The organism is Streptomyces sp. NPDC005435, from assembly GCF_040703155.1.
In the GTDB taxonomy this organism is placed as follows: Bacteria; Actinomycetota; Actinomycetes; order Streptomycetales; family Streptomycetaceae; genus Streptomyces.
The window spans coordinates 57,282-114,952 of record NZ_JBEXEQ010000008.1; the positions used below are offsets into that span (position 1 = coordinate 57,282).

General features: G+C 70.6%; 45 protein-coding genes (2 of these 45 cut by a window edge). 17 read left to right on the forward strand and 28 right to left on the reverse strand.

Annotated elements, in window-relative coordinates; all coding sequences use genetic code 11:
- The 6 genes from AB0898_RS12005 to pssA all read left to right on the forward strand — a co-directional run.
- Positions 1 to 1,452, forward strand: the 3' portion of a protein-coding gene (locus AB0898_RS12005; protein WP_366802764.1) for a protein meaA. It extends 576 nt beyond the left edge of the window; only the last 1,452 of its 2,028 coding nucleotides appear in the window; its start codon lies beyond the left edge, outside the window; its stop codon occupies positions 1,450 to 1,452.
- A complete protein-coding gene (locus AB0898_RS12010; RefSeq protein ID WP_366802765.1) occupies positions 1,449 to 2,408 on the forward strand; it encodes a CoA ester lyase in 960 nt (319 codons plus the stop codon). Before AB0898_RS12005 ends, AB0898_RS12010 begins: the two co-directional genes overlap by 4 nt.
- Before the next feature lies 1 nt (position 2,409).
- Positions 2,410 to 2,922, forward strand: a complete 513-nt coding sequence (locus AB0898_RS12015; RefSeq protein ID WP_366802766.1) for a MaoC family dehydratase — start codon at positions 2,410 to 2,412, stop codon at positions 2,920 to 2,922.
- Between the two features lie 3 nt (positions 2,923 to 2,925).
- A complete protein-coding gene (locus AB0898_RS12020; protein WP_366802767.1) occupies positions 2,926 to 4,131 on the forward strand; it encodes an acyl-CoA dehydrogenase family protein in 1,206 nt (401 codons plus the stop codon).
- Positions 4,132 to 4,299: 168 nt separating this feature from the next.
- Positions 4,300 to 4,956, forward strand: a complete 657-nt coding sequence (locus tag AB0898_RS12025; protein WP_018546998.1) for a phosphatidylserine decarboxylase — start codon at positions 4,300 to 4,302, stop codon at positions 4,954 to 4,956.
- A gap of 22 nt (positions 4,957 to 4,978) precedes the next feature.
- A complete protein-coding gene (gene pssA, locus AB0898_RS12030; RefSeq protein WP_161178913.1) occupies positions 4,979 to 5,797 on the forward strand; it encodes a CDP-diacylglycerol--serine O-phosphatidyltransferase in 819 nt (272 codons plus the stop codon).
- Positions 5,798 to 6,147: 350 nt separating this feature from the next.
- On the opposite strand, the gene AB0898_RS12035 is transcribed toward pssA, so the two are convergent.
- Both AB0898_RS12035 and AB0898_RS12040 read right to left on the reverse strand, forming a co-directional pair.
- Positions 6,148 to 7,296, reverse strand: a complete 1,149-nt coding sequence (locus AB0898_RS12035) for a glycerate kinase (RefSeq protein ID WP_366802768.1) — start codon at positions 7,294 to 7,296, stop codon at positions 6,148 to 6,150.
- Positions 7,297 to 7,404: 108 nt separating this feature from the next.
- A complete protein-coding gene (locus tag AB0898_RS12040) occupies positions 7,405 to 7,536 on the reverse strand; it encodes a hypothetical protein (RefSeq protein ID WP_366802769.1) in 132 nt (43 codons plus the stop codon).
- A 150-nt stretch (positions 7,537 to 7,686) separates the two neighbouring features.
- Between AB0898_RS12040 and AB0898_RS12045 the strand changes: the two genes are divergently transcribed.
- Together AB0898_RS12045 and AB0898_RS12050 are read left to right on the forward strand one after the other, a co-directional pair.
- A complete protein-coding gene (locus AB0898_RS12045) occupies positions 7,687 to 8,181 on the forward strand; it encodes an NUDIX hydrolase (RefSeq protein ID WP_366802770.1) in 495 nt (164 codons plus the stop codon).
- A 69-nt stretch (positions 8,182 to 8,250) separates the two neighbouring features.
- Positions 8,251 to 8,988, forward strand: coding sequence for a Sir2 family NAD-dependent protein deacetylase (locus tag AB0898_RS12050; RefSeq protein WP_366802771.1), 738 nt, complete (start codon positions 8,251 to 8,253; stop codon positions 8,986 to 8,988).
- Between the two features lie 11 nt (positions 8,989 to 8,999).
- On the opposite strand, the gene AB0898_RS12055 is transcribed toward AB0898_RS12050, so the two are convergent.
- From AB0898_RS12055 to AB0898_RS12065, 3 genes are all read right to left on the reverse strand, one after another.
- On the reverse strand, positions 9,000 to 9,509 hold the full coding sequence (locus AB0898_RS12055; protein WP_366802772.1) for a methylated-DNA--[protein]-cysteine S-methyltransferase: 510 nt from the start codon (positions 9,507 to 9,509) through the stop codon (positions 9,000 to 9,002).
- 10 nt (positions 9,510 to 9,519) lie between these two features.
- Positions 9,520 to 11,043 carry an AlkA N-terminal domain-containing protein gene (locus AB0898_RS12060; protein ID WP_407078334.1) on the reverse strand — a complete coding sequence of 508 codons (1,524 nt, stop codon included), beginning with the start codon at positions 11,041 to 11,043 and terminating at the stop codon, positions 9,520 to 9,522.
- A 100-nt stretch (positions 11,044 to 11,143) separates the two neighbouring features.
- The gene (locus AB0898_RS12065; protein ID WP_366802774.1) at positions 11,144 to 12,031 is read right to left on the reverse strand and encodes a methylenetetrahydrofolate reductase; all 888 of its coding nucleotides are present in this window, start codon (positions 12,029 to 12,031) and stop codon (positions 11,144 to 11,146) included.
- Positions 12,032 to 12,514: 483 nt separating this feature from the next.
- Here AB0898_RS12065 and AB0898_RS12070 point away from each other — a divergent pair, with 483 nt between their 5' ends.
- The gene (locus AB0898_RS12070; protein WP_366802775.1) at positions 12,515 to 14,614 is read left to right on the forward strand and encodes a hypothetical protein; all 2,100 of its coding nucleotides are present in this window, start codon (positions 12,515 to 12,517) and stop codon (positions 14,612 to 14,614) included.
- Positions 14,615 to 14,697: 83 nt separating this feature from the next.
- Here AB0898_RS12070 and AB0898_RS12075 read toward each other — a convergent pair whose 3' ends face one another.
- Both AB0898_RS12075 and AB0898_RS12080 read right to left on the reverse strand, forming a co-directional pair.
- The gene (locus AB0898_RS12075) at positions 14,698 to 15,030 is read right to left on the reverse strand and encodes a GNAT family N-acetyltransferase (protein ID WP_366802776.1); all 333 of its coding nucleotides are present in this window, start codon (positions 15,028 to 15,030) and stop codon (positions 14,698 to 14,700) included.
- 42 nt (positions 15,031 to 15,072) lie between these two features.
- Positions 15,073 to 16,008, reverse strand: coding sequence for a pirin family protein (locus AB0898_RS12080; protein WP_366802777.1), 936 nt, complete (start codon positions 16,006 to 16,008; stop codon positions 15,073 to 15,075).
- 133 nt (positions 16,009 to 16,141) lie between these two features.
- Between AB0898_RS12080 and AB0898_RS12085 the strand changes: the two genes are divergently transcribed.
- On the forward strand, positions 16,142 to 16,657 hold the full coding sequence (locus AB0898_RS12085; protein ID WP_366802778.1) for a DoxX family protein: 516 nt from the start codon (positions 16,142 to 16,144) through the stop codon (positions 16,655 to 16,657).
- Here AB0898_RS12085 and AB0898_RS12090 read toward each other — a convergent pair.
- From AB0898_RS12090 to AB0898_RS12100, 3 genes are all read right to left on the reverse strand, one after another.
- The gene (locus tag AB0898_RS12090; protein ID WP_366802779.1) at positions 16,647 to 17,156 is read right to left on the reverse strand and encodes an SMI1/KNR4 family protein; all 510 of its coding nucleotides are present in this window, start codon (positions 17,154 to 17,156) and stop codon (positions 16,647 to 16,649) included. The two genes, AB0898_RS12085 and AB0898_RS12090, sit on opposite strands and share 11 nt — an antisense overlap.
- Positions 17,157 to 18,018: 862 nt before the next feature.
- Positions 18,019 to 24,387 (reverse strand): RHS repeat-associated core domain-containing protein, encoded by a 6,369-nt coding sequence (locus AB0898_RS12095; RefSeq protein WP_407078335.1) that lies wholly within the window; start codon positions 24,385 to 24,387, stop codon positions 18,019 to 18,021.
- 300 nt (positions 24,388 to 24,687) lie between these two features.
- Entirely contained in the window at positions 24,688 to 27,423 is a 2,736-nt protein-coding gene (locus AB0898_RS12100; RefSeq protein ID WP_366802954.1) for a LamG domain-containing protein, read from the reverse strand.
- Between the two features lie 1,500 nt (positions 27,424 to 28,923).
- Between AB0898_RS12100 and AB0898_RS12105 the strand changes: the two genes are divergently transcribed.
- Positions 28,924 to 29,229 (forward strand): hypothetical protein, encoded by a 306-nt coding sequence (locus AB0898_RS12105; RefSeq protein WP_366802781.1) that lies wholly within the window; start codon positions 28,924 to 28,926, stop codon positions 29,227 to 29,229.
- 19 nt (positions 29,230 to 29,248) lie between these two features.
- Here the strand turns inward: AB0898_RS12105 and AB0898_RS12110 are convergent, their stop codons facing one another.
- From AB0898_RS12110 to AB0898_RS12120, 3 genes are all read right to left on the reverse strand, one after another.
- A complete protein-coding gene (locus AB0898_RS12110; protein WP_366802782.1) occupies positions 29,249 to 30,661 on the reverse strand; it encodes a sugar porter family MFS transporter in 1,413 nt (470 codons plus the stop codon).
- Between the two features lie 165 nt (positions 30,662 to 30,826).
- The gene (locus AB0898_RS12115) at positions 30,827 to 31,981 is read right to left on the reverse strand and encodes a glutathione-independent formaldehyde dehydrogenase (protein ID WP_366802783.1); all 1,155 of its coding nucleotides are present in this window, start codon (positions 31,979 to 31,981) and stop codon (positions 30,827 to 30,829) included.
- Between the two features lie 186 nt (positions 31,982 to 32,167).
- On the reverse strand, positions 32,168 to 32,656 hold the full coding sequence (locus AB0898_RS12120) for a hypothetical protein (protein ID WP_366802784.1): 489 nt from the start codon (positions 32,654 to 32,656) through the stop codon (positions 32,168 to 32,170).
- 135 nt (positions 32,657 to 32,791) lie between these two features.
- Between AB0898_RS12120 and AB0898_RS12125 the strand changes: the two genes are divergently transcribed.
- Both AB0898_RS12125 and AB0898_RS12130 read left to right on the forward strand, forming a co-directional pair.
- Positions 32,792 to 33,721, forward strand: coding sequence for an endonuclease/exonuclease/phosphatase family protein (locus AB0898_RS12125; RefSeq protein WP_366802785.1), 930 nt, complete (start codon positions 32,792 to 32,794; stop codon positions 33,719 to 33,721).
- A gap of 34 nt (positions 33,722 to 33,755) precedes the next feature.
- On the forward strand, positions 33,756 to 34,046 hold the full coding sequence (locus AB0898_RS12130) for a DUF1330 domain-containing protein (protein WP_366802786.1): 291 nt from the start codon (positions 33,756 to 33,758) through the stop codon (positions 34,044 to 34,046).
- Positions 34,047 to 34,075: 29 nt separating this feature from the next.
- Here AB0898_RS12130 and AB0898_RS12135 read toward each other — a convergent pair whose 3' ends face one another.
- The 6 genes from AB0898_RS12135 to AB0898_RS12160 all read right to left on the reverse strand — a co-directional run bounded on the left by AB0898_RS12135 (position 34,076) and on the right by AB0898_RS12160 (position 40,986).
- Complete coding sequence (locus AB0898_RS12135) at positions 34,076 to 34,603, reverse strand: O-acetyl-ADP-ribose deacetylase (protein WP_366802787.1); 528 nt, start codon at positions 34,601 to 34,603, stop codon at positions 34,076 to 34,078.
- Positions 34,600 to 36,009 carry an NAD(P)/FAD-dependent oxidoreductase gene (locus AB0898_RS12140; RefSeq protein WP_366802788.1) on the reverse strand — a complete coding sequence of 470 codons (1,410 nt, stop codon included), beginning with the start codon at positions 36,007 to 36,009 and terminating at the stop codon, positions 34,600 to 34,602. Before AB0898_RS12140 ends, AB0898_RS12135 begins: the two co-directional genes overlap by 4 nt.
- 98 nt (positions 36,010 to 36,107) lie before the next feature.
- Entirely contained in the window at positions 36,108 to 36,953 is an 846-nt protein-coding gene (locus AB0898_RS12145; protein ID WP_366802789.1) for an inositol monophosphatase family protein, read from the reverse strand.
- Between the two features lie 133 nt (positions 36,954 to 37,086).
- On the reverse strand, positions 37,087 to 38,976 hold the full coding sequence (locus AB0898_RS12150; protein WP_366802790.1) for a gamma-glutamyltransferase: 1,890 nt from the start codon (positions 38,974 to 38,976) through the stop codon (positions 37,087 to 37,089).
- Positions 38,977 to 39,205: 229 nt separating this feature from the next.
- Complete coding sequence (locus tag AB0898_RS12155; protein WP_366802791.1) at positions 39,206 to 39,718, reverse strand: SRPBCC family protein; 513 nt, start codon at positions 39,716 to 39,718, stop codon at positions 39,206 to 39,208.
- 113 nt (positions 39,719 to 39,831) lie between these two features.
- On the reverse strand, positions 39,832 to 40,986 hold the full coding sequence (locus AB0898_RS12160; RefSeq protein ID WP_366802792.1) for an alpha-lytic protease prodomain-containing protein: 1,155 nt from the start codon (positions 40,984 to 40,986) through the stop codon (positions 39,832 to 39,834).
- Positions 40,987 to 41,293: 307 nt separating this feature from the next.
- On the opposite strand from AB0898_RS12160, the gene AB0898_RS12165 reads away from it, so the two are divergent.
- Entirely contained in the window at positions 41,294 to 41,983 is a 690-nt protein-coding gene (locus tag AB0898_RS12165) for a hypothetical protein (RefSeq protein WP_366802793.1), read from the forward strand.
- A 59-nt stretch (positions 41,984 to 42,042) separates the two neighbouring features.
- Here the strand turns inward: AB0898_RS12165 and AB0898_RS12170 are convergent, their stop codons facing one another.
- The 8 genes from AB0898_RS12170 to AB0898_RS12205 form a co-directional block, all read right to left on the reverse strand.
- The gene (locus tag AB0898_RS12170; RefSeq protein WP_366802794.1) at positions 42,043 to 43,569 is read right to left on the reverse strand and encodes an NCS1 family nucleobase:cation symporter-1; all 1,527 of its coding nucleotides are present in this window, start codon (positions 43,567 to 43,569) and stop codon (positions 42,043 to 42,045) included.
- A 207-nt stretch (positions 43,570 to 43,776) separates the two neighbouring features.
- Positions 43,777 to 44,796 carry a TIGR03842 family LLM class F420-dependent oxidoreductase gene (locus AB0898_RS12175; RefSeq protein WP_366802795.1) on the reverse strand — a complete coding sequence of 340 codons (1,020 nt, stop codon included), beginning with the start codon at positions 44,794 to 44,796 and terminating at the stop codon, positions 43,777 to 43,779.
- Positions 44,797 to 44,807: 11 nt separating this feature from the next.
- Positions 44,808 to 46,211, reverse strand: coding sequence for a dihydropyrimidinase (gene hydA / locus AB0898_RS12180; protein WP_366802796.1), 1,404 nt, complete (start codon positions 46,209 to 46,211; stop codon positions 44,808 to 44,810).
- A gap of 45 nt (positions 46,212 to 46,256) precedes the next feature.
- A complete protein-coding gene (locus AB0898_RS12185) occupies positions 46,257 to 47,099 on the reverse strand; it encodes a nitrilase-related carbon-nitrogen hydrolase (protein WP_161178348.1) in 843 nt (280 codons plus the stop codon).
- Between the two features lie 156 nt (positions 47,100 to 47,255).
- Positions 47,256 to 48,836: a PucR family transcriptional regulator ligand-binding domain-containing protein gene (locus tag AB0898_RS12190; RefSeq protein ID WP_366802797.1), complete on the reverse strand. Its 1,581-nt coding sequence runs from the start codon at positions 48,834 to 48,836 to the stop codon at positions 47,256 to 47,258.
- Positions 48,837 to 48,877: 41 nt separating this feature from the next.
- Complete coding sequence (locus tag AB0898_RS12195; RefSeq protein ID WP_366802955.1) at positions 48,878 to 50,128, reverse strand: aspartate aminotransferase family protein; 1,251 nt, start codon at positions 50,126 to 50,128, stop codon at positions 48,878 to 48,880.
- 29 nt (positions 50,129 to 50,157) lie between these two features.
- On the reverse strand, positions 50,158 to 51,000 hold the full coding sequence (locus AB0898_RS12200; protein WP_366802798.1) for a nitrilase-related carbon-nitrogen hydrolase: 843 nt from the start codon (positions 50,998 to 51,000) through the stop codon (positions 50,158 to 50,160).
- A 281-nt stretch (positions 51,001 to 51,281) separates the two neighbouring features.
- Complete coding sequence (locus tag AB0898_RS12205; protein WP_366802799.1) at positions 51,282 to 51,542, reverse strand: helix-turn-helix transcriptional regulator; 261 nt, start codon at positions 51,540 to 51,542, stop codon at positions 51,282 to 51,284.
- A 24-nt stretch (positions 51,543 to 51,566) separates the two neighbouring features.
- Here AB0898_RS12205 and map point away from each other — a divergent pair, with 24 nt between their 5' ends.
- Positions 51,567 to 52,343, forward strand: a complete 777-nt coding sequence (gene map, locus AB0898_RS12210) for a type I methionyl aminopeptidase (RefSeq protein ID WP_366802800.1) — start codon at positions 51,567 to 51,569, stop codon at positions 52,341 to 52,343.
- Between the two features lie 235 nt (positions 52,344 to 52,578).
- The gene (locus AB0898_RS12215) at positions 52,579 to 55,149 is read left to right on the forward strand and encodes an ATP-dependent Clp protease ATP-binding subunit (RefSeq protein WP_366802801.1); all 2,571 of its coding nucleotides are present in this window, start codon (positions 52,579 to 52,581) and stop codon (positions 55,147 to 55,149) included.
- Positions 55,150 to 55,169: 20 nt separating this feature from the next.
- On the opposite strand, the gene ggt is transcribed toward AB0898_RS12215, so the two are convergent.
- Complete coding sequence (gene ggt / locus AB0898_RS12220) at positions 55,170 to 56,966, reverse strand: gamma-glutamyltransferase (protein WP_366802802.1); 1,797 nt, start codon at positions 56,964 to 56,966, stop codon at positions 55,170 to 55,172.
- Between the two features lie 142 nt (positions 56,967 to 57,108).
- On the opposite strand from ggt, the gene AB0898_RS12225 reads away from it, so the two are divergent.
- Positions 57,109 to 57,671 carry the 5' portion of a hypothetical protein gene (locus AB0898_RS12225; RefSeq protein WP_366802803.1) on the forward strand. The gene runs 193 nt beyond the window's last position, so 563 of the gene's 756 nt are visible here — the first part of the coding sequence; its start codon is at positions 57,109 to 57,111; the stop codon falls past the right edge of the window.

Sequence of the window (57,671 nt, forward strand, 5' to 3'; positions counted from 1 at the left end):
CTGGACGCCGTGCGCGACTCCGGCCAGGTGCCCCAGGAGCGCATGGGCGACGTGGTGGCCCGGATCTCCTTCTTCGTGAACGCGGGCGTCCGCTTCGTCGAGGAGATGTGCAAGATGCGCGCCTTCGGCCGCATCTGGGACCAGGTCACCCGCGAGCGGTACGGCATCGAGAACCCCAAGCAGCGCCGCTTCCGCTACGGCGTCCAGGTCAACTCGCTCGGCCTGACCGAGGCGCAGCCTGAGAACAACGTCCAGCGGATCGTCCTGGAGATGCTCGCGGTGACGCTGTCGAAGGACGCCCGCGCGCGTGCCGTACAGCTCCCGGCGTGGAACGAGGCCCTCGGCCTGCCCCGGCCCTGGGACCAGCAGTGGTCGCTGCGCATCCAGCAGGTCCTGGCGCACGAGAGCGACCTGCTGGAGTACGAGGACATCTTCGCGGGCTCGCACGTGATCGAGGCGAAGGTGGCCGCGCTGGTCGACGAGTCCTTCGCGGAGATGGCCCGGATCGAGGAGATGGGCGGCGCGATGGCCGCCGTCGAGTCCGGGTACCTCAAGGCACAGCTGGTCGCCTCGCACGCCGAGCGGCGGGCGCGGATCGAGTCCGGCGACGAGAAGATCGTCGGCGTCAACATCTTCGAGACGACCGAGCCGAACCCGCTCACCGCCGACCTGGACACCGCGATACAGACGGTCGACCCCGCCGTCGAGAACCGGGTGATCACCGCGCTCCGGCACTGGCGCGACACCCGCTATCAGCCGCCCTTCAACCACCCGCGCCCCTGCAAGGCGCTGGAGCGGCTGAAGGAGGCCGCCAAGGGCACCGAGAACCTGATGGAGGCCACGCTGGAGTGCGCCCGCGCCGGGGTGACCACCGGCGAGTGGGCGGGGGCGCTGCGCGAGGTGTTCGGGGAGTACCGGGCGCCCACCGGGGTGTCCTCCGCGCCGGTGGCCGTGCCCGCCGAGGCGGGCTCCGCGATGGCCGGGGTGCGGGCCCGGGTGGACGCCACCGCGCGCGACCTGGGCGTGGGCAAGCTGCGCTTCCTGGTCGGCAAGCCGGGTCTGGACGGGCACTCCAACGGCGCCGAGCAGATAGCCGTGCGCGCCCGTGACGCCGGGTTCGAGGTGGTCTACCAGGGCATCCGGCTGACCCCGGAGCAGATCGTGGACGCGGCTCTCGCGGAGGACGTGCACGCGGTCGGCCTGTCCATCCTGTCCGGCTCGCACGCCCAGCTGGTGCCGGACGTCCTGGAGCGGCTGCGCGAGGCCGGCGCGCACGACATCCCGGTGATCGCGGGCGGCATCATCCCGAACGCCGACGCCGAACAGCTGAAGTCCGCCGGTGTGGCCGCCGTGTTCACCCCGAAGGACTTCGACATCACGGGAATCATCGGCCGTATCGTCGACGAGATCCGCACAGCGAACAAGCTCGACCCCCTGGAGGTCCCCGCATGACTGTCAACCGTCTGCGTCCGCGCCGCTCGTGTCTCGCGGTGCCGGGGAGCAACCCGCGCTTCCTGGAGAAGGCGCAGGGGCTGCCCGCCGACCAGGTCTTCCTGGACCTGGAGGACGCGTGCGCGCCGCTCGCCAAGCCCGACGCGCGGCACACCATCGTCAAGTTCCTCAACGAGGGCGACTGGACGGGCAAGACGCGCGTCGTGCGGGTCAACGACTGGACGACCGAGTGGACGTACCGGGACGTCGTGACGGTGGTCGAGGGCGCGGGCCCGAACCTCGACTGCATCATGCTGCCCAAGGTGCAGAACGCCGAGCAGGTGGTCGCGCTCGACCTGCTGCTCACCCAGATCGAGAAGACGATGGGCTTCGAGGTCGGCCGGATCGGCATCGAGGCGCAGATCGAGAACGCGCAGGGCCTGAACAACGTCAACGCGATCGCCGAGGCGTCCCCGCGCCTGGAGACGATCATCTTCGGCCCGGCCGACTTCATGGCCTCCATCAATATGAAGTCGCTGGTCGTGGGCGAGCAGCCGCCCGGCTACCCGGCGGACGCCTACCACTTCATCCTCATGAAGATCCTGATGGCCGCCCGCGCCAACGACCTCCAGGCGATCGACGGCCCCTACCTCCAGATCCGCAACGTCGACGGCTACCGCGAGGTTGCCCGGCGCGCCGCCGCGCTCGGCTTCGACGGCAAGTGGGTGCTGCACCCGGGCCAGGTCGAGGCGTCCAACGAGATCTTCTCGCCCTCGCAGGAGGACTACGACCACGCCGAGCTGATCCTCGACGCGTACGAGTACTGCACCTCCGAGGCCGGCGGCAAGAAGGGCTCGGCGATGCTCGGCGACGAGATGATCGACGAGGCCAGCCGCAAGATGGCCCTGGTCATCGCGGGCAAGGGCCGCGCGGCCGGAATGCGGCGGACCGGCAAGTTCGAGATTCCGGAGGCGTGAGATGCAGTTCGGGCGCACCTACGAGGAGTTCGAGGTCGGGGCCGTCTACAAGCACTGGCCCGGCAAGACGGTCACCGAGTACGACGACCACCTCTTCTGCCTCCTCACGATGAACCACCACCCGCTCCACATGGACGCCAACTACGCCGAGAACACGACCGACTTCGGCAAGAACGTGGTGGTCGGCAACTACATCTACTCCCTGCTGCTGGGCATGTCCGTGCCGGACGTGTCGGGCAAGGCGATCGCCAACCTGGAGATCGAGTCGCTGCGGCACGTGGCGCCGACCTTCCATGGCGACACGATCTACGGCGAGACGACCGTGCTGGACAAGTGGCCGTCGAAGTCGAAGAACGACCGCGGGATCGTGCACGTGGAGACCAAGGGCTACAAGCAGGACGGCACCCTGGTGTGCGTCTTCCGCCGCAAGGTCATGGTGCCGACCGAGACGTACATCAAGGAGCGCGGCGGCGAACAGCCGGGCCGCCCGGAACTCGAGCAGCAGGAGAAGTAGGCCATGGCCCGACTCGCCCAGACCGCAGGTCTGACGGACATCCAGCGGGAGATCCTCTCCACGGTCCGCGACTTCGTGGACAAGGAGATCATCCCGGTAGCGACCGAGCTGGAGCACCGCGACGAGTACCCGCAAGCGATCGTCGACGGCCTGAAGGAACTCGGCCTGTTCGGCCTGATGATCCCCGAGGAGTACGGCGGCCTGGGCGAGTCCCTCCTCACCTACGCGCTGTGCGTGGAGGAGATCGCCCGGGGCTGGATGTCGGTCTCCGGGATCATCAACACGCACTTCATCGTGGCGTACATGCTCAAGCAGCACGGCACGGAGGAACAGAAGTCTTATTACCTGCCGAAGATGGCCCTCGGCGACATCCGGGGCGCTTTCTCGATGTCGGAGCCGGCGCTCGGCTCGGATGTGTCGGCCATCACGTCGAAGGCGGTGAAGGACGGCGAGGAGTACGTCCTGAACGGCCAGAAGATGTGGCTGACGAACGGCGGCACGTCCTCTCTGGTGGCCGTTCTGGTCCGCAGTGACGAAGGCCACCCCGAGGGCACCGCGCCCCACAAGTCGATGACGACCTTCCTGGTGGAGAAGGAGCCCGGCTTCGGCGAGGTCCGCCCGGGCCTCACGATCCCCGGAAAGATCGACAAGATGGGGTACAAGGGCGTCGACACCACCGAGCTGATCATGGACGGCCTGCGGATTCCGGCCGACCGTGTGCTCGGCGGCGTCACGGGCCGAGGTTTTTACCAAATGATGGACGGCGTGGAGGTGGGACGCGTCAATGTGGCGGCGCGTGGCTGCGGTGTCGCGCAGCGCGCCTTCGAGCTGGGCGTCCGGTACGCGCAGCAGCGCCACACCTTCGGCAAGCCGATCGCCCAGCACCAGGCCATCCAGTTCAAGCTGGCCGAAATGGCCACCAAGGTCGAGGCCGCCCATGCGATGATGGTGAACGCCGCACGCAAAAAGGACTCCGGGGAGCGAAACGACCTGGAGGCCGGGATGGCGAAGTACCTCGCCTCGGAGTACTGCAAGGAAGTGGTGGAGGACGCCTTCCGCATCCACGGCGGCTACGGCTTCTCCAAGGAGTACGAGATCGAGCGCCTGTACCGCGAAGCGCCCATGCTGCTCATCGGCGAAGGCACCGCCGAGATCCAGAAAATGATCATCGGTCGCAGACTGCTCGAAGAGTACCGGTTCCAGGGCTGATTGTCCCGGGACGGGGTGTTTTCTTCGTAGGGAAGATCACACCCCGTCGACGGTCTTCAGCCCTCGACTCGGCTTCCTGGCTTGCCCAGTTGCGGCCCGCTCCCGGTACGATCCCGGAAAGCCGCCGTCCCCCGTCAAGCGCGGCATCATCCGCTACGAAGGTCATCCATGCCCCACAGCCAAACCTCTGCACCTCGCGACAGCCGGGCCGGCGTACGCCTCGCGCGCGGAGCATCGCCGTGGCTTCTCCCGACCGTCGCCACCGCAGCCCTCAGCCTGGCCCGCGCCCGCCGCTCGGGCGTCGCCAAGGCCGTCGCCGTTCCCGCCACCGCGCTCGCGGCGGGGATGCTGTGGTTCTTCCGCGACCCCGAGCGCGAGATCGCCACGGGCCGGGTCATCTCCCCCGCCGACGGTGTGGTGCAGAGCATCATGCCGTGGAAGGACGGCCGCACCCGCGTCGCGATCTTCATGAGCCCGCTCAACGTCCACGTCAACCGGGCGCCTCTCGCGGGCACCGTGACGTCGGTCGAGCACATCCCCGGCGGCTTTGTTCCGGCTTTCAACAAGGAGAGCGAGAACAACGAGCGCGTAGTCTGGCATTTCGACACCGAACTCGGCGACATCGAGATGATCCAGATCGCCGGCGCGGTGGCCCGCCGTATCGTGCCGTACCTCCCCGAGGGGACGAAGGTCGAGCAGGGCGAGCGCATCGGTCTGATCCGCTTCGGCTCGCGTGTCGACCTCTACCTGCCCGAGGGCGTGGAGGTCGCGGTCGAGGTCGGGCAGAAGACCGTGGCTGGGGTGACTCGCATTGACCGTGATTGATCCGGAGACACAAGCGGGCTGGGTGCCCGAGGCCGACGCGGCCGACGACGAAGAGGAGATGCCTCTCTCTCTGCGCCTGTCGATAGCGGACACGCTGACGCTCGGCAACGCGACCTGCGGGTTCATGGCGGTGTACTTCACCACCACGGGCATCCTCATCCCGCACCTCACCGGCAGCCAGGAATCCGGCATGGCCCGCCACAGCGCGGCCACGGCGGTCATCCTGATGCTCTGCGCGGCGGTCTTCGACCTCTTCGACGGCCTGGTGGCGCGCAAGCTGCGCTCCTCGCCGATGGGCGCGGAGCTGGACAACCTCTCCGACCTCATCAGCTTCGGTCTGGCCCCGGCGTACTTCGTCCTGGTCTACGGCATGGTCGCGGACGACGCTCACCAGCGGGTGGCCGCGCTCGGCGCGATCGTGGTGCTGCTGGCGGTGGTGCTGAGACTGGCGCGCTTCAGCTGCGTGACGATGAAGGACGGCATGTTCCAGGGGATGCCGTCACCCTTCGGCGCGCTGACCGTCGTCTCGATCGTGCTCCTGGAGCTGCCCTTCGTGGCGACGCTCCTGGCCATCGTGGGCACCGCCTGGCTGATGGTGAGCCGGGTCGAGTACCCGAAGCCGCGCGGCCGCCTCGCCGGCGCCGTGCTCGGCTGGATCGTCCTCTCCATGGGCCTCCTCGCCGCCTGGGCCTTCGACGCCCCGGGCGGACAGCTCCTCCTCCAGACGGGCTGCGCGCTCCAGCTGGTGATGGGCGCGGTGATCCCCCTGTTCGCCACGGCCCGCCGGGTGAACAACTTCCGCGACAACCGCCGGGAGGCCCGCGCGGCCCAGCTGCCGTAGCTCCGCCGGTTCAGCAGTACTCCCCGAGGGCCCCGACCTTTGATTGGTCGGGGCCCTTGGTGTTTCTGCGGTGGGGGTCGGGGCTGGGATGGCTGGTCGGGGCGGGTGGGTTTCGGTGGGCTGGCCCCTGCAGGGTGGCTCGCTGCTGGGAGCGGGCGCGGGCTCCGGGTGCCGGTAGGTGGGATCTGGAGTGGGCCAGGCGGGCGGGAGGGCGCTGCTGGGGCGGGCCTCCGGAGGCCGTCGGCCTCGGGGGGGTGAGCCGGTCGGGCAGGCGGCGGAGGCTTACGCCAGGCGGACGGCCCGGCATGGCCGCAGCCAGCGTGGGTCGAGCGGCAGAGCCGGCAGTCGGCTCAGAGCAGGTGGGCCTCGGCCAGGCGGGCTGCCAGGCGTTCCAGGAGGGGGCCCGCCTGGGCCCGGCAGACGGTCTCGTCCGGTTCGAGGGAGGTCAGGGGGTAGGCGTGGGTGATGCCGGCGTTCCGTAGGGCGTCGGGCGACAGGGTCAGGCGGCCGCAGACGGCGACGACCGGCTTGCCGGCCGCGCGGGCCGCCGCGGCGACTCCGGCCGGGGCCTTGCCGTGCAGGGTCTGCTCGTCCAGGGAGCCTTCGCCGGTGATCACCAGGTCGGCGCGGTCCAGGGCGGCGGCGAAGCCGAGCGTGTCCAGGACGACCTCGATGCCGGGCCGGAAGCGGGCGCCGAGGAGGAGGGCGGCGTAGCCGAGGCCACCGGCGGCGCCGGCGCCGGGGAAGGCCGCGAGGTCGGCCGCGCGGGGGCCGGTGGTGGCCAGGACGGTGACGTAGTGGGCGAGGGCGGCGTCGAGAAGGGCCACATCCTCCGGGGAGGCGCCCTTCTGCGGGCCGTACACGGCGGCGGCGCCCTGGGGCCCGGTCAGCGGGTTGTCGACATCACCGGCGAGCACCAGGTCCACGGAGGCCAGGCGGGGGTCGAGCCCGGAGAGGTCTGCACGGGCGAGATCGGCCAGCGCGCCGCCGCCGGGGGCCACCGGCTTCCCGTCGCCGTCCAGGAACCGCGCACCGAGCGCCGTCAGCATCCCGGACCCGCCGTCGGTCGTGGCGCTGCCGCCGACGCCGAACACGACGGTCCGCGCGCCCGCGTCCAGCGCGGCCCGCAGCAGCTCCCCCGAGCCGTACGTGGAGGCGGTGAGCGGCGCCCGTACGCCCTCCGGCAGCCGCCGCAGCCCACTGGCCTCGGCCATCTCGACGACGGCGGTGTCACCGCGTGTGGCGAAGGCGGCCGTCACCGGCCGCCCGGTCGGCCCGGCGACCCGCGCCTCGCGCCGCTCGAACCCGGCGGCGAGCGCCGCGTCCACGGTGCCGTCCCCGCCGTCGGCCACGGGCAGCGCCTCGACCACCACGTCCGGTACGGCCCGCCGCAGCCCGGCCGCGACCCGCGCGGCGACCTCGGCGGCCGTCAGCGACCCCTTGAACTTGTCGGCGGCGACCAGCACCCTGGGCCGTCCGCGCTCCGTCCGGTTCACCACGCGGTCCCCTCCCCGTCGAGGCCCGCGCACGCTCGGGACGGGCACCGCTGCGACCCTAGCGCGCTCCATGGCGCGCGACAGGGTGGGCGGGTGCGGGTCGTCAGTGCCTCACCAGGGGAAGGCGCGCGCCCCCTGGAAGGAGACGAGGAACCAGCCGGCCAAGGGCAGCAGGACGAGAAGGACGACGGCGGCCAGCACCTTCGCCCACCCCGTGGACTTCCCCCTGCTGTCAGTCGGCATGGCGGCTCACAGCTTGTCCCTCCCGGCTCGCGAGGGAAAGTCCCCGGCGCGTGGAGATCTCGCACCCGGCGCCGGAGCGCTCCCGCGCACGCCGGGAGTGCGCCAGCGCCCCCCTGTGCCCGCCGCCCCGCCTCTGGCTACGCTGCCAGGATGACCACGCCGAACGACTTCGCCACGTACATCGCCGGTCTCCCCCGCGTCCTCGCCGCCGCCGCGTGTCTCTTCCGGGACGCCGAGGGACGGGTGCTGCTCGTCGAGCCGAACTACCGGCCGGGGTGGGGGCTGCCCGGCGGCACGATCGAGTCGGACCACGGGGAGACGCCCCGGCAGGGCGCCCGGCGCGAGACGCTGGAGGAGATCGGGCTCGACCGCGAGCCGGGCCGGCTGCTCACCGTGGACTGGGTACCGGGACCGGACCGCCCGCCGCTGGTGGCCTACCTCTACGACGGCGGCGTACTCAGCGAGGCCGAGCTGAAGTCGATCCGCCTCCAGGAGGAGGAACTCCTCTCCTGGCGCCTGGTCCCCCGCCCCGACCTCCCCGACTACCTCCCCTCCCCCCTCTCCGACCGCATCCAGACCGCCCTGGACATCCTGGCGGAGGGCACGGGCCCGGCGGAACTGGAGAACGGGCACCGGGTGGTCTGACACCGCCGGCCGACCGGGCCACGGATATCTCGTTGGCCGCCTCACCCCGCCCGCCCTACCCTCGGTCCCATGGCCAAGCCCCTCGTAGCCGTCCTCAGTGGCGCAGGCATCTCCACCGACTCCGGCATCCCCGACTACCGGGGGCCCAACGGGCTGTGGCGGCGGGATCCCGAGGCCGAGAAGCTCGTGACGTACGAGTACTACATGACGGACCCGGAGATCCGCCGCCGCTCGTGGCAGCTGCGGCGCAAGAACCGCACGCTGACGGCGGAGCCGAACGCCGCGCACCGGGCGGTGGCCGAGCTGGAGCGCTCCGGCATCCCGGTGCGGGTGCTCACACAGAACGTGGACGGGCTGCATCAGCGTGCGGGGATGCCCGACCGCAAGGTGCTCGAACTGCACGGCACCGCACACGAGTTCGTGTGCACCAAGTGTCATGCGCGGGGGCCGATGGAGGACGCCCTCGCCCGGGTGGAGGCCGGTGAGGACGATCCGCCGTGCCTGGCGTGCGGCGGCATCCTGAAGTCCGCGACGGTGATGTTCGGGCAGAGCCTCGACCCCGTCGTCCTGGGCGAGGCCCTGTCGATCAGCAAGGTGTGCACGGTGTTCATCGCCGTCGGCAGCACGCTCCAGGTCCAGCCCGCCGCCGGTCTCGCCGGGGTGGCCGCCGACCACGGCGCCCGGCTGACCATCGTCAACGCCGAGCCGACCCCGTACGACGACCTCGCCGATGAGGTTGTCCGTGAGCCGATCGGCACCGCGCTGCCCGGCCTGCTGAGTGCGCTGGCCGGGCAGTACGGCGGCTGAGCCGGGGTCGGTCAGAAGAGGCTCTCTCCCTTTTCGGACTTCTCGAAGTCCAGCAGCCGCTGCTTGCGGGCGAGGCCGCCGCCGTAGCCGGTGAGGCTGCCGGTGGAGCCGATGACGCGGTGGCAGGGGACGATGATGCCGACGGGGTTGCGGCCGTTGGCGAGGCCGACGGCGCGGGAGGCGGTGGGATTGCCGAGGGCGGCGGCGAGCTGGCCGTAGCTGCGGGTCTCCCCGTAGGGGATGAGGGTGAGTTGCTCCCAGACCCGCTGCTGGAACGCGGTGCCGGCCAGGTTCAGCCGGAGCGTGAAGCGGGTCAGCTCGCCCGCGAAGTAGGCCGACAGCTCCTCCCCGGCCTCGGCGAAGGCGCGCAGCGTGTCGTCGCGCGGGCCGAAGGTCTCCTCGGCGGGCCGGTGCCGCTGGCCCACCATGTACAGGCCGCACAGCGTGTCGTCGGCGTCCGCGACGAGCGTGAGGGGCCCGTAGGGGCTGTCGGTGACGGTGTGGTGCTTGCTGGCACTCATGGCGACTTCCTCAGTCCGGAAGGACGTTGATCGGGTGGCTGTCGGTCGCCCACAGGTACTGCACGGCGTACGCCCGCCAGGGCCGCCAGGCCTCGGCGCGGCCGGTGAGCGCGGCCGGGGTGGCGGGGAGGCCGAGGCGCTCGGCGGCGCGTCGTACCCCCAGGTCGGTGACGGGGAAGGCGTCCGGGTCGCCGAGGGCGCGCATGGCGATGACGTCGGCGGTCCAGGGCCCGAAGCCGGGCAGGTCGAGCAGACGGGCGCGGGTCTCGGCCCGGTCGGACTCGGCGCCGAGCCGCAGCGTGCCGTCCGCGAGCCGCTCGACCAGGGTCATGAGGGTCGTGCGCCGGGTGCGGGGCATCGCCAGCGTCTCCGGGTCCACGGCGGCCAGCGCCTCGGGGCTCGGGAACAGATGGGTCAGGCCGCCCTCCGGGTCGTCCAGCGGCTCGCCGTGCGCGGTGACGAGACGGGCCGCGTGGGTGCGGGCGGCGGCCGTGGACACCTGCTGCCCGAGCACCGCCCGTACGGCGAACTCGGCCTCGTCCACCGTGCGCGGCACCCGCCGCCCCGGCGCGCGGTCCACCAGCGGGGCGAGCGAGGGGTCGGCGCGCAGCCGCTCGTCGACGGCGGCCGGGTCGGCGTCCAGGTCGAGCAGGGCGCGGCAGCGGCTGATCGCCACGGTGAGGTCGCGCGGGTCGCCGAGCGTGAGCCGGCAGGCGATGTGCCCGGCCGCCGGGGCGAGCGCCACGATCCCGTGCCCGTACGGCAGCGAGAGCGTGCGCCGGTACGCGCCGTCCCGCCACTCCTCCACGCCGGGTACGGCGGTGGCGGCCAGATGTCCGAAGAGGTTGCCGGGCTCCAGCGGGGCCCGGTACGGCAGCCGCAGCGAGATCGTGCCCGGCGTGGCGGCCGGACCGGCGGCGGGGACGCGGGCGCGCAGCTCGGTCGGGGTGAGGGCGTACACCTCGCGGACGGTGTCGTTGAAGGTGCGCAGGGAGGCGAAGCCGGCCGCGAAGGCGATCTCCGCCATGGGCATGGCGGTCGTCTCGATCAGCAGCCGGGCGGTCTGCGCGCGCTGGGCGCGGGCCAGGGCGAGCGGTCCGGCGCCCAGCTCGGCGAGGAGCTGGCGCTCGATCTGCCGGGCCGAGTAACCGAGCCGGGAGGCCAGTCCGGGCACGCCCTCGCGGTCCACGACGCCGTCGGCGATGAGCCGCATGGCGCGGGCCACCAGGTCGGCGCGCTGGTTCCACTCCGGGGAGCCGGGGCTGGCGTCCGGGCGGCAGCGCTTGCAGGCCCGGAAGCCCGCGCGCTGGCAGGCTGCCGCGCTCGGGTAGAAGGTCATGTTCTCCGGCTTGGGCGGGACCACCGGGCAGCTCGGCCGGCAGTAGATGCGGGTGGTGAGCACCGCCGTGAAGAACCACCCGTCGAACCGGGCGTCCTTCGACTGCACGGCGTGCACACGGTGCTCCCGGTCCAGGTGTGCCGCCGAGGCCGCCGGGTCCGCCCCCGTCCCCGCCCCTGTTGTCGTCCCGTTCATCGCTGTCCGCATGCCTCCAAGAATGGTCACCGGGAGGGCGGCGCGCTGGCGAGAATCCGACATGTACCTGGGGGTGACCAGGGACCGCCTCCGGCCCAGGTCAGACGGACGTGCGATACGCGCCGACCCACTCCGAGGTCGTCCGCAGCCCGCCGAACGTATAGAAGTGCACCTTCACCACGCCGTGCCGCGACGGGTCGTACCGCAGCGCCAGTTCGCGCAGGAACCGGTCCGGGCCCGCCGTGCCCATGAGGTTGGTGAGCGAGAAGCCGTACTTGCGGGCGACGGAGGCGCTGGTGGCGACGCCGAAGCGGGAGGCGTAGCCGAGCAGCCGGCGCACTCCGGCCGGGCCGGGAACGCCGACGCGCACGGGCAGCCGCACCCCGCGCGCCCGGACCTCCTCCAGCCAGGTCAGCACCGGGTCCACGGCGAAGCCGAACTGGGTGATCACCTCGCCGCCGAACCCCTCGGCGCCGAGCGCGGCCGCCTTGCCGGTGAGCGCGGACCACAGCACCGGGCCGGTGAGACCGGGGTGGCCCTCCGGGTAGCCGGCGACGCCGATGTGCCGTACGCCGTGACGCTGGAGCAGTCCGGTGCGGATGACGGAGAGCGCGTCCTCGTACGGGCCCTCGGGGCGGGCGGGGTCGCCGCCGACCACGAAGACGTGCTCGCCGGTGCCGTCGGCGGCCAGCCCGGCGAGGAACTCCTCCAGGTGCGCCCGGGAGGGCAGCCTGCGGGCGGATATGTGCGGTACGGGGACGAAGCCGAGCCGCCTGACCGCGCGGGCGGCGGCCAGCCGGGTGCCGAGGTCCTCGCCCGCGAGGTAGGTCACGTTGATCCGGGTGCCCGGGGGGATGCCGGGGGCGGCCTCTTCCAGGCGGGGCACGTCCTTGCCGGTCATCTCCAGGGAGAAGCCGTCCAGCAGTGCGGCACCCGCGCCCCCGGTTTCCGTCGCGGGGGCGGCCGGGGCGGAGGGGACGGGGTTCATCGTGCTCCTTGCGCGCGTACGCGGGACTGTGCGGCGGCTCTACGGGTCGGCGGCTCGGCCGGCTCGACGGGTCGGCGGGTCGGCGGTCCGACGGCTCGGCGGCTCGGCGGTCCGGCGGTCCGGCGGTCCGGCGGTCCGGCGGTCCGGCGGTCCGGCCTCGGCCGATAATGCCACGGGCACCGCACGGCGCGTAAAGCGGGAAAGGGCGGGGAATTCGCCCACCCCACGGCACACAGCAGCGGAATTCACTGCAAATCCGCAAATACTGCGGATGTCGTTTCCCGTGGCGCGGTCGTTCGTTACGTCAGGCATGACGGATTCGTTGTGCGCGCAGGAGGGGTCGCGGGGCCTGCGCCGACAGGTGACACCCCCGGCGGGGGGCATACCCACGCACGGCGATGGGCGACCTCACCCACGACAGCCCCGGCCTCAGACCGTCCACGCGGCATCACGCCCGTCGCACCACCCGCAGGAGCCCAGCCCGTGCCCTCCGCCGGACTCGTCCCCCGTCGCATCGCGCAGCTGTACGCGGCGTTCGTGGTGTTCGCGCTCCTCGCGGCCCAGCTCGTCGGCGCGCTGCTGCCGGCCGTCCCGCTCTTCGTCGCCGCGACCGCGGCGGGCCTCGCGTTCGAGACGTATCTCCAGTACCGGCGGCCCGCGGCGCTGGCGCAGCTGAACAAGATCCGCCTGGACGTGACCGTGCGGCAGCTGCTGCGCGACATGCTGACCCTGACGGCGCTGCTGCGGATCGACGGCGTCGAGCCCCGGCGCGAGCACGCCGCCCTGCTCCTCGCCCTGGGCGCCTACTACTGTCTGCACTTCCTGTGCCAGGCGATCGCCGTCATGGTGCGCCGCGCCCGCTCGCTGCCGGTCGTCACGCGCAACATCGACGCCTCCGCGCTGAACCTGAGCGCCGCGCCGCCGCGCATCCTGCTGCGCCGCCCGGCGCACCGGCTGCTGGTCTACGCCGCCCCGGGCACCCTCGGCCTGCTGGTCACCGCCGTCACCGCGCAGGCGCGCTGGGGCGCGCTCGGCCTCACCGTCTCCGTGGCGCTGATGGCCACGGGCACCCTGTATCTGGCCCGCTGGCTGACCGGCGGGAAGCGGCCCAGGAGCGACGCGGAGGTGCTGGAGTGGGTGGGCGAGTGGCTCGCCGGCTACCGGCCGACCGTCGCCATGTACTTCTCCGGCGGCCTCTCGTCCGCCTACCAGGCGAACATGTGGCTCTCCACGCTCGCCCGGCTCGACCGCCCGCTGATCGTGCTGCGCGAGCGGTTCATGGTGCAGAAGATCGACGCCACCGACGTGCCGGTCATCTGCTTCCCCAAGGTCTCCACGATGTTCGCGCTGGAGAACTCGACGCTGAAGATGATGCTGCACCCGGCGAACTCCGGTAAGACCTCGCAGGTGCTGCGCATCCCGACCATCAAGCACGCGTTCACCAACCACGGCGAGAGCGACAAGCTGTCCTCCTGCAACCCGTACGCCAAGGCGTACGACGAGGTGTGGGTGGCCGGTCCGGCGGCGCGCGAGCGGTACGCGCTCGCGGAGGTCGGTGTCGAGGACAAGGACGTGGTCGAGGTGGGCCGGCCGCAGCTGGCGCCGATCCGGCCGTACGCCGGCCCGCCCGCCGGCGCGTACACGAACGTGCTCTACGCCCCCACCTGGGAGGGCTGGGACGGCAACCCCGGCAACACCTCCGTGGTGCTCGCGGGCGAGAACATCGTGCGCGAGCTGCTGGCCGACCCCGGTGTGCGCCTGGTCTACAAGCCGCATCCGATGACCGGCTCCGTCGATCCGCGCGCGGGGGCCGCCGACGAGCGGATCAAGGCGATGATCCGCGAGGCCAACACCCGGCGGTCGGGCGCGGGCCCCGGCCCTGCGGCCGCCGCCGAACTGGCCCGCCTCACCGCCGAGTTGGACGCGCTCACCTCGGTCTCCTTCCGGCCGGGCGCCGACGAGCTGGAGCGGATGCTGCTCCAGGGCACCCCCGAGGGCGACCGCGAGACCGCGATCGCGCGGGCCACGGCCGCCTGGGAGGCCGCGTACTGGGCGTCGTTCCCCGAGTGGGAGCACCTGGTCGTCACCGACGCGCGGCCCTCGATCTTCGCCTGCTTCAACGCGGCGGACCTGCTGATCAGCGATGTCTCCAGCGTGGTCTCCGACTGGCTGACCAGCGAGAAGCCGTACGCCGTCGCCAACACCTCGGGCATGGCCGAGGAGGCCTTCCGGGGCGCGTTCCCGACGGTGACGGCGGCCACCGTGCTGGCGCCGTCCGGGAAGGGTGTCCCCGGTCTCCTGGAGTCGGTCCGCCATCCGGAGAAGGACCGCTTCGCCGGGCGGCGCGCCGAGCTGAAGGAGTATCTGCTCGGCCCGTCCGAGCCACCGTCCCTGGAGCGGTTCCGCGCCGCCGCCGAGGCGTTGTGCGCCAAGGCGGACGAGCGCCGTGAGCGGATGGCCGCCCGGCTCGCCGCCCCGGCGATCCCGACTCCGCGCGGGGCGGGCGACGATGCGGCGGCAGCGCGTGGGGCGGCTCGCGAGGCGGGCGCCTCGGGGAGCGCGGAGGACGCGGTCACCGCGTAGTCGCGTGGCCGCGGGTATGCGAAGGCCGCCGCATGGGACCACTGATCCGGTCCCGTACGGCGGCCTTTTCCCTGTCCCGCGTCTCAGCCCAGGCGGCTGTCCAGCCACTCCAGGATGTCCGGCGTGACGGGGTCGGTGATGTCGGCGAACTCCTCGTGCCGTTCCAGGAACTTCGCCACGTACGGGCAGACGGGCACGATCCGCTTCCCCGAGGCGCGCACGTCGGTCAGCGCCTCCTGGACGAGGCGGGCGGCGAGGCCCTGTCCGGCGTGGGCGTCGTCCACCTCGGTGTGATGGAAGACGCGCTGGTCACCGTGGTCGAGGTAGGCGGTCAGTCCGGCGCGCTCACCGTCCACGTGGATCTCGTAACGGTGCTTGGCCGTGTTGTGCTCGACGGTCGGGGCGGGGCGGGTCATGGGGTGCCTTTCGGGCTTCGGGGCTTCGGGTTCGGCCGGGGTTCAACGGCGCCCGGGGTTTCCCCGTGGCTTGAGCGCGGCGTGCGGCAGGGCGGGGGCCGGGAGCCGGTCGCCCGGGTATCCGTCGACGGCGCCGAAGCGGCCGGAGGCGCTCTGCCACTCCTCGCGGGCCTTGACGATGTCCTCGTGGCTGCGCCCGATGAAGTTCCACCACATGACGATCTCCTCCTCGAACGGGGTGCCCCCGAGCAGCACCGCCCGCGCGAGCTCGTCGGTGTCGTTCGTGAGCGTGAGGGTGTCGCCGCCCGGCGGCAGATGGCCCAGTTCGGCCCGGCCCAGCGCCGTACCGTCCAGCCGCACCTGCCCCTGGTCGACCAGCAGGCCGTGCTCGAAGGCGGGGTCCACGGCGAGGGTCAGGGTGGCGCGCGGCTGGAGGACGATCTCGGCGCCGAGGAGGGGCGTGAAGGTCGGCACGGGTGAGCGGTCGACTCCGGGGAGGTCCCCCAGGAAGACCCTGATCTCGGCGCCGTCGACCCCTACGGGTTCGGGGACGTGGTGCCGGAAGTCCCGCTCCGCGTCCCGGTGCTCCTCCGGCAGGGCGACCCACAGCTGGACTCCGTGCAGGACGGTGGTGCCCGGGGTGGAGACCTCCGAGTGGCAGATGCCGTGGCCGCTCGTCATGAGGTTCAGCTCGCCGGGCCGTACGAAGGCGTGGCTGCCCAGGCTGTCCCGGTGCTCGATCTCCCCGCTGAACAGCCAGCTCACGGTCTGGAGGCCGGTGTGGGGATGCGGGGCGACGTCCATCCCGCCGCTCGCGGAGACGTCGTCGGGGCCGTAGTGGTCGGCGAAGCACCAGGCGCCGATGGTGGTCCGTCCGCGCTGCGGCAGGGTCCGGCGGACGGTCATGGCGCGGGGGCCGCCGAGGGGTACGTCGCGCGGGGTCAGTACGTCGACCCGTGTTCCTTCGCCGTTGGTCACGCCGGCGCCTCCCGCTCCATTTGGTTTTACGTTCAACTACATTTCTCATCATAGGCCGCCCGCCTCAGCGGGTACACCCCCCTAGGGGGATCCCTGACATCCCGGCTCCACGCACTTCCGAAAGGCCCCTCGCATGACTTCCCCCCACCGCCCGGCCTCTTCCCAGCCCGCCTACGACGTGGGACTGCTGGTCATCCGGCTGGCGGCCGGCGTGATCCTCTTCTCGCACGGCACGCAGAAACTGTTCGGATGGTTCGGCGGCGGCGGTCTGGACGCCACCGGCCACTTCTTCACCCTGAGCGGCTATCCCGCCGGCTCGGCCTTCGCCCTGCTCGCGGGCCTCACCGAGACCCTCGGCGGCATCGGCCTCGCCCTCGGCCTCCTCACCCCCCTCGCGGGCGCGGCCGCTCTCGGCACGATGGTCAACGCGCTGGCCGTCACCTGGAACAGCGGCTTCTTCGCCCCCGCCGGCTTCGAGTTCACCCTCCTCCTGGCCGTCGTCGCCCTCGGCCTCACCCTGACGGGCCCCGGCCGCATCGCCCTGGACCACTTCGTACCGGTCCTGCGGCACCACCGGCTCGCCTACGGAGTCGCCGGGGTGATCCTCGCGGCGGCGGCATCGGTGGTGGCGCTGATCATCAGGGGCTGACCGGCTCGGCCCGGCCGCCACGGCTGTTCCGTACGGCACGCTCGCACACGGAGAGGGCATAGGCACCGAAGCTGTCCCCGAGCCGCTCCATGTCCCGCCGGTCCTCCACACCCGGGTTCCACGCGAAGACGGGGTACTCCCCGTCACCGTCCGCGTCCGCCGCCGCGAGGACGATCAGATCGCACCCTCCGTCGTCCATGACGACGATCAGGTCGGACGGCATGCCGTACCGACGGGCGTCCAGCGTCTCCACCACCGAACCCAGCAGCATCCGCCCCATGGCCGGCGTCCGGTACACCCCGAGGAACTCCTCCCCTGCAATGTCCCACGTCCCGAACGTCTCGATCAGGCGGCGGTACGAGGGCGGAAACACGACGCCCAGCTCCCGCTCGGCGGCGGCGAGCATCTCCGCGTCGCATCCGCCCGCGTGGTTGGCGAGACTGGCGTTGTCGCGGACCAGCTCGAGCAGACGGTCGCTGTCCTCGGTGGCGCTGATCATCCGCCTCTTCCTGCCGCTCCGCCTGTCCAGTACCGCGACTTTGGTCCCCGGAACGCTTCCCGATCTCGATCAGCGATCCCTGCCGATCACAACAATATGACGATGCTCCGACAGAAACTCGCCGAACAGGCGGCCGATCAACGTCTTGATCCGTGCAAGTGTCCACCGCCGGCCGGCCCAGCCGTGGACCGGCGGTCCGCGTTCCAGCTCCCCGTTCCAGCCCGGCGATCTGCGCGTCGCTGAGCCTCGGTCGCCCCGGCGATCCCTTCGACAGACCCCCCGCTTCGCCGCGCTCGCGCCGCTGGCGGCGCCACCGCTCCACGGACCGCTCACCGACCCGCAGCCCGGCAGCGATCTCCCAGTTCCCGTGCCCGCCAACGAAGCGTTCCACGTCCTGCAGCCGTCAGGTGAACAGCTCCGGCTTCGCTTGCAGTATCGGCCTCGACTTGTCGGCCGTTTTCGGGCGCCGACAAACCGAGGCCGGAGCACCACTTCTCAGGAGAAGCGGCCTATCCCTCCCGAATAAGGGAGGAGCTCCTCGAAGTCGCATGCAGCCACAGCCTGGAAACCATCCCCCCACAACACATTCAAGCATTCCCCAATGACACTTACGAACGCCTCCACAGTAGCCCCCACAGCCTGCTCACACTCCAGAACTGACGGCCACGACACGAAATCCGAATCATCAGCCGATTCGATTTCGTAATCATTGTGAGAAATATACGCCGTGAACGTTGAAGCGATTACCATACCAGACACCCCCGTATCGCCACCGACACCTCGAGCAACAGTCTGCCGGACAGCCTCACGGTTCTCCGAGTTTACATAAATAGAACAATCCAAACCCGCACTGGAAACGTTCTCATTTGACGGAAATGAATGGCCCATTATCGAATTCCCCTCCCATCTTGATGATCGACACATCGACATGGCTCACTTCGTCACCCAGGATGCGCTCAACCTGGCCGCGCAGCCCGCTCAACTTCGGTACCGCATCGCCAGCCGTGATTTTCCCCGTCGCCACCGCACGATCTCTCGTGCGCGAGTTCGCCGAACCGGGCCTCGGGCTGGACCAACGCTTTGCAATCATAGCGTCGAATGTTTTCGGCATTACGCGAACGGCAATATCAATATCCGACCCCCCAGTCACATTACCCGTAACCCGACTGCCCTGCACAACAACGTCCGCATCGATCTTCAGACCATCCTGAAACACTTTTCCCATTTCCGAGAACTGAGATCTTGTCAATCCTTCGGGGAGACGCACCAGCTGATTCCATCGTGCACCCGAACGCAACCCGAACAAGCCAACAGATCCACCGGTCATCCCCGTCTGAAGACCGAATTTGTAGAGGCTGTTACGAGCATTGCAAACCCATTCAGATTCACCGGAAGGGCACGGAAGGTCTTCGATTTCATTCGATTGAATCGATTGATTCTCAACAGTTACACAGCTGCTTGCCGCCGCCCAGACGCAAACACCTTTCGACCCTCCCCAAACATAATGGGGTCCTGAATCCTCGGATTGCGGAACTTCCGCGAAAACAATTACTGTTCCCGCACTGCTGGTGTGCGCCGTTCCACTGGTTCCGCCCGTAGACGCCCTGCGCGTGTTGTTGGGTGTGCTCCCCGAACCGGCGTAGTCGGTGAGTGCCGGCGAGTTGGGGTCCGTGTCGGTCGGGGTTCTGTTCAGGCAGTTGGGGCAGTTGCGGGTCGGGCAGTCGACTACGTTGCACAGGCCGGTCGGGTCGGCGCCGGTTGTGGGGTTGTTGTCTGCGTAGGAGTACCCGTTCAGTGACTGAGGCGCGTCTGCGGTGAGCAGAGGGTCGACGCTCGTGAACTGACCGATGACCGGGTCGTATTCACGGGCTCCTACATGGGTCAGACCTGTCGCGTCGTCGGCGGGTTTACCCAGGAAGGCCTTGTCGTCCGGCCAGGACCCGGGCTTCGTGCCGCGTGGGGCACCGAACGGGGTGCTGTAGCGCTTGCTTACGGCGTATGTGGTGGCATCGAGGGCGATGCTGGACGTGCCGTGGTGGTCGGCGGCGAGGAAGCTCAGCTTGGTGCCGGAGACGCCGGAGGTGGCGGTGCGGACCGCGATGGTATGGCCGTTCGCCGTGTAGTAGCGGGTGCCGGACGCGGTCTTGGTGGTGCTCTTGGTCGTCAGGCGGAGTTCTGTTCCGGCGCCCAGGTAGAGGATGGTGTCGCCGTCACTCTTGGCCCGCCGAATGAGCAGTTCGCCGCTGGCGTCGTAGAGGTAGCTCGTCTCCTTGCTGCTCTCGGTCAGCTTGGACAGGTCGCCTTCGGTGTTCCAGGACAGTGTCTGCTGGGCTGTCGGCCCGGGGCGCGACGTGGTGTTGCCGCTGCTGTCGTACGTGTAGGTGGCGGCACGGGCACCGGTCGTCTTGTCCAGCGTGTGCGGCTTGCTGTCGGCGGGGTCGTTGTAGGTGTAGGTGGTGGTCTTGTCGCCGGAGGCGGCGTGCTGCGTTTCCGTCTTGCGCTGGCCGGCGTCGTTGTAGGTGTACGACGTCCAGTACGGGGCCGCTCCGTCGAGGTTGGCCACCGTGCGGCCGGCGGACGCGCAGTCCGCGGTCTTGGGGGTCCACGCGTCGGTCATACGGCTGTAGCCGTCATAGCTGAAGCACTGCTGATCGGCCTTGGCGGTGCCGCCCTGGGTGGTGGCGTCGAAGATGGAGGTGACGTTGCCCGCGTCGTCCTGGGTGAACTTCAACTCCTGCGGCATGTAGCCGTGTACGTCGTCGGTGACGTAGGAGCGGGTGGTGCGGCGGGTGCCCTCCTCGTAGTCCCAGTTGAGGTAAGCCTTCTTGGCCGAGGATGTCCCGTCCATGCCCAGGGTGAGCTGGCGCAGGTCGCCCTGCGGGGAGAACGCGGCACCCTGCAGATAGCCGGTGGTGCCCTTCGCCGTGAGCTGCTGGCCCAGGGCGTTGGAGGTGTAGGAGACGGTCTCGGCCGCCAGGCCACCCACCGCGGGAGCGGAATACTGGCTGATCGTGCCGTCGATGTTGTACCCGGTACTGAACGACAGCGTCTTGGCCACGTAGCCGCCGGAGACGAGGGGTTCGGCGTCGGGCAGGAGCAGCTGACTGCCGGTCGCGTGGTACATCGCGTCGTAGGCGGTGACCTTCTCGGTGTACGCCTTTCCGCTCACGCCGCCGTCGTAGCGCACGGCAGTGTCCTGCTGCCCCTTGGCCAGGGTGTCGAAGGTCCAGGCGGCAAGCTTGTTGGCGTCCGTCTTGTCGGCCTGCCACATGCCCGTCTTGCGGCCCAGGTCGTCGTATGCGTAGAGCAGCTTTTTCGAAGCGTCGTTGTTCGGGGTGGTGCTGACGGCCTGGTCGAGGGTGTCGTACTCGGTGCTGCTCTTGCCCTTGTCCGGGTCGACTGCCGTGACCTGTCGGCCGAACAGGTCGTAGGTGTAGGACCACTTGGACCGGTCCGGGCCGGTGATGGTCTCCTGCTGTCCGGCCGGAGTGTAGGTGTAATCGGTCTTCGTGTAGTCCGTGCCGGTCGGTGTCGGGCCGGCGTACTCGCGGTGTTCGGTCGTCTGCCCCAGCGCGTTGGTGTCCATGGCGGTCGCCTGGCCGCCGGCCGGTGCGCTGGTGGCGACGGTGTCCCCGGTGTAGGTGGTGTCGATGCTCCAGCGGGTGACACCGTGGACCTTCGTCACCGTCTTGACTGGGCGTGCGGCGCCGTCGTAGGTCGTGTCGGTCTGGATCGGTGCCTGGCCGCCGGAGGTCTCTACAGCCTGGCTGCTTGGGGGCGAGGTGCTGTCCCAGATGTCCGACTGGGAACTCACGGCCAGGCCGCGAGCGTCATAGAGCGTCAGGGCGATGAGTCGGCCGCCCTGAGGCGAGGGTGCCTGAACCTGGCGGGAGCGCAGCAGGGAGTCGTAGAACTCGTAGCTGGTGTTGTAGCCGGAGCCGTCGTTCTTCAGGGTGCCGGTCGAAACCCAGGACATGGCGGTGCTGGTGACGTGGTAGTCGTAGACGTAGTTCGGAGTCTTGCCGAGCACCTTGGAGCGGTTGGGCAGCCAGACCTTCGTCGTACGCCCGAGACTGTCGTATTCGCTCTCGGTGACCTTGTTGTTGGGGTCGGTAACCTTCAGGGCCGCACCAGTGGCGAAGTCCAGGGTCGTGGTGGTCTTGTACGTCATGGCGTCGTTGACCGACGTCGACGTGAGCGGTCCCGATGAGGTCGGGTCGTAGGTGGTGGAGGAGACGGCCAGGCCGTTGGTGTTCTTGACGATCAGCAGACGTCCGAGGGCGTCGTACGTTGTCGTCGAGACCTTCTGCCAGGCAGGCGCGTCATCGCTGCCGTACGACTTGGCACGACCGGACCAGTTCACCTCGCCCTTGGTCGGCTGCTGGGTGGCCGACCAGGAGGTGGCCGTCGCGTTGTCGTAGACGACGGCTGTGTCGGAGATGACATCGCCGGGCCGTGTGCCGTCACCCGGGAGATCGAGAGCCGAGTCCGTGATGTCGCAGGTCTTGGCGACCGTCCGGGTGCGTGAGGTGAGGGAGTTGATGCCCTTGTCGTCGTTACGGGCGTACCAGGTGCGGGTGCACTTCTCGTCGCCGCTGACCGCGTCGTCACCCTCGTCCTCGACGGTCTCGGCCATGCCGTAGTCGTCGTAGGTGGTCTTGACCGTGTGGACCCGGTCGTAGGGGTTGAGCTTGCTGGTGATGTTGGCGCGGGAGTGAGTGGCGGCGGTGCGTACGTAGTACGCCTCGGTGTCGGCGTAGGACTTGTGCTGGGTCGCGGTCCGCTTCGACCACGGGTCGCTGATCGTGCCGCCGACTTCCGCGTCCCCGTTGTAGCTCGCCGACTCGCGGACAAAGCCCGCGTACTGCTCCGAGTCGGTGATCTTGGGGGCCTTGATTCCGGTGACCTCGGCGGACTTACGCTTGTCCGGGTCGGGGGTCTTGCCGTCCGTGCCGAGCACGCGGTCACCGTTCATGCCGCGCAGGTAGACGGTGACTTCCTTGCTTCGGGTACCGGTGGAGATGCCGGTGAAGTGTGTGACCTGCTGGTAGCCGTGCCAGATGGACCAGGTGCGTTCCTTGGCGGGGGTGAAGGGGTCGTTGTCGTAGTGCCAGGCGGCGCCGCCGCTGTACTGGTAGCTGTGCTGGACCGCTTCGGAACCGCCCTGGGGGTCAGTGCTGGAGACGGAGCTGACCGGGTACTTCTGGAACCAGTCGAGCTTCGGGTCCTTCTCGCCGTTGGGCGACCAGTACACGGGGTAACAGCGTTTGGTGTTCTCGTCGAGCTTGGGCTTGGTACCGCCGGCGGTACAGTCGGCCTCCATGTAGCTGACGATGGTCTGTGCACCGGTCTCGGAGGTGACCGTCTTCAGGCGGGGCTTGTTCAGCGGCAGGATGTTGTCGGCCGCGCCGTCGACGCGGTTGGGAAGCATGATGTGGCTGAACTTGACCGGGTCCAGCGAGAGATCCGTGCCGCGCTTGCCCGTGTGCTTGATCTCGTCCAGCCACAGTGACTGGTCCGTCGAGTCGCCTGTGTCACCCGGGTCGAGGTAGATCTGCTTGAGCGACCACGCGTCCACCGCAGCGAAGTCGGGAGTCGCGGCCGCGGCGTTCCACGCGTACGTGCTGATCGAGGTCAGCCGCTTACGGGTGAAGAACGTCGGGCCGACGTTGCCGGTGCACTTGTCGCCGTCCTTGCAGATCGCGTCGAACGGCACATCGGGCCAGTTGTCGCGGGTGTCCTCGGTCAGCGAGTCACAGCCGGTGCCGGACGCCAGGCACCGCTCGTCGTAGCTGAAGACCACCTTGTCGGAGGCGACGGGGGCACCGGAGAACAGGGAGCCGGCACGCTGCCCGTAGCGGATCTCCTTGAGGTAGCCGCCGCGGACGTAGTCGGTGCCCGTGTTGTCGTCGCCGAGCTTGTCGTAGTTGTTGTGTTCGGCCGTGTACCAGTACGACATGGCGTTGGCGTGCGTGTCCTCGACGTAGTCGAGGTTCCAGCGCCATGCCTGGGTCTTGTCGCGGCCGGAGAAGCTGCTGCCGTCCGAGTAGCCCGGCTCGCCCTCGTCGTCGCCGAAGACCGGCACGGTCCATACGGAGTTGGTGCGGTCGTCGGCGCTCGCGCCGTCGAGCTTGTTCAGGCCGAAAACGTACTTGGTGCCGTCGCCGGTGATGACCATCCAGTACTCACCGTTGTCGTCACCGTTGTCGGCGCCGGTGGAGTGCGTCACCGTGGAGGCGTCGTCGTTATTAAGGCGCCACTTGCCTGTGGTGTCGTCCTTGACGAGTTCGCTGGCCTTGCCGTTGAGAACCAGAGAGGCGTTGTCGTACTTCCAGCACAGGTCGTACTTCTCGTCCTGGCCGTCGTCGTCGCAAGAGTCGTACTTGCGCTCGATGTATGACGAGGTCAGGTCGAAGCCGGTTCCTACCTGGCTGCCCTGGTTGTTCGAGTTCGCTGTCTGCCCATCGATGCTGCCGGAGTCGTAGGAGATCGACAGGTCCGGCTGCGGGCCGGCTGCGGCCGGCGGGACTCGTAGCGGGTACGACCAGGTGAAGGAGCCGGACGAACCGCCTGCCTCCCACGTGGAGGACGCGGACAGTGAGGTCGCCTTGTAGTCACCGGCTCCGGACTTCGCTCCCGCCGCCACAGCGAGCAGCATGGACTGTCCACCAGCCGCAAAACTGACCGGCGCCGAAACGACGTCCTTTTCACGGTTGTTGACAGACTTCAGCTCAGTGCGCTTGCGGCACTTCGCCGCGTCGGAATGCTTCACCGCGCAGGCGGGCAGACGCACCAGTTGCAGGCGGCCGGCCCAGTCACCGCCGTAGGCGGACGCGAAAGCGGAATAGTCGATGCCCAGTTGAACGTTGCCACTGGGCTCAGTTCCGGTGAGTCGCAGCACTATGCCCTTGACGCCGAGCTTCGCAGCCGTCGGCTGACCGAGGACTTCAACGGTGACCTTTTCGGCCGCATTACCCTTGCGGGGTGCGGTCAGGGTGACAGGCAGAGAACCGGGGGCAGCCTTGGCGACTCCCTTGCCCGGGATCTTCAGTGATGCTTTGCCGGTTTTGGGCCACGCAACCTCGCGCCGCTGATCGTGGCGGGCCCGTGCTGCTGCGACACGGTCTGCCTCGGCGGCCTTCTTCATCTCGGCAGCGGCCCGCTTGTTCGCCTTCGCGGTGAAGGGGCTCACCTTCGTGGCGTGCGGGGCGTTCAGGTGGGGACGGCCCAGCGGATCCGTGGCGGCGGCGAAGGCCACGGGGGTCAGCAGCGCGGGCAGCAGTGCGAGTCCAGTGACTGCTGCGATGTGCCGGAACCAACGTCTTCCGGGGACGGCTGCGCAGCCTGCTGGAGGCCGGGGTATGGCAAAGGAATTCATGGTGGGTTCTTCCTACGCGGCGCCTGGCCGTGACAGCTCGCGGCGCGTGCCGTTGAGAACGGGAAACGTGGGAACGGGGGTGAAATGTGTGGCGTGGGCAGTGCTCCCGGTCGGCCCGCTCGACGAGCGGGCCGCCTTCGCCTGCTTGGACTGTCAGATGCCCTCGATGATCTGGGATCTGACTTGGTCGGCAGTCATGGCCCCGGCCCACATGCGGAGCTCCTGCAAACCGCCGGCCAGATAGTTGCCGGTACTGCCGGAGGCTGTGCCGCGCCCCAGACTCAGTTCACCGCCGCCCTGCTGGGAGTTACTGAATTGAGCGGTATCTGCTGTCTGGTCAAGCTGACCGACAAACAAGTGGAGCGTCCCGCGACGGGTCTCTGTCTTGCTGTCGTCTGAAGGGTCAGTCCACTGCCAGGCGTCCTGGGCATTGAAGACGCCCGTGATCTGCACCCAATTGCCGGCCTCCGTCGTTTCGCCCGCAGACGCTTCTGCGTTCTGGGTGACCTTGCCTGCCAGATCCACGGAGGTCCGGGTGAACTTCCACTGGTACTGGTGCTCTGCAACCTTGACCACCCACAGAGCCCACGACGACTCCCCACCCATGCGCTGTGCCGCCGCCTGAGCCTTATAGCCAACTGGCTTCGTATCCAGCGTAGTTGCGTCCAGATAGACGCTTGCCGACACGGTGAACGATCCGGTCTCATCCAGCACGGGGCCGGTGGAAGCCGCATACTGCTTCGTTCCGTCCAGGAACAGGGCGTTGTCGTCCTCATCCACCGTGGTACCGCTGGGCGACAGCTTCATCGACGGCAGCGGGTACGGCGTGCTTTCAGGAATCTCGGCCCCCTTGGCCGAGGTGGCGTCCCACTGGGCAACCAACTCGTTGGCCGGTACACCGTCTCGCATGACCGTGGCCTCGTCGGCAACTTCCGCCGGTGACATAGTCCGCTGCCACACGGCAACCTCGTCCAGCAGACCGAAGTGATACTGACTGAACGTACCGCTGCCCTTGAAGCGTCCGAACTGCAGCCCGCCAGTCGCTGCCCACGGTGTGTAAGTCGGGGCGGCCTGGGACAGAACCACCGGCTTGCCCTGGGGCTGGCCGTTGACGAACAACTGGATGGTGTCGTTAGTGGGATCGGAATCCGGCAGGCCGTCGTCACCCTCTGTGCTGAAAACTCCCGTCAAATGCGTCCACACATTGAGCGCCGGGTTTTCCGCGTCGGCCATCGAACGGATGTAGACCGGGCCAGCCTGATCCTTGTCTGCGCGGTTGAAAACCCACTTCTTGTAAGCCGATGAGTAGTACAGCTGGAACGAGCTGCTGTTCGTACCCGGTTCCGACAGCACGGTCCGGTTGGTCGACGCGTCGGACAGCTGCACCCAGGCAGAGACGGTGAACGATTCCTGCGTGTTGATGACGGGAGTGGACGTCGCGGCGTAACCCGTCTGCTGGGCAGGGTCAGTGGTGTCATCGTTCAAGCGCAGGGAATAGTCGGACTCACCACCACGGGCGCGGGTGGACCAACCGGTTCCCGCAGCTCCCACGAGGGTGGCGTCATGTCGATTGCCCTCAGTGGCCGTGTCCTTGGCCAACATGATCCCCGAGCCGGGTGCACCATCGTTGAGATGCCACCGGCCCACCTCAGCCTTCGCCGGCGATACCTTGAAGACGAACTCCTCGGGCGCACCCCAGCGGCCCCGCACATCTTGGGCTCGTACCGACAGAACCTGCGTGCCGGAGAGCGGAGGTGCCACATTCTTCACCTCGGCTTTGAGGGTGCCCGAGATCTTCTTGGCAGGCGTGGACAGCAGCTTGTACTCGTACTGGGTAATGTCCGTGTGCCCGGACGCGTCGATGTCCGCGGTGTTCGGCTGGAAGGTGAAGGAGCCAGGTACGCCCGGTCCGCCCTTGCCCTCGCATGCGTCTGCGATGCATTCCGTGTACGGCGAACCAGGGGTGATACGTGGTGGCTTCGGTGCTGAGGAATCGATCTTGAAGTAGCACCAGGAACTGTACGAAGACCACAGGTCACCGCTCTTGCCCGAGTAGGACCAGTGCGACTGAGTACGGGACCTGTACCGATACAGCCCCCCGTCCGCGCGATTGCTGGTCCGCATCTTCTCCAGCGTCCCGTCGGGATGCCAGCCGGTGTCCGGCATGTGCCCGCTCCACACCTGGTGCCAAGCGGCATCGTCTCCACGCTCAACCACGTACTCCGACTGCAGAGAGCCTTCCTCGTCGCCCTTGTGCGACTCCACCAACGTCTGCACCCGGGACTGCACCATGGGGTCCACCCGGGTCACGATGAGCGGGTCGGAGGACGACTTGTTGCAGTACGCCGTCGTGCCGTTTCCCGGAATGAGGCCGACATCGGTGGGCACACCGGGCTTGTAGGCGAACGTGACCTGGAGCTCGGCGCTGTCGTCGAACCTCTTCCAGGCGCGTGCGTCGGTTTCGTCCTTGGCACGGAGCATGAGGGTCAAGCGGCTGATCTTGCCGTCCGCGAACGAGCGGACGGTGTTCTTGAGGTTCTCGTCGGGCTCGTCAGGATTGTCATTGAACTCGATCCACGCGTCCGGCTGGTCCGGGCTGCACAGGCTGCCGCGGCCGGCCGACACGTAGCGGTCGCCCATCTGATCGAGCTGTTTCGGCCCCGGCCAGTGGGTGCCTTCCGAGATGTTGTCGGTACGCTCCAGGTCCACCCAGTGGGGGTCGCAGTTGAACGACCAGGTCTCGTGCGCCCGGAAGGTGGCGTCGAGAACATACTTGCCAGACAGCTTGGTGGGGGCGAACTCGAAGTACATGCGGTCGACGTAGCCGCCGCCGCAGTAGTAGCCGTCCGCGTTACCGCACTTGCCGACGCCCTTGTCACCGTCGAACATCCAGAACTTGTCACCGTCGGACGAGATCTTCGTGCGCTCCGAGACACCGAGACCGACGGACGGGTCGATGTAGACGGGGTAGACGGTCTTCTCGCCGCGCAGAAGCTCCAGGTCTGGGTGAACGGCGACGACGTTCTCGTCCACACTCACCGGAAGTACCGCAGTGGCATCTCCGTCCCCGGGCTGCGTCGGATCGTCCTGTGCCCCAGCCTGCGCGGAGACCCGAGCGCCCACACGCATGAGCTGCGACTGCGGGCCTGCTTGGCCATCACCGGCGGAGTCCCACATCTGGCCCGCAGGACCACGGAAGACGGCATTGCCGTCCTCGTCGATGGCGCGAAGGCCCCCGCCGGCTCCCGGCGCCACGGTCAGGCCGTCCCCGGACGCGGACAGCTTGACCTGCTCCAGGGCCGGATTCTGCGCGGCTTCAGGCGTCTTGACGACCAGGATCTCCCGATAGCCCTCCGCTGTGGCCGTAAGTTGCAGGTCGACCCCGTCGAACACATTCGCATAGGTCGCCGTCGCTCCATCCAGGGTCGGCTCCGGGAGCGTCCCGGCCCAGCCGAGGGTGACGGACCGACCGTCCTTGCCCAGACGGATCAGATCAGAACCCGACCCCCCGCCCGAAAAGGACAGGTTCACGACAACCCCTTTGGGTGCGATGCGCCCGTCCGAACGACGCTCCAACCCGGGATCAACAGCACCCCACCCGCCGTCACTTTCCTTCACTCGCTGGGGGGTGGTGGCCTGCGTGAGCGTGAAGGAGCCGTCTGGATTCGCCTCGGTCGTGGAGTACTCCGTGCGGTCCGCCGTCACCTCCACGGGCTCACCCGACGCCTGGGCGCGGGCAGAGGCGGTGGTCTCGTCCACCGCACCGCCGCCCACGGGGGCGGCAGCCGCTACCGGAAAGCCTGCCGCAACGGGCAGCCCCGACAACGCAAGCGCTGCGACGACACCCCCCAACAGACAGGCACGCACTCCGCGCGCCCGCCGGGCCGGCTTCACACCAGCCTGCTCACGCTTCACCAAATCCCCCCAACCTGTGAAACCTGCAAAGGGCATGCAAAGTAAAGGACCGGCTACAGACCGCAGTCAATCGGATGTGACTCGAATCACATTTTCCGCCTCTGTGGCGCTCTGACCTGCACAGATGAATGCACCATGACGCGACTGCCCCCACGAAACCAAGAGATTCACGATGAGAAGCCACACTCTGGCGTCAAGATCACCAAAGCAGCGAGCGGGAGTGTTTCATCACATTCCCGGTAGCCGCGCAGGACTCTCGGGCTCATGACGCTCACACACCGCAGTTGCCGCTGGGCGCGTGTTCAGGCGTAGTGATGACCTCGCTCAACTCCCCGACAAAACTGCCGACATGGACCGCTGCCCTCGCCGCGCGTTTGTCCGGGGTCGCCGTCACGGGGCGGTGCTGACTGTTGGTGGGGGACGTATCTCGCGCGGGCACAGGGGCGGGCCGAGGGGACCTGTGCGTCGGACGGCGTGTGTGTCACGTGGGGGAATCTGACCGCGCTTCCCGTCGTCATCGTCACCGCGCTGGTCGTGCTGGTGGTGGTGTACAAGCAGCTGGACATCAGACCACGGCTCGCCGTCATACCGCCGACGCTGCTGCTTGCCCCGCTGCCGCTGGCGGCGGCACAGACCGTCCTGGGCGGGATGGCCACCGCCGTCGCGGGGGCGGTGTGGGCGGGGGCGGTCGCGCTGACCGCGTGGGACCGGTACCGCGTGCTCGGGGTCACGGCGGGGGCCGTGCTGGTCTGCGGCTCGCTCGTCGTGCTGTACGGCTGAGGCACCGGCCCGGTGAACGTCACGCCCGGGCGAAGTCGCCCGGGTGGAAGCGGCCCTTCTTCAGGTGAGCCTCGATGTCCTCCAGGCTGTGTCCGGTCAGCTCCGGCATCCGGCGCCAGACGAAGAGCCAGGCGGCGACGTTGAAGAAGCCGTAGATCCAGAAGACCTGGCCGACGCCGAGGGCGTTGATCATCGTCAGCAGGGTCAGGGTGATGAGCAGGTTGGTGCTCCACAGCGTGGCCGACTGGACGCTGGTCGCGGCGGCGCGCACCGACAGCGGGTAGATCTCGGAGCCGGTGAGCCAGCCCATCAGCTGGAGTCCGCCCGCGTTGAAGAACATGAAGGCCAGCAGGCAGGCGACGATGCCGGGGATGTCGGAGCGGCCGGAGTGGCCGGTGACGAAGAACGCGCCCAGGGCGAACAGGCTGAGCGCCGCGCCGGGCACCATCACCAGGGTCAGCCGGCGCCGGCCCACCTTGTCCACGATCCACAGGCCGACGATCATCATCACCAGGTAAGTCACCCCCAGCGCCACACTGATCCGCAGCGCGTCCTCCCGGGAGAAGCCGTTGTCCGTGAGGATGGTCGGCGCGTAGTAGATGATCATCTCGATGCCGGACAGCTGGGTGAAGACGGCGATGCCGCAGCCGACGATCAGCGCCGGGCGCACCCACGGCTGCCGCAGCCCGCGCCAGCCGCGCCGGTCCCGGCCGACCTTCTTCTGGCGCCCCGCGAGGGCCACGATCTCGTCCAGCTCGGGGGCGATGTCGTAGTCGTCGGGCCGTACCGCCTTCAGTACGCGTTCCGCCTCGTCCACGCGCCCCTGTTCGACCAGCCAGCGCGGGCTCTCCGGCAGCCGCAGCTGGCCGAGCAGCATCAGCAGGGCCGGTGCGGCGGCCGCGCCGATGGCCACGCGCCAGGACACCGACTCGCTCGCGCCGACCAGGGTCGCGATGACGATGCCGACGCCGATGGCGAGCTGGAAGCAGAGCACAAGGCGGCCCCGGATCGTCCTCGGGGCCAGCTCGGCGACGTACATCGGCACGGTCTGCGTGGCACCGCCGACGGCGAAGCCGAGCAGTACGCGGGCCAGTGCCAGGCCGACCGCGCTGGGCGCGAACGAGCAGGTCAGGCTGCCCGCGATGAACACCACACAGATCAGCAGGATGGTCCGGTGCCGTCCGATCCGCTCGCACAGCAGGCTGCACGCGAGGGAGCCGATCACCGCGCCCAGCAGAATCCCGGCGGCGATGGCCTCCTTCATGGTGTCGCCGATGTGGAATTCCCTGGAGATCTGCAGCAGGGCGCCGGAGATGATGCCGGTGTCGTAGCCGTAGAGCAGACCGCTGATCGCGGAGACGACGGCCGCCGTCAGCATGCGCCCGTTCAGGCCGCGGGCCGGCGGCGGGGCATGCTCTGCGGCTCGGCTCACGGTTCCTCCCGGGTGACGGCCCTGGTGGGCGGCTCCAGGGAGGAACGGCCCGGTCGAAACCGTAACGCCGGGCCCGGTCCCCGGCCGGGCGGCTCGCGCGATGGCGGCCGCCCGGCTTCGTAGGAGGCGGTGCTACGCCTCGGTCCCGTTCACGCGCTCACCCGCTCATGCGGCGAGGTCGTGGCCCGGATGCAGCACCACCTTGGTGTAGCCCTCGATCCGCTGGTCGAACTTCTCGTACGCCTGCGGGGCGTCCTCCAGCGGGAGTTCGTGGGAGACCACGAAGCTGGGGCGGGCGCGGCCCGAGGCGATCAGGTCGCGCAGCTGGCGGTTGTACCGCTTGACGTTGCACTGGCCCGTGCCCATCTTCTGGCCCTTCTCGAACATCTTGCCGATCGAGACCAGGAGCTGACCGTGCTTGGCGTGCTCGTCGGGGCCGCCGGGGTCGGAGGGGACGTACAGGCCCGGTATGCCGAGCCTGCCGGTCGGCCGGACCGTCTCCACCAACTGGTTGAGGACGATGGCGGGTTCCTCGTGGTGGGCCTCGTCGCCCCGCTGGGCCTGGTAGCCGACGGCGTCGATGCCCTTGTCGGTGCCCTCTCCGTTCGTCTGGGCCTTGATCTGCTCGGCGGGGTCGCCCTGGGTGAAGTCGATCGGGATGGCCCCGATCTCCGCCGCCTTGGCGAGCCGCTCGGGCACGCGGTCGACGACGAACACCTTGGACGCGCCGCGCAGCAGCGCCGAGTACGCGGCCATCAGCCCCACCGGTCCCGCCCCGTACACCGCGACGGTCTCGCCGGGCGAGACCTGCGCGAGTTCGCAGCCGTGGTAGCCGGTCGGGAAGATGTCGGCCAGCAGGACGTAGTCCGTCTCGTTCTCGTCGCCCTCGGGCAGTTTCAGGCAGTTGAAGTCGGCGAACGGCACCCGCAGCCGCTCGGCCTGGCCGCCCATGTACGGGCCCATGGCCACATAGCCGTAGGCACCGCCCGCGAAGCCGGGGTTGACCGTCAGACAGAACCCGGTCTCGCCGGCGAGACAGTTCTTGCAGAACCCGCACGCGACGTTGAACGGCATGACGACGCGGTCGCCCACCTGCAGGGAGGTGACGCCGTCGCCGACCTCCTCTATCACGCCCAGGTTCTCGTGGCCGAAGACGATGCCCGGCTCGGCCGCCGTGCGCCCCTCGTACATGTGCAGGTCGGAACCGCAGATCGCGGACGACGTGACGCGGACGATCACATCGTTGGGGTGCTGGATCCGCGGGTCCTCCACCTCCGCGACCGTGACACTGAAGGGCCTCTCGTAGACAACGGCTCTCACCTCTGTCACCTCCCGCGTCTGACGCCGGATGACGGTGGCGAGCGCGGACCGCCGCCGAGGGCGCGCAGGAAGAGCGGGCCCCCGGTCCTCACCGTGGCCTCGAACCCTCGCTTCACCGCCGGATACTTCCAGGTAACTCCGGTGACACGACCGCCGCAAGCCTCGCAGGTGAGGGGGCCGGGGGCGTCACAGGTAGTCGAAGAAGCGGGTCCACCAGGTGGCGCGGCCGGACTCGCGGGCGAGCCAGTCGCTCACGCCGTCGTAGGGCCGGTGCAGCAGCCGTGCGGGCACCGGTGTGTAGCGGAGGTCGCGCAGAGCGATGTCGACCACGCTCAGCGGTTCCGGTGTGACGGCGCCCTCCGGGCTCTCCTGGCCGAAGGGCCCCGGGACCGTCACGGCCGCCAGGTCACCGAAGCTGCTCAGCCGCACGACCAGAAGCACGCCCGCGCCGGTCGCCTCGGCCGGTACGGCGATCTCGTAGTGGTGACTGGCGTCCTGTATCTGGTCGTCCACGTCGCAGGGGTGGCCGAAGTCGTGGGTCAGGCGGTCCCTGAGCCGGATGGCCCGCGCCTTCGCCCGGGCGTGGTCGAAGCCGTCGGGGAACTCCAGGTGGTCCGGGCCGGGGAGCCGGTCCAGGGTGTGGAGCAGGGTCGTGAGCTGTGCGCCATCGTCCATCGTGATCATCGTATGCAACCGGCGGGCGGCCGGCGCCGTCCCCCTTCACGGGGCCGGAGTGATCATCTCCTGGGCCGGTGCGGGGAGGCGGGGACAGTGGGTGTCGGCGGGTTCGGGAAGATCTTGGGGTGGGGCGTGGTGGTCCCGCTGTGCGCCCTGCTGCTCGTACGGCTGACCGGGCTGGACGGGGGGACGCCGCTCGCCGTGCCGGTGGTGCTGTTTCCGTACGGGGCCGCGCTGAGCGCGCTCGTGCTGGTCACGGTGCTCGCGGTGCGGTCGCTGCGGACCACGCCGGTGGTCGTCGTCGCGGGGCTGCTCGCGGCGGCTCAGCTGGCTCTGCTGGTGCCCCGGTTCGTACCGCAGCGGCAGCATGTCCCCTCCGATGCGGCCGAGTTGAGGGTGGCCACGCTCAACGCCCATGTGGGGAAGGCGGACGCGCGGGCGGTCGTACGGCTGGTGAGGTCGGAGCGGATCGACGTGCTGGCGGTGGAGGAGCTGCCGCCCGCGGGGGTGAGGGCGCTCGCGGAGGCCGGGCTCGGCCGGGTGCTGCCGTACCGGGAGCTGCATCCCGAGAACGACTCCTCCCTGTACTCCCGGCTGCCGCTGACGCACGGCGGCCCGCTGAAGGCCGACACCGCCTGGCCCCAGACCGCCGCGCGGGTGCGGGTCGGCGGGCGGACGGTACGGCTCGTGGCCGTGCACACGTACTACCCGCTCGGTGACGCCGCCCGCTGGGGTCGCGACATGACCGCCCTGACCTCGGTCGCCCGCGCCGACGGCCCCGACACGGTGTTCCTCGGCGACTTCAACGCCTCGCTCGACCACGCCCGGATGCGCACCCTCCTGTCCTCGGGCGGCCTCACCGACACCCATGCCGAACTCGGCCACGGCTGGGCGCCCACCTGGCCCGCCGGCAAACCCCTCCTGCCGCCCCTGGTCCAGCTCGACCACGTCCTGCACGGCCCGGGCCTGGCGGCCGTCTCGGTGCGGGAACACACCGTCCCGGGCACGGACCACCGCGCGGTCGTCGCCCGGCTGGCGCTGCTGCCCGCCGGGCGGTCCTGATCATCCGGCGGAGACCTTGGATAGGGTCGGCCGTATGACCGCTTACGTGATCGCAGACGTGCAACTGACGGGCAATGCCGAGGAATTGGCCGAGTACCGGTCGAAGGTCGTCGCCACGCTCCAGCCGTACGGCGGCAGGTATCTCGCCCGGGGCGGCGAGGTGGACGTGGTCGAGGGGGCCTGGGAGCCCGGGCAGATCGTCCTCGTCGAGTTCCCGGACCTGGCTGCCGCACGCGCCTGGAACGAGTCGGCGGAGTACCAGGCCATCGCACCGCTGCGCATCCGCAACACGGACAGCCGGCGGCTGATCGTCCAGGGGCTCTGAACGTCCCGGCCGCTCAGCCGCGGCGCGGCTCACAGCGGCTGCGCGCGGCCCCGCAGGAGCTCGGAGTACACGGTGTACGCCGGCTCGTCGAACAGGACGAAGCGGATCTCCTCCACCTCGGTGGGTGTCGTGCGGACGGTTTCCACGGCTGTCGCGGCCGCGTCGGTCATCGGCCAGCGGTAGACGCCGGTCGAGATCGCGGGGAACGCGACCGTGCGGGCGCCCAGTTCGTCGGCCACGCGCAGGGACGCGCGGTAGCAGGAGGCGAGCGGGGAGGGGTCGCTGTCGGGGCCCTGCCAGACGGGGCCGACGGTGTGGATGACCCAGAGGGCGTCGAGGCGGCCGGCCGGGGTGGCGACGGCGTGCCCGGTGGCGAGGCCGCCGCCGTAGGAGGAGGCGCGCAGGGCGCGGCAGGCTTCCAGGATGGCGGGGCCGCCGCGCCGGTGGATCGCGCCGTCGACGCCTCCGCCGCCGAGGAGCGAGGAGTTGGCCGCGTTGACGATCGCGTCGGCGCGCTGGCGGGTGATGTCGCCCAGGACGAGTCGCAGCGTGGTCATCCCTGCCTCAGCCTCCTCCAGACCGCCTTGGCGGCGTTGTGCCCCGCCATGCCGTGTACCCCGGGACCGGGCGGGGTCGCGGCGGAGCAGAGGAACACGGCCGGGTGCGGGGTGCGGTACGGGAACGCCGACAGCCGGGGGCGCAGCAGGAGCTGGAGGCCGGAGGCCGCGCCGCAGGCAATGTCGCCGCCCACGTAGTTGGCGTTGCCGGCGGCCATCTCGGCGGGACCCGCGGTGGCGCGGGCGAGGACCCGGTCGCGGAAACCGGGGGCGAAGCGCTCCAGCTGGCGTTCTATCGCGTCCGTGAGGTCGCCGCTCCAGTTGTTCGGGACGTGCCCGTAGGCCCAGAAGACGTGCTTGCCCTCGGGCGCGCGGGTGGGATCGACGACGCTGGGCTGCACGGTGATCATGAAGGGCTTCTCCGGCGCGCGGCCCTCGCGGGAGGCGGCGCGCAGGGCGTCCGCGATCTCCGCCCGGCTCGCGCCGATCTGCACGGTGCCCGCGACGCGCGCCTCGGGGGCGGTCCAGGGGACGGGGCCGTCCAGCGCGTAGTCGATCTTGAAGACGCTGGGGCCGTAGCGGTAGTGGTCGTAGTACCCGCCGAAGCCCGCGATACGGGCGAGCGCGGTGGGCGAGGTGTCGAAGACGTAGGCGCGGGCGGGCGGGAGGTCGTCCAGGCGTTTTACCTCGTAGTCGGTGTGCACCGCGCCGCCGAGGTCCTTCAGGTACGCCGCGAGCGCGTCGGAGACCGCCTGGGAGCCGCCCTCGGCCACCGGCCAGCCCCGGGCGTGCGCGGCCAGGGCGAAGACCAGGCCGATGGCGCCGGTGGCGAGGCCGTTCAGCGGGGCCATCACATGGGCGACCAGGCCGGAGAAGAGGGCCTGGGCGCGGTCGTCCTTGAAGCGGCGCATCAGCGCGGTGGCGGGCGGGAGTCCGGCGAGACCGAAGCGGGCCAGGGTGAGCGGGTCGCGCGGCAGCGCGGTGGACGGCAGGGACATGAAGTCCCGGACCAGGGTGTCCCAGCGGGGCAGGAACGGGGCGACGAGCCTCCGGTACGCGCCCGCGTCGCGCGGCCCGAAGGAGGCGGCCGTCTCCGCCACGGACCTCGCCAGCACCGCCGCGCCGCCGTCGGGGAACGGGTGCGCCATGGGCAGTTCGGCGTGCAGCCAGCGCAGGCCGTACCGCTCCAGCGGGAGGGCGCGGAAGGCGGGCGAGTTGACGGCGAGCGGGTGGGCGGCCGAGCAGGGGTCGTGGCGGAAGCCGGGGAGGGTCAGCTCCTCGGTGCGGGCGCCGCCGCCGACGGTGGAGCGGGCCTCGAAGAGGGCCACGGAGAAGCCGCGCCGGGCCAGTTCCACGGCGGCCGTCAGTCCGTTCGGCCCCGCACCCACCACGACGGCATCGAGCATCGACGGCACCTTGGGACCCCCTCGTCGGCCGGTGGCAACTCGGATCAGGATAGGCGTGCGGGCCGCCGCTCCCCCCGGCGGGTGGCTCCCCGCCCGGTTCAGGACGCCGTACGCAGCAGCTCCCCCACGCGGCGCGCGGTCGCGGCGTCGCGGGCGGCGGTGAACGGCAGGACGTTGCCGCCGGTTATGCGGAACGGCTCGCCGGTGAGGGTGAGATGGGCGCCGCCCGCCTCCTCGACCAGGAGCAGGCCCGCCGCGTGGTCCCAGGCGGCCTCCCAGGAGAAGGCGACGGCGTCCGTGTCGCCCCGGGCTATGGCCAGGTACTCCAGGCCGGCCGAGCCGCACGAGCGCGGGGCGACGCCGTCGGTCCACAGGGCACGCAGCGCGCGCTTCTGTTCCTCGGTGGTGTAGTCGGGGTGGGACACGGCGACGGTGAGGTCACGGCCGGGCTCGGGCGGCCCGGCGAACAGGCGCTCCCCGTCGAGATAGGCGCCCTGGCCGCGCACGGCGGTGGCCAGCTGGTCGCGGACCGGGGCGTACGTCCAGGAGGCGAGCACGGTGCCCCGGTGGGCGAGCGCGACCAGGGTGCAGAAGCCGTCCTTGCCGTGCACGAAGTGCCGGGTGCCGTCGACCGGGTCGATGATCCAGACCGGGGCGTCGCCCTTGATCGCCTCGTACGACGCGGGGTTCGCGTGCACGGCCTCCTCGCCGACGGCGACCGAGCCGGGCAGCAGGGCGCACAGGTCGGCGGCGAGGCGGCGCTCGGCGAGCCGGTCGGCGTCCGTGACCAGATCGTGCGGGCCGCTCTTCTGGTCGACCTCGTGCGCGGCGAGTCTGCGGAAGCGGGGCAGGATCTCGGCCGCGGCCGCCTTGCGGATCGCCTCCTCCACATCGGCGGAGTGCCGGGCGAGAAACTCTTCGAGGGCTGCCGTGTCGTCGATCATGTGTCCATGAGACCACGCCCGGCCGACATTCCCCCGGCAGGCTGTGGACAACCCGGGAAATGCCTGGTCAGAAGGGTGTGGACAACCGGTGAAGCCCGCGCTCGGCGCCGACCTCCCACGCCCGGCACCCACCTCAGCGGCCCACCGCGTACCCCTGCATCCCGCGCGGGTTCGCGGCCGCGGCCAGCACGCCCGTCCGGGGATCACGCGCGACCGCGCACAGCCGCCCCTCCGACCACGCGGGCCCCACGGTCACGTCGTGCCCCCGCCGCCGCAGCTCCGCGACGACGGCCCCCGGCATCCGGGACTCGACGGTCACGCTGCCCGGACGGCTGATGCGCGGGTGGAAGGAGCTGGGGAAGCCGTCGTTGTGCCAGTTCGGGGCGTCGATCGCGCCCTGGAGGTCGAGGGCGCCGCGCACCGGGGCGCGCAGGGCGGCGGCGAGGAAGAAGTGGAACTGCCACTGGTCCTGCTGGTCACCGCCCGGGGTGCCGAACGCGAGCACCGGTACGCCGTCGCGCAGCGCGAGCGAGGGGGTGAGGGTGGTCCGGGGGCGGCGGCCCGGGGTCAGGGAGTTGGGCAGGCCCTCCTCCAGCCAGGCCATCTGGAGCCTGGTGCCGAGCGGGAAGCCGAGTTCGGGCACGACCGGGTTGGACTGGAGCCAGCCTCCGCTGGGCGTCGCCGCGATCATGTTGCCCCAGCGGTCCACGACGTCGAGGTGGCAGGTGTCGCCCCGGGTGGCGCCGTCGGCACTCACGCGCGGCTCACCGGACCTGACGGCGGCAGCGGGCTCCCCCGCCCCGAGCGCCGGCTCGCCCACACCACCCAGCCCCACGGTCGGCTCGCCCACGCCGCCCAGCCCCACGGTCGGCTCCCCCGCCCCCGGCAGACTCCCGGCATCCCTGTCCGCCCGCAGCCCGGCCCGAACGGGCAGCCGTGGCGCACGCCCGTCCACCGTCCCCGGCCGCAGCTCGTACGACGCCGACTCCCCCACCAGCGCCCGCCGTCCCGCGTTGTACTCCTCCGACAGCAGCCCCGCGAGCGGGACTTGGGCCGCGTCGCCGTACCACGCCTCCCGGTCGGCCATGGCGAGCTTGCAGTTCTCGACGAGCAGGTGGACGTACTCGGCGGACTCGTACACGGGCAACTCCTCTGGCAGCAGCGCGAGTTGCTGGAGGAAGGCGGAGCCCTGGCTCCAGGGGCCCGCCTTGCAGACGGTCCAGCCGTTCCAGTCGTACGTGACCGGGTCCTCGTACGACGCGGACCAGCCGGCCAGGTCGGCTTCGGTGAGCGTGCCGGTGTGCCGTTCGCCGCTGGTGTCCAGGGTGGGGCGGCGGGACCGGCGCAGCAGGGCCTCGGCGATGAAGCCGGAGCGCCACACCTCGCGGGCGGCGTCGATGCGGGCCTCGCGGTCGCCCGCGCGGGCGGTCTCGGCCAGGAGCCGCTTCCAGGTGGCGGCGAGGGCGGGGTTGCGCAGCAGCTCGCCGGGGCGGGGTGCGCGGCCGCCGGGCAGGTACACCTCGGCCGAGGAGGTCCACTCGGTCTCGAACAGCTCCCGTACGCTCTCCACGGCCGCGCCGACGTTCTCCACGGGCGCGTGACCGTGCTCGGCGTACCCGATGGCGTATTTCAGCACGTCCTCAAGGGACTTGGTGCCGTGGTCGCGCAGGAGCACCAGCCAGGCGTCGAAGGCGCCGGGCACGGCGGCGGCGAGCGGGCCGGTGCCGGGTACGAGGTCGAGGCCGAGCCCCCGGTAGTGCGCGACGGTGGCTCCGGCCGGGGCGACACCCTGTCCGCACAGCACGCGCACCTCGCCGCCGGCCGGGGCGAGCAGGACGGGCACCTCGCCCGCCGGACCGTTGAGATGCGGCTCGGCCACGTGCAGCACGAACGCCCCCGCCACGGCCGCGTCGAAGGCGTTGCCCCCGTCCTCCAGCACGGCCATCGCGGACTGGGAGGCGAGCCAGTGGGTGGAGGAGACCATGCCGAAGGTGCCCTGGAGGGTGGGGCGGGTGGTGAACATGGGGGCTCCCGTCTGCTTGGCCTGCGCCTGCGCCTGCGCCTGCGCCTGCGTCTGCGTCTGCGTCTGCGGAACGAGACTTTCCGCCCGGCCACCCGCGCGTCAACCACGCCTCACCGGCGCGCCGGCCATGCCCTGTGCGCGCGACAGCCCGCCCCGCCCGCACGTCAGCCCTGCCCCGCCGCGCACCGAGCACACCCCGCACCCCGCCCGAGCCCCGCTCAGTCCCGGCTCACGCCTCCGCCTCGGCCTTCACCCCGGCCAGCGTCTTCTCGATGCCGGTGCGCAGCAGGGCGAGGCGGCCGTCGACGATCCGCTCCTCCCGCTCCGGGTACCGCTCGACGTAGGCGTTCAGCGGGCCGCGGCCGGGCCCCAGACGCATCCCGTGCCGCAGCCGGGTGCCCGAGCCGTCCGCGAGCGGTTCCAGGGTGAACGCCCAGACCGTCAACGCCTCGCCGAGGTCACCCTCGTTGTAGCGGACGACCTCCCACGCGAAGACGCGGGGCTCGGTGAGTCGGGTGACGCGGCTGACCGTGTGCCACTCGCCCAGCATGTCGTTGTGATTGCGCCCGGAGAAACACGCGCCGACGGCCGGTTCCGCCGCGCCGTCGAGCCACTCCACCTCCTGAAGTTCCGGGCTGTACCTGGCCGGTGTGGAGATGTCCGACACCAGCGCCCACACCCGCTTCGGCTCGGCGGCGATCTCCGTCGCGCACTCCACGCGGGGAACGTCGGCAAGTCGCATCTCTTCTCCCTGAGTTGTCGAAGGCGATGCCCGAAGTATGGGCCGGAGCGCGGGGGAACGCGGAGGGGCCCCGCCGGTCGTCGGACTCCGGCGGGGCCCTGCGCGGATCGCGGTCAGGCCGTGTGCAGCGTCAGCCCGTACCGGTTCAGGATCTCGTTGACCGGCTGGAACCAGGTCTCGCCGCCGCTGGAGCAGTTGCCCCAGCCGCCCGAGGTGACGCCCTGGGCCTGGTCACCGCTGATGAACGAGCCGCCGGAGTCGCCGGGTTCGGCGCAGACGTTCGTCTTGGTCAGCTGACGGACCGCGCCCTGGCTGTAGTTGACCGTCTCGTTGAGGGCGAGGACGGTGCCGCAGTGCCAGTGGGTGGTGGAGCCGGAGCGGCAGATGGAGGTGCCGGGCGGTGCCACGTTGGAGCCGCGCACCAGCTGGTCGGAGACGGTGCCCCAGCCGAGCACGACGGGTACGGTCCACCAGCCGCTGCCGACGTTGATCCAGGCGTAGTCGTTGTCCGGGAAGGACGAGCCCTGGAAGTTGCCGACGTAGGAGCGGTCCCAGCCGTAGACGGCGGCGGAGGGCTGTCCGCAGTGTCCGGCGGTGACGAAGCCGCCGTAGACCGAGAAGCCTATGGAGCAGCGGACGTTGCCGGTGTAGAAGGGGTCGCCGCCGACGGTGCCCGCGGCGAGGGTGCCCGCCGCCTTGGAGACGGTCTCGACGGTGACGGGTCCGGCGGCGCGGGCGCGGGTCAGGAAGCTCTGGACATCGTTGTCGGCCCGCCGGTCGCCCACCACGCCGACGACGACGGTGCCCGCCTTCGGGTCGACGTGCCAACTGCTCACGCCCTGGGGCGCCTTGAGGCGGTCGATGCGGGCCTTGGCCGCGTCCAGTGCGCGGGCGCTGTGCCGGACGGTACGGACCGTGGCGCCGGCCTCGCGCAGGGCGGCGCGGGTGGCCGGGGAGGCGGCGCCGGTGACGGCCACGGTGAGCCGTCCGCTGTCCGCGTCGTACCAGGAGCCGCCGTACGCCGCCCCGGCCGTCGCGCGGGCCTTCGGGTCGAGCTTCGTGGCCGCGCGTTCGGACGCCAGGCGGGCCTCGGCCTGCTCCCTCGTCAGGCCGAAGTCGTGCCGCATCGCGGTCAGCAGCCCCTCGGAGGCGGGGGCCTTGGCGGTGGTGGCGTCGTGGGCGGTGGCGGGGACGGTACCGGCCGCCGTCAGTCCGCCGAGCATGAGGAGTGCGGCCCCGGCCGCGCGCAGAAGTCTCTTGCGTCTCACGGGAGTTGCCCTTCGTCGTTCCAGCAAGGTGGGGGTGGAACAGCCGATTTCTGAGAGCGCTCTCATCTGTGCGGGGCAGAGCCTAGTCCCGCCTCCATGACAGGTCCATACCAACGGACGGAATCCATGGGACGGGTCCGGCCGACCGGACGATTCCCGGCATACGGCGCCTTCTTGAGCGGGCTGGGTCACCGGCCGAGTACGCAGCGAGTTGGCCCTTCCGTGCCGGGAGCAGTCGTGTGAGACTGTCGTCCCACGTCCACCCTGCGGACCTCTTCCGCACCCCCTCCCCCACGAGAAGTGCGCCGTGCGATCCCTTCCTCTGCCGCTCGCCCTCACCGCACGTCTGTCTCCCGTCGTCGTGCTGGCCTGCGTGGGCTGGACCCTGTCCTCCGGGCCGGCCACGCCCGCCGCCGCCGAGCACAACTCCGCCGGGCAGGACACCGCGCCGGCCGCCTCCTCCGACGGTGGTGGTGGCGCCGCGTCGTCCGCCCCGGCGGTGAAGACCTACGCGGCGGCGCCCGCGCCGTGCACCGGTGTGCCCGTCGACACCATCAAGTCCCTTGTCCCCGGGGCCAAGACGGCGGGCAAGGAGATCCCCTCCACCGACTCCAAGCTGCGCCGCACCTGCTCCTGGAACGCCCTCAAGGGCTTCGACTACCGCTGGCTCGACGTCTCCTACGAGGTCACCGCGTCCGACGAGGCGGCGACCAAGGAGTACCAGCAGCGGGTGACCGAGAAGAGCGGCGGCGGCCCGGTCCCCGGCCTCGGGGACGGCGGCTACTCGGTCGTCAACCTCACCACCGAGGACAAGCAGCAGACCCGCGAGGGCCTGGTGATGGCCCGCGCGTCCAACGCCCTGGTGGTCATCACCTACAGCGGCAGTGACTTCGAGAACAAGAAGGCACCCGCCACCGACGAGATCAACAAGGGCGCCATCAAGGCGGCGAAGGCCGCGATGGCGAGCCTGCGGAGCAGCGCGGGCAAGTCCGGCTGACAGCCGTCACCCCCGGCTCCTCACGGGGAGAAGTCAGGGGTGACTGGACATCACTTTCCTTACGCGGCAGTCTCCTTGCGTGCCGTCGCCGCCGTCAGCGCCAGGTACAGCACCAGCGACGTGCCCAGGCCCACCGCCCAGCCGTAGTCCGCGAGCGGCCTGAGGAACGGGACGGGGCGGCCGTCGATCAGCGGGTGGAAGTCGGCGCCCCCGACGGCGAGGACACCGCCGACCACGAAGGCCACCACCGCGCGCCAGTTCCAGCCGCCGGAGTACCAGTACCGTCCGCCCTCGCGGTAGAGGTCGGTCAGATCGAGGCGCGTGCGGCGCACCAGCCAGTAGTCGGCGATCAGGATGCCCGCGACCGTGCCGAGCAGGCCGCCGACCAGGCCGAGCCAGGTGAAGATGTAGCCCTGCGGGTCGGAGTACAACCGCCACGGGAAGATGAGCACCGCGAGGACGGCGGTGATCAGCGCGCCGGTGCGGAAACTCACCTTGCGGGGCGCGATGTTGGAGAAGTCGAAGGCCGGGGAGACCAGGTTGGCCGCGATGTTCACCGAGAGGGTCGCGACCAGCACGGTGACCAGGGCGTAGATCAGGCCCACCACGTTGTCGGTCTTGGCGGCCAGCTGGACCGGATCCCAGACCGGCTTGCCGTAGACCGCCTGCGAGCCGGAGGTGACAAGGACCGACAGGAACGCGAACAGGGTCATGGTGGTGGGCAGTCCGAGGGCCTGGCCGTAGGTCTGGGCGCGCTGGCTGCGGCCGTAGCGCGTGAAGTCGGGGATGTTCAGGGAGAGCGTCGACCAGAAGCCGATCATGCCCATCAGGGAGGGCCAGAACAGCTTCCAGAAGTCGCCGCCCCAGCCCAGCCTGGAGGGCTGGTCGAAGAGCGGGCCGACGCCGCCGGCCTTGACGCTCATCCACCACAGCATCACGAAGGCGCCGACCAGGACGAAGGGCGCGGCCCAGTTCTCGAACCGGCGGATCGTCTCCATCCCCCGGACGATGATGGCGACTTGGAGCACCCAGAAGAGCGCGAAGGACAGCCACATGGTCCAGGCGTAGCCGCCGATGTGCGAGGCGTTGGACCAGCTGTCGCCGATGAGCTTGCCCGCGAGGAAGTAGATCGCCTCGCCGCCGATCCAGGTCTGGATGCCGAACCAGCCGCAGGCCACCAACGCCCGTACGACGGCGGGGAGGTTGGCGCCGCGTATACCGAAGGAGGCGCGGGCGAAGACCGGGAAGGGGATGCCGTACTTGGGTCCGGCGTGCCCGGTGAGCAGCATCGGCACGAGGACGACCAGGTTGGCCAGGGCGATGGTGAACACCGCCTGCTTCCAGTCCATGCCGACCGCGATGAGCCCCGAAGCGAGCGTCCAGGAGGCGGTGTTGTGGGCCATGCCGACCCACAGCGCGGAGAAGTTGTACGTGGTCCAGGTGCGCCCCGCGACCGGGACGGGGAGCAGGTCCTCGTTGGCGAAGCGGCCGCTGGGCTGCGGAGCCCCGGCGGGGATCTCCACCCGGCCGTCGGGGAGGGTGACTTGGGCGGTCGGCGGCGAGGCGGTGGGAGCGGTGTCGGTCATGGGACAGGCCAATCGGATGAGTGGGACGACGGGACAGGCCGTGCGGGTGGCGCCGATTGGGGGGTGCGTCCGTAGGTTCCGTACGGGCGTCCGGCCCCCTCCCACGCAAGGGATCTGCGGGGAGGGGGAGTTCGATCCGACTGCGGGCGGTCGGGCCGGCCGCGAGCGGGCAGGGCGGCTGCGCGCGGGCAGCCGGGCCGCGGCCGGTCAGGCGTTGAGCGCCGGGATGACCTTCGCGCCGTAGGCGTCGATGGTCGCCTCCTGCGCGTCGTGCATGTCGTAGACGGCGAACTGGTCGACGCCCAGCGCGCGCAGCGCGGCCAGCTTCTCGATGTGCTTCTCGACGGGGCCGATGAGGCAGAAGCGGTCCACGATCTCGTCGGGCACGAACTGGGTGTCGGGGTTGCCGCTGCGCCCGTGGTGGGCGTAGTCGTAGCCCTCGCGGGACTTGATGTACTCGGTGAGTTCGTCGGGCACTTGGCCCGAGTGCTCGCCGTACTTGGCGACGAGGTCGGCCACATGGTTGCCGACCATGCCGCCGAACCAGCGGCACTGGTCGCGGGCGTGGGCGAGCGCCTCGGGCGAGTCGTCCTCGGTGACGTAGGCGGGGGCGGCCACGCAGATGGTGACCTCGGACGGGTCACGGCCCGCGGCGACGGCGGCGTCCTTGACGGCCTTCACCATGTACTCGGTGAGGTACAGGTCGGCGAGCTGGAGGATGAAGCCGTCGGCCTCCTCACCGGTCATCTTCAGCGCCTTGGGGCCGTACGCGGCCATCCAGACCGGGAGTTGGGCGTCCGGCTTGGTCCACGGGAAGCGGACGACAGTGCCGCCGAGGTCGGCCTCCTCGCCCCGGCCGAGGGCGCGGATGACCTTCATGGCCTCGCTGATCCGGGCGAGCGTGTTGGGCTTGCGGCCGGCGACGCGCATCGCGGAGTCGCCCCGGCCGATCCCGCACACCGTGCGGTTGCCGAACATGTCGTTCAGGGTCGCGAAGGTGGAGGCGGTGACCTCCCAGGTGCGGGTGCCGGGGTTGGTGACCATGGGCCCGACGGTCAGCCGCTCGGTGTTCGCGAGGATCTGGCTGTAGATGACGAACGGCTCCTGCCAGAGCACGGCGGAGTCGAAGGTCCAGCCGTACGTGAAGCCGTTGTCCTCCGCGCGCTTCATGAGGTCGACGACGCGGGAGGCGGGCGGGTCGGTCTGCAGGACTAGTCCGAAGTCCATGGGCGCCACTCCTAGTTGAGGTACTGACAGGTGGAGCGCGGGGTGTAGACGCCGTGCCCGGCGTGACCGGTGTACTCCCGCTCGGTGATCACCGGCACACCGCGCGACAGCACGGTCTCGACCCGGCCGGTGATCCGCCGGCCCTCGTACGCCGAGTAGTCGACGTTCATGTGGTGGGTCTCGGCGGAGATGACCTGCTCGGCGTGCGGGTCGTAGATCACCACGTCGGCGTCGGCGCCGGGCGCGATGGTGCCCTTCTTCGGGTACATGCCGAACATGCGGGCCGGGGTGGCGCAGGCGATCTCGATCCAGCGGCGGCGCGAGATGTGTCCCTCGACCACGGCCTGGTGGAGCAGGTCCATGCGGTTCTCCACGCCCGGCATGCCGTTCGGGATCTTGGAGAAGTCGCCCCGGCCCAGCTCCTTCTGGCCCGAGAAGCAGAACGGGCAGTGGTCGGTGGAGACCACCTGGAGGTCGTTGGTGCGCAGCCCCCGCCACAGGGCGGCCTGGTGCTCCTGAGGGCGAAGCGGCGTGCTGCACACGTACTTGGCGCCCTCGAAGTCCGGCTCCGCGAGGTTGTCGGTGGACAGGAACAGGTACTGCGGGCACGTCTCGCCGAAGACGTTCAGCCCCTCGTCGCGGGCGCGGGTCAGCTCGGCGACGGCCTCCTGTGCGGAGACGTGCACGACGTAGAGCGGGGCGCCGGCGACCTGGGCGAGCTTGATCGCGCGATGGGTGGCCTCGGCCTCCAGGAGGGCCTTGCGGACCTCACCGTGATAGCGGGGGTCGGTCTCGCCGCGCGCGAGGGCCTGTTCGACCAGGACGTCGATGGCGATGCCGTTCTCGGCGTGCATCATGATCAGCCCGCCGTTCTCGGCGGCGCGCTGCATGGCGCGCAGGATCTGGCCGTCATCCGAGTAGAACACGCCCGGGTAGGCCATGAACTGCTTGAAGGAGGTCACCCCCTCCTCCACCAGCAGGTCCATCTCCTTCAGCGTCTCCTGGTTCACATCGGAGACGATCATGTGGAAGCCGTAGTCGATCGCGCAGTTGCCCTCCGCCTTCTGGTGCCAGGCGTCCAGGCCCTCGCGCAGGGAGCCGCCGACGTTCTGGATGGCGAAGTCCACGATGGTCGTGGTGCCGCCCCAGGCGGCGGCCCGGGTGCCGGTCTCGAAGGTGTCGGCGGCGTACGTGCCGCCGAACGGCATCTCCATGTGGGTGTGGCCGTCGACGCCGCCGGGGATGACGTACTTCCCTGTCGCGTCGATGACGGTTTCCGCGCTGAAGGCTTCGGCGGCGGGGGTGCCGGTTGCCGCGAGAGCGGCGATTCGGCCGTCCTCGATCAGTACGTCGGCGTGGATCTCGTCGGAGGCGGTGATGACGAGACCGTTGCGGATGAGGGTACGGGTGCCCATGCTCCTACTCCTGGATCGAACGGCCTTGTGGACAGGACCTGTTGGTTACGGCGCCGTCAGCGGGCCGTACGCGTTCGGCTCGCGGTCGCGGTAGAACTGCCAGCGGTCCCGCACCTCGCGCAGCTTCGCCATGTCGAGGTCGCGGACGACGAGTTCGGTCTCCTTGTCGCTGGCGACCTCGCCGACGAACTGGGCCTCGGGGTCCACGAAGTACGTCGTGCCGTAGAAGTCGTTGTCGCCGAGGTCCTCGACGCCGACGCGGTTGATGGCGCCGACGAAGTACTCGTTGGCGACGGCGGCCGCCGGCTGCTCCAACTGCCAGAGGTAGCGGGAGAGTCCGCGCGAGGTGGCCGACGGGTTGAAGACGATCTCGGCTCCGGCGAGGCCCAGCGCGCGCCAGCCCTCCGGGAAGTGGCGGTCGTAGCAGATGTAGACGCCGATGCGGCCGACGGCGGTGTCGAAGACGGGCCAGCCGCTGTTGCCCGGGCGGAAGTAGAACTTCTCCCAGAATCCCTGGACCTGCGGGATGTGGGTCTTGCGGTACTTGCCGAGGTAGGAGCCGTCGGCGTCGATCACGGCGGCGGTGTTGTAGAGGACGCCGGGCTGCTCCTCCTCGTACATCGGAAGGACGAGGACGATACCCAGCTCCTTCGCCAGCGCCTGGAAGCGGCGGACGGTGGGGCCCTCGGGGATCTGCTCGGCGTACTCGTAGAACGCCTTGTCCTGGACCTGGCAGAAGTAGGGGCCGTAGAACAGCTCCTGGAAGCAGAGGACTTGGGCGCCCTGGGCGGCGGCGTCGCGGGCCGCCTGCTCGTGCACCTGGATCATGGACTCCTTGTCGCCCGTCCAGGCCGTCTGGAAGAGGGCGGCGCGGATCACTCGGCTCATCGGGACCTCCGTAGCTCGATGTGAGGGTGAGCCTAGGAAGGGCGGGTGGCCGGTTTTGAGTGGCAGGGTGTCACGTGTGCGGGGGTCGGCCGTGTCACCGTGTCACGAGTCGGCCGGGCCATGTTTCAGCGCCGTTTTCCCAGGTCGTGGCGTGTTTCAGGGGCGTTGCGCGTCGTGGGCGAGCAGGGCGATGTGCACCGAGGCCGCCTGCTCGAAGTCGTCGAGGTCGATGCCGAGGCGCGTCTGTATCGCCTCCAGCCGGCGGTACAGGGCGGGTCGGGAGACGTGGTGGAGCTGGGCGGTGCGGGACTTGTTGCGGCCGGTCGCGAGGTAGGTGCGCAGCACGTTCAGCAGTTCGCCGCCCTCGGCGCACAGCAGGCCGTCCAGCTCCCGTTCCGCGAAGGACTGCACCTGCGGATCGTCGCGCAACAGCCGTACCAGGCCGCGCAGATGGACGTCCCGCAGCCGTACGACGGGCGGCCGGTCCAGAGCGGCGTCGGCGCCCGCGAGGGCGTCCGCGACATGCCGGGCCTCGCGCAGTCCGGCGGGTACGTCGTCCCAGGTCTCGCGGGGTTCGGCGGCGGCGACGGAGAGGTCCGGCTCGGTGGTGCGCAGCCGGGCCGCGAAGCGGGCGGTGAGGGCCTCGGCGTCCTGGTCGTGGGCGAGGCTGAGCAGGGCGGCGGTGGCGCCGTCCCCGAGTTCGGCCACCAGTCCGGCCAGGCCGAGGGTGCGCAACACCCGGTCCAGCAGGGCGGGTTCGGCGCCGGGGACGACGAGCGGGACGAAGGTGCGCCGGCCGACCGGCAGCCCGGCGGCGCGGGCCCGGGGTAGCAGGTGGCGGGCGGGTACGGTGCCGGAGGCGAGGTCGGTGAGCAGGCCGCGCGCGGACTGTTCCTCCCAGCTCGCGGTGGAGCCGCCGCCGAGCATCCGGTGCAGGACCAGGGCCTCTGCGGCGCGGTCGGCGAGCAGCCGTCCGGTGGCCGCGTCGCCCCGGTAGCCGCACAGCAGCAGCCGTCCCCAGCGCTCGCCCCGGCCGCCGAGTTCGGCGCGGACCCAGCCGTCGCCCTCGCTGCCTCCCGCCTGCCGGGCGATGCGCTCCCAGTCGCGCAGCACGTCGTCCACGGCGGACCGCTCCCCCGCCGTGGCGAGGACGCGGTGGGCGAGGTTGGTGACGACGACCGGACAGCCGCTGTGCCGGGCGATCTCGTCCAGCAGGCGCTGCAGCGGGGCCCCGGCGGTGATGAGCGCGGTGAGCCCGGTGCGTACGGCGTCGGAGAGGCTGACGGCGGCGAACTTCCGCCGTACGAGCCGTGATTGAACCTCTTCGGTCAGCTCCGCGAAGGGGAAGGGCCGGTGCAGGACGACCATGGGCAGTCCGTACCGTTCGGCGGTGCGGCACATCGTCTCGGGCGGTGCGGGGAAGGCGCGGCCGAGGCCGAGGACCACGGCGGCGGCGTCCGCGTGGTGCAGGGAGCGGATGTAGGCGGCCTGTTTGGCCTCGTCGCCCGCGAGGAGCACGCCGGTGGTGAGGACCATCTCGCCGCCGCTGAGCATGACCCCCACGTCGGCGGCCTCGGCGACGTGCACCCAGCGCACCGCGCGGTCGAGCTGTCCGGCCCCGGCCACCACCTCGGGCTCCCCGGCGAGCACGCGTTCCAGGGTGAGCACCTGCCGGACGGACAGCGCCGGTCCGCCGGAGGGCGCGGCCGGGTGCCAGGACTCCGAGGTGGTGGTCATGGGCGGTACCTCGTCTCTCGTACGGGCTCCTCAGCGCGCTCTCAGTACGTGCTCCGCAGCGCGTCCTCAAGGATGTCCGCGCCCTCCTCCGCCTCCGCGACGGTGAGGGAGAGCGGCGGGGCGACGCGCAGGACGCTGGTGTCGTGGCCGCCGCCCTTGCCGACGAGCAGTCCGCCGGAGCGGGCGGACTCCAGGACGGTGGCGGCCGCCGCGGGGTCGGCCTCGTCGGTGCCGGGCCGGACCAGTTCGACGCCGATCATCAGGCCGCGCCCGCGCACCTCGCGGACGCCGGGCAGCCGGGCGGCGACGGCGCGCAGCCGCTCCAGGAGGAGTCCGCCGACGCGGCGGGCGTTGCCCTGGAGGTCGTGCTCCAGGTGGTACGTGAGGTTGGCGAGCCCCGCGGCCATGGTGATCTGGGTGCCGCCGAAGGTGGAAATGCTGTGGGCGTCCAGGCAGTTCATGATCTCGGCCGGCGCGATCACCCCGCCGATGGACATGCCGTTGCCGATGCCCTTGGCGAAGGTGACGATGTCCGGCGGTCCGTTGCGGTCGTGCGCCTGCCAGCCCCAGAAATGGTCGCCGGTGCGGCCCCAGCCGGTCTGCACCTCGTCGGAGATCCACAGGATGCCGTGCTCGTCGAGGACTTCGCGGAAGGCCGCGTACAGCCCGTCGGGCGGCGAGGTGAACCCCCCTACGCCCTGGATGGGTTCGGCGATCAGCGCGACCGGGGTGCGGCCCTGGCCGATGAGGTCGCGCAGGTCGGCCACGCAGGCGTCGATGAACGCGCGGTCGTCCAGGGTGGCGTACGGCCCCCGGGTGCGGACGGCGCCGTGGACGTAGACGGTCTGGAGCGGGGAGAGGGAGGTCGTGGACCAGGTGCGGTTGCCGGTGATGCCGACGGCGCCGAAGGAGCGGCCGTGGTAGCTGTTGCGCATCGCCAGGACGGTGTTGCCCTGCCGGTAGGCGGTGGCGAGCAGCATCGCGGTGTCGTTGGCCTCGGTGCCGGAGGTGGTGAAGAAGACCCGGGCGTTCGGGATGCCGCTCAACTGGGCGATGCGCTCGGCCAGTTCGACCATGGGGCGGTTCAGGTACAGGGTCGAGGAGTGGATGATCCGCCCCGCCTGCTCACCGACCGCCTTGGTGACCTCGGGCAGGGCGTGCGCGGTCATGGTGGTGAGGATGCCGCCGAAGAAGTCGAGGTAGCGGTTGCCCTGGGCGTCCCAGACGTGGCGGCCCTCGCCGTGGGTGATCTCCAGCGGGTCGTCGTAGTAGAGGGCGAGCCAGTCGGGCATGACCCGGCGGTGGCGGGCGAAGAGGTCGTTCACGGCCGCACCAGCCCTTCGTAGGCGTCGGGGCGCCGGTCGCGGTAGAACGCCCACTGCTGGCGTACCTCTTCGATGAGATCGAAGTCCAGGTCCCGGACGAGGAGTTCCTCGCTCTTGTCGTCGGCCGGGTCGCCGACGAACTGTCCGCGCGGGTCCACGAAGTACGAGGTGCCGTAGAAGTCGTTGTCCCCGTACTCCTCCTGGCCGACGCGGTTGATCGCGGCGACGAAGTACTCGTTGGCGACGGCGGCCGCCGGCTGCTCCAACTGCCAGAGGTGGGAGGAGAGTCCACGATGCGTGGCGGAGGGGTTGTAGACCAACTGGGCGCCCTTGAGGCCCAGTTCGCGCCAGCCCTCGGGGAAGTGGCGGTCGTAGCAGATGTAGACGCCGACCTTGCCGACGGCGGTGTCGAAGACGGGCCAGCCGAGGTTGCCGGGTTTGAAGTAGTACTTCTCCCAGAAGCCCTTGACCTGGGGGATGTGGTGCTTGCGGTACTTGCCGAGGTAGCTGCCGTCGGCGTCGATCACGGCGGCGGTGTTGTAGTAGAAGCCGGAGCCGTCGGTCTCGAAGACGGGGGCGACGATCACCATGCCGGTCTCGCGGGCCAGCTCCCTCATCCGCGTCACGGTCGGACCGTCGGGGACCGGTTCCGCCCAGCGGTAGTGCTCGGGCTCCTGGACCTGGCAGAAGTACGGGGCGTTGAAGACTTCCTGGAAGCCGATGATCCTCGCGCCCTGACGCGCGGCCTCGCGGGCGTGCTCCTCGTGCTTCGCGATCATGGACTCGGTGTCGCCGGTCCAGGTGGCCTGCACCAGTGCGGCACGTACGACGTTGGCCATGAGCTGCTCCTTCGACGCGGCGTCCGAGCCCTCCACGCCCGTAGAAACGGCCCGTAGAGGGACGAAAGTAAGCCTCCTGGACGCCCTTGCCAAGACCATCGTCGACAACCCGCTGAGCCGGTCCCGATTCACACTCCGGTGGGTGAGTGCGCGGGTGTAGCCAACACCAGGGGTGTTACGGCCCGGCTACGCGCGGTTTGCGGCCGGTGTCAGGCGCCGCGTCAGGCGCCCCACCAGGCACCGCGTCATGCGCCCCACCAGGCGCCACGCCAGGCGCCGCTTCAGGCGTTCGCGAGGGCGCAGAGCGCCGCCAGCTCGTCCATGGAGAGGCCGAGCGCCCCGGCGAGGGCGGCCACGGTGAAGAAGGCGGGCGTGGGCGCCCGGCCGGTCTCGATCTTGCGGAGCGTCTCGGCGGAGACCCCGGCCGCCGCCGCGACCTCGGTCATGCTCCGGGGGCCACGGGCCTCGCGCAGCAGCGCGCCGAGCCGTTCGCCGCGTTCGCGCTCTTCTGGGGTGAGGGGGGTACGCACCATGACACCCATTCTAATACCGGTATAGTAATTGGCATGATGGAACTCAAGACGGACGCGTCCATCGACGCGATGCACGCGGCGGGCCAGGTCGTCGGCCGCGCCCTGACGGCCGTACGACAGGCCGCCGGGATCGGTGTGAGTCTGCTGGAGCTGGACGAGGTCGCCCGCGAGGTGCTGCGCGAGGCGGGCGCGACCTCCCCCTTCCTCGGCTACCGCCCCTCCTTCGCGCCGACCCCGTTCCCGGCCGTGATCTGCGCCTCGGTGAACGACGCGATCGTGCACGGCATCCCGACCGCGTACCGGCTGCGCGACGGCGATCTGCTCTCCGTGGACTGCGGGGCCGTCCTCGACGGCTGGGCCGGCGACTCCGCGCTCAGCTTCGTGGTCGGCCGTCCCGACCCGGCGGACCTGCGCCTGATCGAGACCGCCGAGCGCGCGCTGGCCGCGGGCATCGAGGCGGCCGTCGTCGGCAACCGCATCGGCGACATCGCGCACGCCGTCGGCCGCACCTGCCGCCGGGCCGGCTACGGCATCCCCGCCGGCTTCGGCGGCCACGGCATCGGCCGCCGCATGCACGAGGACCCCGAGGTCCCCAACGAGGGCCGCGCCGCCCGCGGCCTCCCCCTCCGCCCCGGCATGGTCCTCGCGATCGAACCGATGCTGATCGCGAGCGGCAAGGACGCGTACTACGAAGCGGAGGACGGCTGGACCCTCCGCACCTCGGACGGCTCCCGAGCAGCCCACGCGGAACACACGGTGGCGATCACGCCAGAGGGTCCCCGAATCCTGACCTCGCGACAGCCGGCCTGAAGGGGCGCGGGGAACGGCGCGAGCAACCACGACGATCCGCACTCAAAAGCCGCCCCAAGCCACTCCAAAGGGGCGCGGGGAACGGCGCGAGAACCCACCACGACCCGCACCCGGCAGACAACCCGCACCACCCCCCGCCGCAGCCGCCCGCAGGTGCCACTCGGAGAACGACGTGCCAGAGTTGGCAGAAGTGGCCCCCGGCCTCTCCGCACACTGCCGGCGAAGGACGGAAACGATGACCAGCGGTTACACCGGTCCCCCCGAGGGCGACCCCTTCGGGGAACTCTTCTCCCGCTACTTCGGCGGAGCCCCCGGCGCCCCGGGACAGCCCGGCCCCCGCCCCATCGACATCGGCCGCCTGCTCAGCCAGCCGGCCCGTGAGCTGGTCAGAGGGGCCGCGCAGTACGCCGCCGAGCACGGCAGCCGGGACCTGGACACCCAGCATCTGCTGCGCGCCGCCCTGTCCAGCGAGCCGACCCGGAGCCTGCTCACGCGCTCGGGCGCGGACCCGGACTCGCTGGCGACGGAGATAGACGGCCGCGCGGGCCCCTCCCAGCACCCGCAGGGCAAGGTGCCGCCGACGGCGCTGTCCCTGACGCCCGCGGTCAAGCGGGCGCTGCTCGACGCGCACGACATGGCGAGGTCGACCGGCGCCGGCTACATCGGCCCGGAGCACGTGCTCAGCGCGCTGGCCGCGAACCCCGACTCGGCGGCCGGGCACATCCTGAACGCGGCCCGGTTCCGCGCGGGCCCGCTGCCGCCCCCGCCGCCGGAGGGCGGCCCCACGCAGGTGCGGGTGGAGCGCCCGCAGCCGACCGGTACGCCGACGCTCGACAAGTACGGCCGCGATCTGACCGAGCTGGCCCGGCAGGGCCGTATCGACCCGGTGATCGGGCGGGAGAAGGAGATCGAGCAGACCATCGAGGTGCTGTCCCGGCGCGGCAAGAACAACCCGGTGCTGATCGGTGACGCGGGGGTCGGCAAGACGGCGGTCGTGGAGGGGCTGGCGCAGCGCATCGCGGACGGTGACGTGCCGGAGGGTCTGGAGGGGCGCCGGGTGGTCGCGCTGGACCTGACGGCGGTGGTCGCGGGCACCCGTTTCCGGGGCGACTTCGAGGAACGTCTGAACAACATCGTGCAGGAGATCCGCGCCCACTCCGATCAGCTGGTCGTGTTCATCGACGAGCTGCACACGGTGGTCGGCGCGGGCACGAGCGGCGAGGGCGGCGCGCTGGACGCGGGCAACATCCTCAAGCCCGCGCTGGCCCGGGGCGAGCTGCACATCGTGGGCGCGACCACGCTGGAGGAGTTCCGGCGGATCGAGAAGGACGCGGCGCTGGCCCGGCGTTTCCAGCCGATCCTGGTGCCGGAGCCGACGCCGGAGGACGCGCTGGAGATCCTGCGCGGGCTGCGTGACCGCTACGAGGCCCACCACCAGGTGCGCTACACCGACGAGGCGCTGTCGGCGGCCGTGGAGCTGTCGGACCGCTATCTCACCGACCGGCGGCTGCCGGACAAGGCGATCGACCTCATCGACCAGGCGGGCGCCCGGGTGCGGCTGGGCGCGCGGACCAAGGGCACGGACGTGCGCGCGATGGAGCGCGAGGCCGAGCAGCTGGCCCGGGACAAGGACCAGGCGGTCGCGAGCGAGCAGTACGAGGAGGCGACCCGGCTGCGCGACCGGATCGTGGAGCTGAAGGAGCGCATCGCGGCCAGTGACGACGGCGAGGCGGACGAGGGCCAGAACCTGGAGGTCACGGCGGAGGCCATCGCCGAGGTGGTCTCGCGGCAGACCGGTGTCCCGGTGAGCCGGCTGACCCAGGAGGAGAAGGAACGGCTGCTGGGTCTGGAGGACCATCTGCACCAGCGGGTGGTCGGCCAGGACGAGGCGGTACGGGTGGTGGCCGACGCGGTGCTGCGTTCGCGCGCGGGGCTCGCCAGCCCGGACCGGCCGATCGGCAGCTTCCTGTTCCTCGGTCCGACCGGCGTCGGCAAGACCGAGCTGGCGCGGGCGCTGGCGGAGGACCTGTTCGGCAGCGAGGACCGGATGGTCCGCCTCGACATGAGCGAGTACCAGGAGCGGCACACCGTCTCCCGGCTGATCGGGGCGCCGCCCGGCTATGTGGGGCACGAGGAGGCGGGGCAGCTCACCGAGGTGGTGCGCAGGCATCCGTACTCGCTGCTGCTCCTGGACGAGGTGGAGAAGGCCCACCCGGACGTGTTCAACATCCTGCTCCAGGTGCTGGACGACGGGCGCCTGACGGATGCTCAGGGGCGTACGGTCGACTTCACCAACACGGTGATCGTGATGACCAGCAACCTCGGTTCCGACGTCATCACCCGGCGCGGTGCCTCGATCGGCTTCGGGCCCGGCGGGCAGGACGCCGACGAGGAGGCGCGGCGCGAGCAGATCCTGCGGCCGCTGCGCGAGCACTTCCGGCCGGAGTTCCTCAACCGCATCGACGAGATCGTGGTCTTCCGGCAGCTCACCGGTGAGCAACTGCGGCGCATCACCGACCTGTTGCTGGAGAGCACCCGCGAACTGGCCCGCGCCCGGGACGTCACGGTCGACTTCACCGACGCGGCCGTGGACTGGCTGGCCGAACGCGGCTACCAGCCCGAGTACGGCGCCCGTCCGCTGCGCCGCACCATCCAGCGCGAGGTCGACAACCAGCTGTCCCGGCTGCTGCTCAGGGGCACGGTGGCCGAGGGCGGCCGGGTGACGGTGGACACGAACGCCGACGGGCTGGACTTCCGCGTCGAGGAGATCCCGGAGGCAGAGCAGGTCCGGCCCGCCGCGTCGTAAGGGGCGGGCCGGACCTGGCGTCAGGGCGCCGGATGCACCACCATCGCCGAGCCGCCACCGCGCCGTACCTTCTCGGCGGCGGCCAGCCAGCGTCCGTCCGGCAGCCGTTGCACGCCGGTGGCCGCGCCGATCTCCGGGTTGAGCTTGAAGCTGTGCCCGATGTCTTCGAGCCGGGCCTTCAACGGGCTGTTGTAGAGGGCCGGTTCGAGTTCGGTCTGGGCGGCGTTGCGCTGGCTGGCGCGTGGGGCGGCGATGGCGTCGACCAGGGGGAGGCCCCGGTCCACGAACTCGGTGAGGGTCTGGAGCACGGTGGTGATGATGGTGGCGCCGCCGGGCGAGCCGAGGGCGACCACGGGACGGTCGTGCCGGTCGAGCACGATCGTCGGGGAGATGGAGGAGCGCGGCCGCTTGCCGGGGCCGGGCAGGTTGGGGTCGTGGACGGCCGGGTCGGCGGGGGCGAAGGAGAAGTCGGTCAGCTCGTTGTTGAGCAGGAAGCCCCGGCCGGGCACGGTGATGCCGCTGCCGCCGGTCTGCTCGATGGTGAGCGTGTAGGAGACGACGTTGCCCCACTTGTCGGCGGTGGTGAGGTGGGTGGTGTTCTCGCCCTCGTAGGTCGTCGGCGCGGCCTTGCCGCCCTTGCCGCAGGCGGCGGGGTGGCGCGGGTCGCCGGGGGCGAGCGGGCTGGTGAGGACCGACGTGTCCTTGATCAGGCAGGCGCGCGAGTCGGCGTACCGCTGGGAGAGCAGCTCCTTGGTGGGCACGTTCTCGAAGCTCGGGTCGCCCACCCAGCGCCCCCGGTCGGCGAACGCGATCCGGCTGGCCTCGATGAAGCGGTGGAGGTAGCGCACCTCACTCGCGCGCGAAAGGTCGGTGTTCTCCAGGATGTTGAGGGCTTCGCCGACGGTGGTGCCGCCGGAGGAGGAGGGTGCGATGGAGTACACCTTCAGGCCCCGGTACCCGGTCTCCGTCGGGCTCTGCGGCTTGGCACGGTAGGCGGCGAGGTCCTTCGCGGACAGCTTGCCCGGACGTGCCTTCCAGCCCGAAGCGGGGTCCACGGGCGGCTTGTTGACGGTCGAGACGATGTCCCGTCCGAGGTCGCCGTTGTAGACCGCGCCGACTCCCTTGCGCCCCAATTCCTGGTATGTGCGCGCCAGTTCGGGGTTCTTGAACGTCGAGCCCACGACCGGCAGTCGACCGCCGGGCAGGAACAGCCTGGCGGTGTCCGGGAAGTAGCGGAACCGCGTCTCGTTGTCGGAGGTCTGCGAGCGGAAGGTGGAGTCCACGGTGAAGCCGTCGCGGGCGATGCGCTCGGCGGGCCGGAGCACGTTCGACAGGGGCCGGGTGCCCCACTTGTCCAGCGCGGTGCTCCAGGTGGCGGGCGTGCCGGGCGTACCCACGCTCAGCCCGCTGCTGACGGCGTCCGCGAAGGCGAGCGGCTTGCCGTTCTCCTGGAAGAGGTCGCTCTTCGCGGTGAGCGGTGCGGTCTCGCGGCCGTCGATCGTGTGCACCGTACGGGACTTGGCGTCGTAGTAGACGAAGTAGCCGCCTCCGCCGATGCCCGCCGAGTAGGGCTCGGTGACGCCGAGCGCGGCGGCGGTGGCGACGGCCGCGTCCACCGCGTTGCCGCCCTTCCTCAGCACCTCGATGCCCGCGGCGGTGGCGTCGGCGTCCACACTGGCGACCGCGCCGCCGTAGCCGACGGCGACGGGGGTCTTGGCGGGCTGTCCTCCCGGGTGCGGCGGCCCCGCGGCCACCGTCGTCAGGACGGCGGCCGAGACGGCGGCCACCGCGAGCCCGCGCGTGCCAGGACGTGCCATGCGTACCTCCCGGGGGTGACGTCCGCGCAGCGTAACCGGATCGGGGATGTCTCGACAGTACGCCTCGGTCTCCTGTCACACGACCGCCACAGACCGAACGCCGGTACGAGGCGGGGACCGGGGCCCGATAGCATGCGCGCCCATGAACGACGACGTACGGAACATCGTCCTGGGTGTCATAGGCACCGGCGTCAGCGCGGCGCTCGGCTGGCTGGCCCGCACCTATCTGTGGCGGCGCAGGCTGCGGCGCAAGCAGGCGTTCTTCGGGCTGCCGGAGAACGCGGAGTCCCTGCTCGTCGTCAACCGCGACCCGGCGGCCACGGAGCCCGCGGTGCACCGCTTCGACGTGTTCGCCCTGCTCGAACTGTCCGCGCTGATCAAGGAGTGCGGGGCGAACTTCCAGGTGGTGACGCAGGACGCGACCCATCAGGGGTTCGGGGAGCGCACCGAGTTCTGTGTGGGCGGACCGGCGTCCAACCGGCGGATGCAGGCCCATATGACGGCCCTGCTGCCCGGCATCCGGGTCAACACGGAGAAGGAGAAGGGGCCCAACCGGGGGGCGTTCCGCATCGGTTCGGAGACCTACCGGATGGAGCCGGGCACGACCGAGTACGTGCTGCTCGCCAAGGTGACGGCGGGGCGCGAGACGCGTCCGGTGTTCCTGTTCTGCGGGCAGCGGGCCATCACCAACCAGGCCGCGACGCG

Bases quoted from the DNA above. Each gene is read 5' to 3' on its own strand.
- AB0898_RS12010 (WP_366802765.1), top strand. From the start codon at position 1,449: ATGACTGTCAACCGTCTGCGTCCGCGCCGCTCGTGTCTCGCGGTGCCG.
- AB0898_RS12015 (WP_366802766.1), top strand. From the start codon at position 2,410: ATGCAGTTCGGGCGCACCTACGAGGAGTTCGAGGTCGGGGCCGTCTAC.
- AB0898_RS12020 (WP_366802767.1), top strand. From the start codon at position 2,926: ATGGCCCGACTCGCCCAGACCGCAGGTCTGACGGACATCCAGCGGGAG.
- AB0898_RS12025 (WP_018546998.1), top strand. From the start codon at position 4,300: ATGCCCCACAGCCAAACCTCTGCACCTCGCGACAGCCGGGCCGGCGTA.
- AB0898_RS12040 (WP_366802769.1), bottom strand. From the start codon at position 7,536: ATGCCGACTGACAGCAGGGGGAAGTCCACGGGGTGGGCGAAGGTGCTG.
- AB0898_RS12045 (WP_366802770.1), top strand. From the start codon at position 7,687: ATGACCACGCCGAACGACTTCGCCACGTACATCGCCGGTCTCCCCCGC.
- AB0898_RS12050 (WP_366802771.1), top strand. From the start codon at position 8,251: ATGGCCAAGCCCCTCGTAGCCGTCCTCAGTGGCGCAGGCATCTCCACC.
- AB0898_RS12055 (WP_366802772.1), bottom strand. From the start codon at position 9,509: ATGAGTGCCAGCAAGCACCACACCGTCACCGACAGCCCCTACGGGCCC.
- AB0898_RS12060 (WP_407078334.1), bottom strand. From the start codon at position 11,043: ATGAACGGGACGACAACAGGGGCGGGGACGGGGGCGGACCCGGCGGCC.
- AB0898_RS12065 (WP_366802774.1), bottom strand. From the start codon at position 12,031: ATGAACCCCGTCCCCTCCGCCCCGGCCGCCCCCGCGACGGAAACCGGG.
- AB0898_RS12075 (WP_366802776.1), bottom strand. From the start codon at position 15,030: ATGACCCGCCCCGCCCCGACCGTCGAGCACAACACGGCCAAGCACCGT.
- AB0898_RS12085 (WP_366802778.1), top strand. From the start codon at position 16,142: ATGACTTCCCCCCACCGCCCGGCCTCTTCCCAGCCCGCCTACGACGTG.
- AB0898_RS12090 (WP_366802779.1), bottom strand. From the start codon at position 17,156: ATGATCAGCGCCACCGAGGACAGCGACCGTCTGCTCGAGCTGGTCCGC.
- AB0898_RS12100 (WP_366802954.1), bottom strand. From the start codon at position 27,423: ATGTTCGACGGTGACAAGGGCGTCGGCAAGTGCGGTAACGCGGACGGC.
- AB0898_RS12120 (WP_366802784.1), bottom strand. From the start codon at position 32,656: ATGGACGATGGCGCACAGCTCACGACCCTGCTCCACACCCTGGACCGG.
- AB0898_RS12130 (WP_366802786.1), top strand. From the start codon at position 33,756: ATGACCGCTTACGTGATCGCAGACGTGCAACTGACGGGCAATGCCGAG.
- AB0898_RS12135 (WP_366802787.1), bottom strand. From the start codon at position 34,603: ATGACCACGCTGCGACTCGTCCTGGGCGACATCACCCGCCAGCGCGCC.
- AB0898_RS12140 (WP_366802788.1), bottom strand. From the start codon at position 36,009: ATGCTCGATGCCGTCGTGGTGGGTGCGGGGCCGAACGGACTGACGGCC.
- AB0898_RS12145 (WP_366802789.1), bottom strand. From the start codon at position 36,953: ATGATCGACGACACGGCAGCCCTCGAAGAGTTTCTCGCCCGGCACTCC.
- AB0898_RS12150 (WP_366802790.1), bottom strand. From the start codon at position 38,976: ATGTTCACCACCCGCCCCACCCTCCAGGGCACCTTCGGCATGGTCTCC.
- AB0898_RS12155 (WP_366802791.1), bottom strand. From the start codon at position 39,718: ATGCGACTTGCCGACGTTCCCCGCGTGGAGTGCGCGACGGAGATCGCC.
- AB0898_RS12170 (WP_366802794.1), bottom strand. From the start codon at position 43,569: ATGACCGACACCGCTCCCACCGCCTCGCCGCCGACCGCCCAAGTCACC.
- AB0898_RS12175 (WP_366802795.1), bottom strand. From the start codon at position 44,796: ATGGACTTCGGACTAGTCCTGCAGACCGACCCGCCCGCCTCCCGCGTC.
- hydA (WP_366802796.1), bottom strand. From the start codon at position 46,211: ATGGGCACCCGTACCCTCATCCGCAACGGTCTCGTCATCACCGCCTCC.
- AB0898_RS12185 (WP_161178348.1), bottom strand. From the start codon at position 47,099: ATGAGCCGAGTGATCCGCGCCGCCCTCTTCCAGACGGCCTGGACGGGC.
- AB0898_RS12190 (WP_366802797.1), bottom strand. From the start codon at position 48,836: ATGACCACCACCTCGGAGTCCTGGCACCCGGCCGCGCCCTCCGGCGGA.
- AB0898_RS12195 (WP_366802955.1), bottom strand. From the start codon at position 50,128: ATGCCCGACTGGCTCGCCCTCTACTACGACGACCCGCTGGAGATCACC.
- AB0898_RS12200 (WP_366802798.1), bottom strand. From the start codon at position 51,000: ATGGCCAACGTCGTACGTGCCGCACTGGTGCAGGCCACCTGGACCGGC.
- AB0898_RS12205 (WP_366802799.1), bottom strand. From the start codon at position 51,542: ATGGGTGTCATGGTGCGTACCCCCCTCACCCCAGAAGAGCGCGAACGC.
- map (WP_366802800.1), top strand. From the start codon at position 51,567: ATGATGGAACTCAAGACGGACGCGTCCATCGACGCGATGCACGCGGCG.
- AB0898_RS12215 (WP_366802801.1), top strand. From the start codon at position 52,579: ATGACCAGCGGTTACACCGGTCCCCCCGAGGGCGACCCCTTCGGGGAA.
- ggt (WP_366802802.1), bottom strand. From the start codon at position 56,966: ATGGCACGTCCTGGCACGCGCGGGCTCGCGGTGGCCGCCGTCTCGGCC.